Source organism: Methylosinus sp. sav-2, from assembly GCF_004366495.1.
Classification (GTDB): Bacteria; Pseudomonadota; Alphaproteobacteria; order Rhizobiales; family Beijerinckiaceae; genus Methylosinus.
The window spans coordinates 53,534-98,998 of record NZ_SOEJ01000012.1; the positions used below are offsets into that span (position 1 = coordinate 53,534).

Below are 45,465 nucleotides of genomic sequence, written 5' to 3' on the forward strand. Positions count from 1 at the left end.
GCGAAGCTCGCGATCTCCGAGAGGCAGCGGCGCGCCTTGGGATCAGTCTGAAGTCGGCGCAGCGGCGCTCGGGCGTGATCTGCCAAAAGCTCGGCGCCGCGAACTGGCGCGAGGCGATCGCGCTATGGCGAGGGCAGGCGGCATGAGGGCCGAATTCGCCGCCGGCTATCGCGCCGGCTTGCTGTTCGCGATCGATCAAGCGCTGCGGGTCGCCGACGGCGTCGAGGCGCGGACGACGACCAAACGCGCCGATGGCGCAGCCCACGCGCTGCGGGTGCTGGCGGAAGAGCTTTTGCGGGAGATCGGCGGGGAGGCGGACGCGCGAAGCGGCCCGGCTGGAGAAAGGATCGGGGCTCATGGCTGAGAACAGCGGAATCGCCTGGACCGATCACACTTTTAATCCGTGGATTGGTTGTGCCAAAGTCGGCCCCGGCTGCGATCATTGCTACGCCGAGGCGTTGGCTACGCGCCGACTTGGCGTCAACTGGGGTCCGCACGCGGCGCGCCGGCGCACGGCGGACTCGACCTGGGCCAAGGTGCGCAAATGGAATCGAGACGCGGCGGCGTCGGGTCGGCGGCTATGGGTGTTCGTTGCGTCGCTCGCCGATATTTTCGACAGCAAAGCGGACAAGAGCTGGCGCGATGATCTGTGGGCGCTTGTGCGCGAGTGCAGGAACCTGAACTTCATTTTCGTGACCAAGCGCATCGGCAATGCGGCGGACATGCTGCCAGAGGACTGGGCTGAGAACTTTCTCCACTGCGGGATCGTTGCGACCGTCGTCACCCAGCCCGAATGCGATCGCGATCTGCCGAAACTGCTCGATCTGAAGAAGCGCCACGGCGTTGCCTGGATCGGGCTCTCGGTCGAGCCGCAGTTGGAGCGTGTCATCCCGAAAGACGCCCACGGGCTCGATTGGGTCATTTCCGGCGGGGAGAGCGATCAAGGCGGTGCGCTGGGCCGCGAATACCGTGTGAGCTGGGCTTATGACCTGATCGCCTGGGGTGAGACGCATGGTGCCGCGATCTACGTCAAGCAGCTTGGCTCCTATTTCGCGCGGCGCAACGATTTCAAGGATCGCGCGGGGGCCGATCCGGCCGAGTGGTGGCCGCTGGCGCTCCGCGTGCGGCAAATGCCGCGCGGCGTGCCGACAACCATCGGAGCGGCTGCATGACGATCGCTCCTTACCCGCTCCAATGGCCTCATGCCGTCGCGCGAACACCGCCGGCGCGGCGCATCAAATCGCCGTTCCGGACGGGCTTCGAACAGGCCGTAAAGAATGTCGCCGACAGTCTTCGCCTCTTCCAGAAAGAAGCCGGGGTCAAAATCGAGCACGTCATTCTTTCGACCAATGTCGATCTGCTGAACAAGAGTCCTGCCGATCCGGGCGCTGTGGCGTGGTTTCAAATGGACGGCCAATGGGTGGCGTTTGGCGTGGATCGCTTCCTCATGGTCGAGGCGAATATTCAGGCGATTCATCACATCATCGAAGCTCGCCGCGTAGAGCTGCGCTATGGCGGCCTTTCGATCGTGCGGCAGACCTTCCGCTCGTTCATCGCGCTTCCGGCTCCCAGGGGCATTCACTGGACCGAAATCCTGCATGTGCCGGCGAACGCGACGCCGGAGCAGATCGAGCGCGCGTTCCGACACGAAGCGAAGACTGCTCATCCTGATGCAGGAGGCTCCGATCAGATGATGGCTGAATTGAACGCTGCACGCGCGCAGGCGCTGAAGGATCGATCATGACAACGACCGTTTCCCTGACCGCGGGCCTGCGCGAAATGATCGCGAGCGGCCGCCTGACCGAGGCGATGATCCCGGACGATTTCCAGTGGCTCGAGGCGTCGCTGGCTGGGTCGGCTTCCGATTCTCCGCCTTCTGGAAGACGGGAAAACGGAAGAGAAAGCGCTGACCGCTCGATTGACGATCTCCTCGGAGAAGCCCTGCGCCGTCACCGGCACGGCCTCATCCGGCCGCTCTGGGCCGAAATGCCCGAGGGGCCGGAGAAACAGCGGTGGCGAGATCAAGGCCGTGCGCTGGTCGATTTCAACGACGTCCGCGAATCGATCCGCAACGGCGCTCGTCGCGCGCCAAAAGTGTTCGTTATCGAAGGCGGCGAGCGCGCGCGACTGCAAGCCGAGGTCGAGCGCCTGAGACACGAGCGCGACCTCCCCGAGCTCGAAGACAGGCGGCGGCCGAACTCGTATTTCGGCGCCGAGACGGGCGAGCTTCGCGACGCTATCGCGAACATTATCCGTTCGAACTCGTCGCCGACCGTTGAACGCGATGGCTTCCACGCCCGCAACGGCAGTCAGGCCGGCTATATCGTCTATGAGCACGACAGTCTGCCGGGGGTGCTGAGCGGAATCCTTGATTTGTTCGGCCTTGTCGATCACCCGATTGCGACCATCCCGTTGAACGAGCCTGTGCTCGTCTTCGACGAGGGAACCGGCGATGCCGCGATCATAGAACTCCGCCGGCCCGGCGAATTCTGCCCCTTCGGAAACCCGCGCAATCCGCGCCCGGCGACGCACTGGCGCCGACTTCCGCCGAAGGGGAAGCGTCGATGAAAGCGGCCCTGCCGCGCTGCGCTCGCTGCGGCGCGTTCCTCAGCGCAATCGACCTCGGCGCCGGAAAATGCTTCGACAGGCCGAGGGCGGAGTCGTGCCTGTGGCGTCGAGCCCTGCTTAAGTGGCGGATGCCGCGCGCGCGGCAGGTGGTGACGAGGGTCGAGGCGGGGCGGACGAAGAAAGGAAAGCGGCACAATGGCTGATCTGCCGATCATTTTCTCTGGGTCGATGATCCGCGCGCTGCTCGATGGCCGCAAGACTATGACGCGTCGTCTCGACGTCGAGCGCTGGCGTTCGCGATCGGCGGGAACGCGAGTCTGGGTCCGCGAGAACTGGTGGCAAGTCGTCGCTAGCGACGGGCCGCAGGCCATCGCGCCAGGCGAGAACGCGGGTCGTGAAGGCGCGTTCTATAGAGCCGACTGGCCCGAACATCCGCCGTGCCCGCACTATCGTGCGCGCCCTTCGATCCATATGCCGCGCTGGGCGTCGCGCCTCATGCTGACTGTCGAGAGCGTCAAGATCGAGCGGCTGCAGGAAATCAGCGAAGCCGACGCGCTCGCCGAGGGCGTCTATTTTCGAGCCGACGCCGAGCTTGCCGCCGAAGGAACCCTCGTGGGCAAAGATAACCGCCCCGCATTGATCGCGATAGACGATCCCGATGGCTCCTATTTTTGGGCGGATACCGAATGCGGCTGGCACAGCGCATCTCGCGCTTATCGCAGCCTTTGGGAAAGCCTCCACGGCGCAGACGCATGGACCGCAAATCCATGGGTCGCCGCCATCACATTCCGAACGATCCACTCGAATATCGATGCGTTTGGCGGCGCCGATTGCCCGCTTACCGGAGAGGAGGTGGCGCGGTGACAGATCCTCGGACGCAGGCGCTCGCTGACAAATACATCGGGCGCGCGGGTGGCGCGCCGGAGCCGAGCGCGCGGATCAAGAGTCCGTCCCGAGTCGGCGGCGTCTTTCTCGGGCCGCAGGAGATGCGCCACGTTGCGACGCTATTCGAATTCTCCGAAACGATCGTGACGCAGGGCCAGCGAGCGTTTCCAAGGGGCGGTATGCGTGACCGCGCCTCGATTGCGCAAAAGGCCCTGGCCGATCTGCTCGGCGTCCCGGAGAGCGACCTTCGTAGCGCGGTCGCGCTCTATCTGAAGCAGAACCGTCCATGACCGCCGCTCGCCTCCCGTGCTGCGTCCCGTTCTGCCGGCGGACGATCGGCGCCGACAGGGGCTATTCGGAATGGATTTGTCCGAAGCACTGGCGGCTGGCTCCGCCAGAGGCGCGCGCCGCTTATGCGCTCGCGCGGCGCCGGGCGCGGCGGATCATCGCGCGCAAGCCGATCTACCGAGAATATTGGAGGCTGCTTCCCGGCTCGCCGGCGCGGCTTTCCGCGGTCGCGATGTGGCGGCGGGTCGACTCCGCTTGGGAGCGCTGCAAGCGCCAGGCGATCGAGCGGGCGCTCGGGGGAGGGGAGGAGCCGTGAGCCGCCGCGCCTCTCACTCGACGCACGTGGAGGTGGAACGCGTCCGCGCGACTGCCGCGGCCGCCATCCTCGGTGTGACCGTGCGCGGGGTCCAGGCGCTTGCCGCGCGAGGGGAGTTGCCCGGGGCCGCAAAAATCGGCAGCCTATGGACCTTCGATCCGGAGAAGCTCCGCCGGCATATCGCGGCGAAGGAGGCCGAATGCGCGAGCCGAATCTCTATACCCGAGGCGGAGTCTTCTGGCTGCGAGCCACCGTCCGGGGAGTCGAGCATAGAGAAAGCCTACGCACGCGCGATCTCGCGACTGCGCGGCGGCTCCGGGACAAGCGGATCGAAGAGATCGCGGCGGCGCGCTGGCGCGGCGAAAGGCGCCGGACGTGGCTCGAGGCCGTGACCGAGTGGGCCGAGCACGAGTCTGGACAAATCGCCCCTTCGACGGCAAAGCGCTACGCCGTCTCGCTCTCGATGGTGAAGCCGCACCTCGCCGCCTATGCGATCGAGAAAGTGGACGGGCAGGCGATAGCGACCATGATTTCAGCGCGCCGGCGGGAAGGGGCGACCCCGGCGACCGTGCGGCGTGATCTGACGGCCGTATCGCGGGTGCTGGACTTCGCCGAGGCGATGGGCTGGCGGGAAGGCAATCCGACGCTCTCCAAGCGGCGTCTGCTCAAAGAGAGGCGCAATCCCATCGTCCTGCCGATAGCGCGCGACATTGAGGTCATTATCGCCGCCGCCTCGACGCGCTTCGGCGCGCTGATCCGCGCCGCGCGGCTCACCGGCTGCCGACAGGACGAGCTGGTCCAGGCGACTTGGCGGGGCTTCAACGCGCGGGGCAAAACCCTCGAGGTGATCGGGAAGGGGAACAAGCGCCGGACGATTTCTCTGTCCGAGACGGCGGCGGCACATGTGTCGGCACAGCCGGTCACACTCGGCTGTGACCTGATTTTCTGCCGGGAGGGCGGCGAGGCCTTCTCACAAGCGGCCTCGGATTTCACCCATGTGCGGCGGGCCGTCATTGCCAAGGCGAAGAAGGAAAAGCGGGAATTTCAACGATTTCGCTTCCACGACCTCCGCCATTTGTTCGCGGTCGAAGCGCTGCGCGGCGGCATGAGCATCTATTCGCTTTCGAAGCACCTGGGCCATACGAGCGTCAAGACGACGGAGATCTATCTGGAATTTCTGACGCCAGAGGAGGTGGCCCGAGCCAAAGAGGGGTCGGCACAAATGCCGGCACAACCACGGCGGTCTGCATGACGAATGACCGCAGTTTCTCAAGCTATTTCAATGCGGTGCTCGAATAGCGCAGAAAATTGCTTGTCGGTCTTGAAAACCGCCGTGGGGGAAACTTCACCGTGGGTTCGAATCCCACCCCTTCCGCCAGTTCGACAGTTCAACTCGTATTTCCGTGTGTGCATTTGACGCCGCTGTTCCAGCCCTGGGTCCAAAGTCGGTGATCGAAAGCACATCGCCATAAGCTGCACAATCTTGGTGATAACGCCCACTGATTCTCCAAATATGGATAAAGCAACGACAGCCACGTTTGGTAAAGGTATTGCGTGATGGTTGACCGCGAACATGACTCTCAAGTTAAGAAATTATTGAACTCACTGCTCCGCAATAGGGCAATTGCTACGCGTGTCTCTCTAGCTATATTTACTGCTAGTTCGTTATATGCAATGTATTACATTGATGATACTTTTAAAAAAATTGTATTTAATATTATTAATGCAGCTGATAATGCGCCATTTATAGCTGCTTGTTTGATTGCAGTTGTTTCTTCATTTCTTGCGGTGTGGCTATCATTTGATGGCGACAAAATTAAACAATCGGTCAGCCTGGCGGATGCTGAAGCGTTGTCGTCGGCAGAGCGAAACGTTGCGTCGACTGCCGATACCTTGGCGAGAGATTTTGAACAACGTGCGCGGATTGCTGTCGATTCCGCGGTGTCGAGCTGGGCTGACAAGGCAGACAATTTAATAAAGTATGAGCTGTCTTCGAAAATTGACGAGCTTTTTGGAAATAACATAGTAGAGTCTATTGGTAAAATATTGGCAGAGCAATCAGATGATATAACAAAAATAAATCAAATTCGTCGCGATAGTGGTGACAGATTCTTGCAGATGCGTAATAGGTCTCTCGAATATGCCAGTTTAGCAGAGCGGCAGGCAAGAGTGTTTCGCGGTTCTGGAATGAATCTCGCAATTATTGGTCTTCTCGTGCTCGGATTTGTATTGGCCGGCACGTACTATCAATACTGGAAAAGTCCAGAATTGCTACAGCAGCACGTCGAGTGGGAGGTGGTGTTGCTGAGACATGGGCCGACCTATGCGTTCGTCATTCTGTGCGAGGTTCTCGCGCTCATAATGTTCCGTTATCAGTCTAAAGCATTAGAACTGATGCGTTATTTTTCAAATGAAGCTACGAACATCGATGCGAGGCATACCGCCTTCCTTTCAGCCCTGCAATTCATGGACAAACAAAAGCTCTCGAAATTGATCGAGAGGCTCGATGCGACCGAGCGTAATTTCTTGATCGATAAGCATCAGCGTACACTCGAAATGGCGAATAACGAAAACGAAGATCGCATGATCGAGAGAATTAGGACCTTGCTCGATCGATCGAAGGGAGAAAAGCAGGAGGCGGTAAAAAAGAAAAAGGATGATGGCGAGGAGTAGTCGGCCAATCGGCGCAACCCCCTCGATGATTGTGGCGATGCAGCCAGCGTGACTCCGATCACAATTGCTCTACGCCAGGGACCGCGGGCTCGGAGAGCCTCCATGGCCGCAATCCAGCTGATACATTGCTCCTTATTCGCGACCACAGGGGAGGAGCGCGGGCGGCTATAGCCGCCCCCCACGCCGAAACGCCTGCGGCGGCTGCCCATAAACGCGCAGAAACGCCCGTCGCATTCGTTCTGGATCGCGAAAGCCGCTGTCGCGCGCGATTCGCTCGATCGCGTCGGCGCCGCTCTCCAGCGCGCTCTTGGCTCTGTCGAGACGCAGGCGCTCGATCGCCTTGGCCGGCGTCGCGCCGGTGCCGCGGGAGAAGGCGCGCGCGAAATTGCGTGGGCTCATCGCGGCCTGCTCGGCAAGCTCCTCCACGGTGAGGCGATGTTGCAGACGCTCGCTCGCCCAGCGCAGCAGCGTCGCGAATTTGTCTTGCCGGCTCTCCAATTCCAGCAGCGCGGAAAATTGCGATTGCCCGCCCGGGCGCCGATGATAGACGACGAGCTGCCGCGCCACTGCGCGCGCGACATCCTCGCCGAGATCGTCGTCGATCATCGCCAGCGCGAGATCGATCCCCGCGGTGATTCCGGCGGAGCTCCAGATCGGCCCATCGCGCACGAAGATCAAATCCGGCTCCAGCCGAACCTTTGGAAAGCGTCGCTGAAAATCGCCGCTGCGGCTCCAATGCGTCGTCGCTCTGCGGCCGTCGAGCAGCCCGGCCGCCGCCAGCACATAGGCGCCCGAGCATACGCTCGCCACACGTCGCGCGCGCGTCGCTGCGCGGGCGACGAAAGCGAGAGTCGCTCTGTCCGTGGCGGCGGCGCGCGTGCCGAGGCCTCCGGCGATCAGCAGCGTGTCGCAACGTCGCGCCGCGGCGAAGCCCCCGGCCGCTATGGCGACGCCGGAAGAGGAGCGCACGACGCCCGGCGCGACGGCGATCGTCCGTATCGCATAGGCGCCGGGGACGATGCGCGCGGCGATCTCGAATGCGGCGATCGGACCCGCGGCGTCGAGAATCTGAAAATCCTCGAAGATCAGCAGAGCGATGATCCGCGCGCTCATGGCTTTGTCTGAAAAAGTGGGAAAACCGTCATTTGAGACAGAGCCTAGCGGCGCTACTCTGCCTTCGTCAACAAGGGGAGGCTCGCAATGTCCGACCAAAGCTTTCGCATCGTCTTCGCGATTTTTCCGCGTCTCACTCAGCTCGATTTCACCGGACCTTTCGAGGTGCTGTCGCGGCTGCCCGGCGCGGAGGTCGTCGTCGCCTCGCGCGAGGGCGGCGCCGTCGCTTCCGACACGGGGCTCGAATTCGGCTCGACGCGCGCGCTCGCCAGCGTGGAGCGCTGCGATCTCCTCTGCGTTCCCGGCGGGCCCGGCGTCGAGGCGGCGTCGGTCGATCGCGAATTTCTGGAGCAGATCGCGCGGCTCGCGGAAGGCGCACGCTATGTGACCTCGGTCTGCAACGGCTCGCTGCTGCTCGGCGCCGCGGGGCTTTTGCGCGGCAAGCGCGCCGCCTGCCATTGGGCCTGGCGCGAGCTGCTGCCCTTGTTCGGCGCCGAGCCGGACGCCGCGCGCGTCGTGCGCGACGGCCGCGTCGTCACCGGCGGCGGCGTGACGGCGGGCATTGATTTCGCTTTGACGCTCGCGTCCGATATCGCTGGCGAGCAGGTCGCGCGCGCGATCCAATTGTCGATCGAATATGCGCCGGCGCCGCCTTTCGACAGCGGGCGGCCGGAGACGGCGGGCGCGGCGCTGGTCGAATGGGTGTCGCCGCGTTTCGCCGAGCGAAAGGCGCGTTTCGCGGCTTTGCATGGCTGAGCGATGCGCGGCTTTTTAAGGTGCGGCTTTCTGTGCTCTATCGAGCGCTTCTGTCGCCGCAATGGATGCGCCTATGACCGCCGCCGCCACGCCTGCGCATGTCGTCATCGACGGCTTTCTCGGCGCGGCGCGCGCCGGCGAGCTGATGCAATTCGCGCTGGCGCATGAGAGCGAATTTCACCAATCGCGTTTCTATACAGCCGAGCGCGAGGCGCGCGTCGATACGTCGGTGCGCGATTCTTCGCATCTTCTCGAGCTCGGCCCGCTGCGCGCGGCTTTCTCCGCATCTGTCGACGCCATCCTCGCGCAACTGACGCATGAGCTTCATGTCGGCCTGCCGACCGAAACGAAAAAAGAGATCGAGATGGTGCGCTACGGCGACGGCGGCTTCTTCAAGCGCCACGCCGATGCGCCGCCGCGGCCAGACGGACACGACAGCGTGCGGGCGCTCACGCTCGTCTATTATTTTCACGCGCTGCCCAAGCGTTTCGAGGGCGGCGCGCTGCGGCTCTTTTCGCCGGACGGCTTTGCGGACATAGCGCCGGTCTATGATCGTCTCGTCGCTTTTCCGTCCGCCGCATTGCATGAGGTGCGGACGACGCGCTGCGCGAGCGCCTTTGCCGATGGGAGATTTTCGATCAATTGCTGGGTGAGGCGGGCGCGCGAAGGGCAATCCCCCTCGCCATCATGCTGAGGAGGTCGCGAAGCGACCGTCTCGAAGCACGAGGGCGATCTCCAGAAGGCGGCGCTGACGGTTTTCTCGTCCTTCGAGACGGCGGCTGCGCCGCCTCCTCAGGATGAGGAAACCTCAACCCGATTCTTCTCCAGGTCCGGCGCAGCTTTCGTTTTGGTCGGCTTGGAACAGGCAGAGCGCGAGATAGGCGGACGTCCCTATTCAAAGAAGTTCATTGTATGTTCTCGTACCCCCTCGCGCTCCCCCTCGCGAATCGCTAAAATCCCCTCCATGGCCAAATCCGATGATCTCTTCGGCGGCGCTCCGCGCAAGCCCGCCGCCGCCGCTCCCGCCGCGAAAGCGCCCAAGGCGCCGGCGGAATATGACGCCGCCTCTATCGAGGTGCTCGAGGGGCTGGAGCCGGTGCGGCGGCGGCCGGGCATGTATATCGGCGGCAAGGACGAGGCCGCCATGCATCACCTCTTCGCCGAGGTGCTGGACAATGCGATGGACGAGGCCGTCGCCGGCCACGCCAGCTTCATAGAGGTCACGCTCGAGCCGGAGGGCTGGCTCACCGTCGTGGATAATGGCCGCGGTTTTCCGATCGATCGACACCCGCGGTTTCCGGACAAGACCGGGCTCGAAGTCGCGATGACCATGCTGCACGCCGGCGGCAAATTCGATTCGGGGGCCTATCAAACCTCCGGCGGCCTGCATGGTGTCGGCGTGTCCGTAGTCAACGCCCTGTCGGAGAGGGTTGAGGTCGAGGTGGCCAGAGAGCAGCAGCTCTATCGTCAGGTCTTCTCGCGCGGCCTCGTCGCCAGCAAGTTTGAAAAGCTCGGCCGCATCGCCAATCGCCGCGGCACTAAGGTGCGCTTCAAGCCGGACGCGGAAATCTTCGGCCCGGCGACGCATTGGCGGCCGGCGCGGCTGTTCCGCATGGCGCGCTCCAAGGCCTATCTCTTCGGCGGCGTCGAGATTCGCTGGCATTGCGCTCCGGCGCTGATCGAGCCGGGCTCGGATGTGCCGGCCGAGGCCGTGCTGCGTTTCCCCGGCGGGTTGCGCGATTATCTCACGCGCGAGACCGAGGGCAAGGAGCTGGTCGCCGATCAGCCCTTCGTCGGCAAGGTGCAGCGCGAGGGCGGCCATGGCTCGCTCGAATGGGCCATCGCCTGGTTCTCCAATGAGGACGGTTTTTCCCACTCCTATTGCAACACGATTCCGACGCCGGACGGCGGCACGCATGAGGCGGGCTTTCGCCTCGCTCTGCTGCGCGGCTTGAAGGATCACGCCGAGCGCATCGGCCAGGCCAAGCGCGCCGCCAATGTGACGGCCGAGGACCTCATGGGCCAGTCGGCGGCGATGATCTCCGTCTTTATTCGCGAGCCGGAATTCCAGGGCCAGAACAAGACGCGGCTGATGAATGTCGAGGCTTCGCGCCTCGTCGAAGGGACGGTGCGCGACGCTTTCGACCATTGGCTCGCCGGCGCGCCGTCGCAGGCGACCAAGCTCCTCGATTTCGCGGTGGAGCGCTCCGAGGAGCGGCTTCGCCGACGCGCCGAGAAGGAGCAGGCCAGGAAATCCCCGACGCGCAAATTGCGCCTGCCGGGCAAGCTCGCCGATTGCACCAATACGTCATCGCAAGGCTCGGAGATTTTCATCGTCGAGGGCGATTCCGCTGGCGGCTCCGCCAAGGCCGCGCGCGACCGCGCCAGCCAGGCCGTGCTGCCTTTGCGCGGCAAGATTCTCAATGTCGCCTCGGCGGGGCGCGAGAAGCTCGCCGCCAATCAGCAGCTCGCCGATCTGGTGCAGGCGCTCGGCTGCGGAATCGGCTCGCATTATCGCGACGAGGATTTGCGCTACGACAAGATCATCGTGATGACCGACGCCGATGTCGACGGCGCGCATATCGCGTCGTTGCTCATCACCTTTTTCTTTCGGCAAATGCCCAAGCTCATCGACGGCGGCCATCTCTATCTCGCCGTGCCGCCGCTCTACAAGCTGACGCAAGGCGCCAAGACCGTCTATGCGCGCGACGACGCGCATCGCGACGAGCTGGTGAAGAAAGTGCTGACCGGCAAGGGCAAGATCGAGACGAGCCGCTTCAAAGGCCTCGGCGAGATGATGCCGGCGCAGCTCAAGGAAACGACGATGGACGCCAAGAAGCGCACATTGCTCAAGGTCGTGATCGCCGGCGACGAGCGCGAGGAGACCGCCGATTGCGTCGAGCGGCTGATGGGCGCCAAGCCAGAGGCGCGTTTCGCCTTCATTCAGGAGCGCGCCGCTTTCGCCACGGAATTGGATGTGTGACGCGGGAACCGCGGGCCGGGCGGCGACGTTTACCGTTTCGTGAAATGGAGCGCATTGGCGACGAGTGATTTGGAAATGATTTTCTCGCCCGCCGGAGGCCATTGGGCTATGGTCCGCGCCACTCGAAGCGGGCGACGGGCGTCGAGAGGTCGAGCTTGACAGAGATCGACGGAAGAAGCGAGGCGTCCGCGCCGCAGCGGCGGGACGATCGCGACGAAGCTCTGGCGCTCGAGCGCATGCGCATGGCGCTCGACGCGAGCCTCACCGGAATTTGGGATTGGGATCTCGTCACCGGCGAGGTGCATCTCGATGCGCGTGTGCGCGCGCTCTGGGCGCTGCCGGACGATGCGCCGGGCAGCTTCGAGATTTTCCGCAACGCCCTGCATAAGGACGATAAGGCGCAGACGCGCGAGGCCGTTCAGGCCGCGCTCGATCCAGGCGAGCTCGGCGATTATGAGGCGGAATATCGCGTCATCGGCCAGACCGACGGCGTCGAGCGCTGGATCGCGGTGCGCGGCCGCACTTTCTTCGAAGGCGGACGCGCCGCGCGCATCATCGGCACGGCGCGCGACATCACCGATCGCAAGCGGCGCGAGGATCATGTCCATGTGCTGCTGCGCGAGCTGGTGCATCGCTCCAAAAATCTTCTCGCCGTGGTGCAGGCCATGGCGCGGCAGACGGCGGCGGGCGCGCCTTCGCTCGCCGATTTCCAACGCAAATTCGCCGCGCGTCTGCAGGCGCTCTCCATGGCGCATGATCTGCTCGTGTCGCAGGACTGGCGCGGCGCATCCATGGTCGAGCTGGCGCGCGCGCAATTGTCCTATTGTCTCGACGTCGGCTGCGTCGAGGAGCAGACGCGCGCCGGCGGTCCCGATCTGATGCTGAAGCCGGAGGCCGCGCAGAACATCGGCCTCGCATTGCACGAGCTTTCGGTGAATGCGCTGACGCATGGCTCGCTGGCGCAGCCGGACGGGCGCATCGAGCTGCATTGGCGCCTCGAGGACGGGCGCTTTGTGGTGGAGTGGCGCGAGTTCGGCGGTCCGGTTGTTTCCGAGGCGCCGTCCGAAGGCTTCGGCCACAAGGTCATCAAGCGCCTCGTCGCGCAGGCGCTGGGCGGCGAGGCGACGATCGGCTTTCCGCCCGACGGCTTCGAATGGACGCTCGCCGTGCCGGCGGCGCAGGCGCTGGCGCAGTGAGGGCGTGCTCCCCTTCTCCCACTTGTGGGAGAAGGTGGCCTCGCGAAGCGAGGTCGGATGAGGGCCGCTGCGGGTTTGCTGCGCTCTGAATTGTAGATAATGCTGTGGCGGCGCGAGCCCTCATCCGACCCGACTTCGTCGGGCCACCTTCTCCCCCTGCGCGGGAGAAGGGAGCGCGAACCTTTGTTGTTTCGGGGCCTCAGCGCGTGAAATAAGTCTCGATGATGCGCTTGTAGATCGCCGTCAGCCCATCGACATCCGCGACGCACGCATGCTCGTCCACCGCATGGATCGACTCGTTGAGGAGGCCGAACTCCAGCACCGGGCAATCGCGCGTGATGAAGCGCGCATCCGAGGTTCCGCCGCTGGTCGAAAGGCCCGGACGGCGGCCCGTCATCTCCTCGATCGCGCCGGCGACCAGCGTGCTGAAATCGCCCGGCGCTGTGAGGAAGGGCAGAGAATTGCAGGGCAGGAACTCCACCTCCACTTTCGCGCCCCCCGCGGCCGTCTCGATCACGCGGCGGATTTCCGCCTGCAGCGTTTCCAGCGTCCACACATTGTTGAAGCGAATGTTGAAGCGCGCGCGCGCTTCGCCGGGGATGACATTGGCCGCCTGATTGCCGATGTCGATCGACGTCACCTCGAGATTGGAGCGGTCGAAATGCTCCGTTCCTTCGTCGAAGACATGAGTCGAAAGAGCGGTGACGATGCGCGCCACGGCGGGCGTGGGATTGTCGGCGCGATGCGGATGGGCGGAATGGCCCTGCTTGCCGCGCACGGTGAGGCGTCCGTTGAGCGAGCCGCGCCGGCCGATCTTGATCGTGTCGCCGAGCTCTTTGACATTGGTCGGCTCGCCCACGATGCAATGGTCGAAGACCTCGCCATGCGCTTTCGCCCAATCGAGCATCTTCACCGTGCCATTGACGGCGGGGCCTTCCTCGTCGCCGGTGATGAGGAAGGAGATGGCGCCCTTGGGAGCGCCATGCTCCTTCACATAATCGATTGCGGCGGCGGCGAAGGCGGCGATGCCGCCCTTCATATCGGAGGCGCCGCGGCCGAAAATCTTGCCGTCGGCGATCTCGCCGGAAAAGGGATCGAAGCGCCAGCGCTCGGGATTGCCGCTCGGCACCACATCCGTATGGCCGGCGAAGACGAGATGCGGCCGGCCCTCGCCGATCTTGGCGAAGAGATTGTCGATATCCGGCGTGCCTTCCTCTTTGAAGACGAGCCGATGCGTCGTGAAGCCCGCCTCTTTCAAGCGCTGCTCGAGCACGCCGAGCGCGCCGGCGTCGGCCGGGGTGACGGAGGGGCAGCGAAGGAGATCGCGGGTGATGGAAAGGGCGGGGGAGAGAGTCATGAGCGGAAGTTAGGGAAATGCGAGGGGCTCTGCAATATGAGCGAGCAGCGAATAATCGCTCCCGACCTCTCTGGCCTGAAACGTGCTTCCTCGCGGACACGGAGACAAATGTCCGAAAGGGAACAGGAAATGTCCGAAGAGACCGGGGGCTATTTCATCGATTGGGACGGCAAGATGCGGCCCATCGGCCAGCCCGGCAAAGGGCTGCGCTGCGAGGTGGATCTGAAGGCCAAATATGTGATGGTCTTCAACAAATACGGCGGACTCGACCATGAGTCGACCTGGTACGCCGATGAGGCCGCCGTCGCCAAGGCGGGCCTCAAGGTCGTGCACGCCGATCTCGATTCGCCGATCAAGATTTCCTCGATCGACTGATTTTTCGAGCTTTCCGCGGGGGCGGGAAGGGGGCACGGGGCGCCTGTGGCTGCGGGCGCCCCGATTTTTTTGTCCGATCCGGCGATCACGCGCCCTGCGGATGCGCCAGCGGCGGATGCTCGACATGGCGGGCGTGCAGCCGGAAGGCCAGGATCAGCTCCACAATGCCGAGCGCTATGGCGTAGATGCCGACCCACCAGGTGAGCACCACCGCGCCGATGACCGGCGTCAGCAGCAGGAACAGGCCGAACACCACGGCCAGCAGGCCTCCCAGCGCCAGCCACCAGCGGCCGTGATCCTCCTTCAGATCCAGCGCGGAGCCGAAGGTCAGCGCGCCGCCGACGACCTCGCCCGCGCCGAAAACGGCCACGAAGATGAGAGCGGTGATGCCCGGCCAGAAGGCCGCGAAGGCGCCGGCGGCGATCTTCACCAATCCGGCGAGGAAGAGAAACAGCCAAGCCTCGCCCTGCCGCGCGGCGCGCACGGCGGCGACGATCGTCGCTATGCCGTCCACGGCCGCGAAGATCGCGAAGACCAGCACCAGCGACAATATGGTCACGCCGGGCTGGAACACGGCGATGAGCCCGAAGATGATCGCCGCGAGGCCGCGCAGGCCGATAGCCCACCAATTATGGGCGAGAATAGCGTTCTTCGCCTCGAGCTTGTTCAGATCGAACGGGCTGCCGCGAAACGGATCGCCGGATACGCTGCTCGTGCTCATGCTTGGCTCCTCGGAATTTTCGAATGCCGCGAGGCGACGGCTCTCCGACGGGGGAGCCGGCCCCCGCATGACATTGGTCCGTTTCGCGTTTCGTCCAGGCCTCCGCCGGGCGACGTCGCGTTGCATCGTCGCAGTGGAATTGTTTTCTCGATCTTAACCAGTTCGCCACCGTTCCTGTCTAAGCTTCCGGTGCGGCCATTTTTCGATTTACGGGTGACGAGCGCCTGAAAGGTCGTTGATCTTGAAGAATAATCTCATCAGAAAACTACATTATTTGTTCAGCGTTCCGACCGACGACGTGGAGCTGATTCGCGCGCAGTTTCGCGCATTCGCGCGGCAGATCCCGCTTCTCTATTTCATCCTGGCGACCAATGCGCTCGCTGTGATGTTCACCTTCGCGAAATTCGGTCATCCTTGGCTATCCGTCTATGCGCCGAGCGCGCTCTGCGCCCTTTGCCTTCTGCGTGGCGTCGCCTGGTGGCGGATCGGGCGCTCGCAAGTGCCGGACGACATCGCCATCCGCCACATGCAGCGCACCAATAGACTGGCTTTCTTCATCGCCGTGGCCTTCACCGCCTGGGGCCTGTCGCTCTACACCTATGGCGAGGGCGACGCCTATGCGAAGGCGCAGATCGTCTTCTTCCTGGCCTTGACGATGATCAGCTGCAACTTCTGCCTGATGCATCTTCGGTCGGCGGCGCTCAACGTGACCTTGGTCGGCGTCGCGCCTTTCAGCCTGTTCTTCTTCTTCGCCGATGATGGGCATTTTCGCGCGGCGGCGGTCAATCTGGCGCTCGCCGCCGTCGGCATGATCGCGATATTGATGATCTATTATCGCGATTTCGCGCATCTCGTGGCCTCGCGCCGCTCGCTGCTCGAGAAGCAGGCGGAGACGCAGCGGCTCAGCGACGAGAATTCGCGTCTCGCCAATATGGACGCTCTGAGCGGCCTGCCCAATCGCCGCGCGCTGATGACCAGGCTCGACCAGTGCAGCCGCGGCGCCGGCGCGCCGCCGACCGCCGTCGTCTATATCGATCTCGATGGCTTCAAGGACGTCAACGACACTTACGGACATTCGACCGGCGATCGGCTGATCGACATAGTGGCCAAAGAGTTCCTCCGCGTTCTGCCCGAGGGCGCGATGCTGGCGCGCGTCGGCGGCGACGAGTTCGCGGCGGTGGTCTCGGCCGCGGACGCCGAGCGCGCGGCGCGCGCCTTCGCCAGCGGCGCGCTCACGGTTCTCGCGCGTCCGATCCGTATCGGCGATCGCGCGGTGCAGATCGGCGCGAGCGTCGGCGTCTGCTGCACGGAGGCGGACGGCTGCGACGCGCAGGAGCTGTTCCGCCGCGCTGATATCGCTATGTATCACGTCAAGGCCAATGGCAAATCGGGCATGAGGATCTACACGCCCGATCTCGATCTCGAGCGCCAGCGCCAGCAGGACATAGAGGATCAGCTGCGCCGCGCCCTCCGCGCCGACGAGCTCGATGTGGTCTATCAGCCCATCGTCGGCGCGGCGGAAAATCGCGTCGTCGCCGTCGAGGCGCTGGTGCGCTGGCCGCGGCGGCCGGAGGGCGAGCTCACGCCCGATCAATTCGTGCCGGTCGCCGAACGCAGCGGGCTCATCAATCAGCTCGGCCTCTTCGTGCTGCGCCGGGCCTGCGAGGATTTTCTCGATGTCGAGGCGATCAAGGTCGCCGTCAATGTCTCGCCCGCTCAGTTCCGCGATCCTGATTTCGAGCGCGCGGTGATGCGGACCTTGCTGGAGACCGGCTTTTCCTCCGCGCGTCTCGAGCTCGAGGTCACGGAGGGCTATCTGATCGACCATCCGCAGCGGGCGGCGGCGGTGATCGCCTTTTTGAAGACGCTGGGCGTCGCCGTGGCGCTGGATGATTTCGGCGCCGGCTACACCAGCATCGCCTATCTGCGGAAATATGGCTTCGACCGTATCAAGCTGGACAAATCGCTCGTCGATCGGGTGACGATCGAGAAATCGACCGGCGTGCTCGTCGCCGGCGCCATTCACATGGCCAATGCGCTCGACATGGCCGTGACCGCCGAGGGCGTGGAGACAGAGGAGCAGGCTTACGTGCTCGGCCTGGCCGGTTGCCAGCGCCTGCAGGGCTTTCTGTTCGGCCGGCCGATGCCGCTCGGCGCTTTTCTCGCAATGGCCGCCGACGCGTCGGCGGCGACGGCGGCCTCCGCCGCGTGACCGAACAAAGTGACATAGAGTCACCGGCCGCGCTGATCCCAGGAGCCGCCCATCGTCTTCACGAGATGGATGTAGTCGAAAAGGTCGCTGAGCATGAAATGGCGGTTCTCGATCGTCTTCATATGGGCGACCGTGTGAGGGTCGCCGGCGAGGTAGCGGGAGGCGGTCGTTCGAAATTGCTCGGGCAGGCTGAGGTTGAAAGAGGAAGGCTGCGTGAGCATGCGGCAGATCTGGTCGAAGAGCAGCCGAAAGCGCTCGTCCTCCGGGTCCATGTAGACGTCCCCGAAATCCTCCTTGTAGCGGCCGAAAAGAGCGAGATAATCGTCGCTGTCGGGCTTTTGCTGCATTGGGCTCCTCCCTGCCGGCTCGAAACCCAGCTTGCATGAAAGAACGGCGCCACCGCCGCGCCATTTGAGCCCGGCCCCGCAAATCCGTTATAGAGAAGGGGCCGCGCCGCCGCGGCTTTTCCCGAGGCGTTCCTGATCGTGACCTTTGGCGCTGCTCCCTCCCTCACTTCCGCTTTCACGCCCTTCGACGCCGGCGCGGAGGTCGTCGCCGCCGCCTTTCTCGGGGAGACGCCCGTGCTGGCGCTGGCCGATGGACGGCTCGCCTTTCCGAATGGGGACGAGATTCGCCATGTCGTCGCCCATGCGGACGGCGCCATATTGGCGGCGGCCATCGACGGGCGGCGGCTGATCACCGGCGGCGACGACGGCCTCGTCGTCGCGTCCGACAGCGCCGGCGGCCGCGAGATCATCGCCGATGAGAAGGGCAAATGGATCGACGCCGTCGCCGCCCGCTTCGAGGGGACGCTCGCCTGGTCCGTCGGCCGCGAGCTGCGCGCGCGCACGCCAAAGGGCGAGGTCAAGACGCTGCCGCTGCCGTCGAGCTCGCGCGGAATCGCCTTTTTTCCCAAGGGCTATCGGCTCGCCATCGCTCATTACAACGGCGTCTCGCTGTGGTTCCCCAATGCGGGCGCGCCGGAGTTTCTGGAGTGGAAGGGCTCGCATATCGACGCGACGGTCTCGCCGGACGGCAAATTCGTGCTCACCACCATGCAGGAGAACATGCTGCACGGTTGGCGCGTTTCCGACGGCAAGAATATGCGCATGGCCGGCTATCCGGCGAAGACGCGCTCGCTCTCCTGGTCGCATGACGGCAAATGGCTCGCCACTTCCGGCGCCGACGCCTGCGTCGTCTGGCCCTTCCAAACCAAGGACGGGCCGATGGGCGAGCCGCCGCGCGAATGTGGCGTGCGGCCGGAGGTGAAGGTGACGCGCGTCGCCTTCCATCCGAGCGCGCTCGCCGTGGCGATCGGCTATGAGGATGGAATGGTAATGCTCTGCCGCCTCACCGACGCCTCCGAGCTGCTGGTGCGCGCGCCGGACCGAGGCGAGCCGGCGCGCATTTCGGCTCTGAGCTGGGACGCCAAGGGAACGCGGCTCCTCGTCGGCGCCGAGAATGGCGTCGCCGGCGTGCTGACGCTGCCGAAAAAATAAGACAAAGAGCGGGAGGCGAGATGGCCGCCCAAATTCCTAAGGTTCTGTCGATCGCCGGTTCCGATCCGAGCGGCGGCGCCGGCGTGCAGGGCGATCTCAAGACATTTTCGGCGCTGCGCTGCTATGGCATGGCGGCGATCACGGCGCTGACCGCGCAGAACACGCGCGGCGTCAGCCTCGTCCATGCGGTTCCGGCTCCGGTTGTCGCCGCGCAGATCGACGCGATCTTCGCTGATATAGAGGTGGATGCTGTCAAGATCGGCATGCTGGCCGAGCCTGTGATCGCGCAAGCGGCGGCGGACTCCCTCGCCCGCGCCGGCGCGCGGCGCATCGTCCTCGATCCCGTGCTGGTCGCGACGAGCGGGGATTCCCTCTCCTCCGCCGGGCTGGTCGAGGCCGTGATCGCGCGGCTCTTTCCGCTCGCGGCTCTGGTCACGCCCAATCTGCCGGAGGCCGCCGCCCTGCTCGGCGCGCCAGAGGCCGCCACGCCGCGGGAGATGGTGGAGCAGGGAAGGGCGCTGGCGGCGCGAGGCGCGCGCGCCGTGCTGATGAAGGGCGGGCATCTCGAGGGCGAGCCGCTCGATATTCTCGTCGAGGGCGAGGATGTTCACGAGTTCCACGGCGCGCGCGTGGCGACGCGGAATCTGCACGGCACGGGCTGCGCGCTCTCCTCCGCCATAGCGGCGCATCTGGCGCATGGCGCCGAGCTGGTCCCGGCGATTCGCTCGGCCAAGGATTTTCTGACAGAGGCGCTCGGCGCTGCCGACACGCTCGCGCTCGGCGCGGGGCGCGGGCCGCCGCACCTTCTCCAGTCTCTATGGAGAGGGTAGAGTGTTTTCGAGCGAAGCGGGAACCGGTTCGCGTGAAGAAAACACGATTAAACAAAGAGATATAGAGTCGTTTCGGTTCGAGCCGAAACGACTCTGACTCAGCGCAGGATTTGCGCCGATCGCCGTCCCCTACCGCGCAGCGAGGCGATGCTGGTGCGATCGAGGATCAGCGCCATGGCGTCGCGCACATCCAGCATCAGATCGCGAATCGCGCAGGCGTCCTCGTCCGGGCAGTCGTTGCAGCGCTGATAGGCGGTGCGGCTGGCGCAGGCGATGGGCGCGAGCGGCCCGTCGAGAATGCGGATGATCTGGCCGACGGTGATCTTGTCGGCCGGACGGGCGAGATTATAGCCGCCGCCCTTGCCCTTCTTGCTGTTGAGAATGCCGGCGTTGCGCAATTCCAGCAGAATCGCGTCGAGGAACTTGCGCGGGATGTTGTTCTGCGCCGCCATGTCGCCGGCGAGGCACTGGCCTTCGGCGCCGGCGAGATGGATCAGCGCCTTGAGCCCGTATTTCGCTTTGTTGGACAGCATCGGTTCGCAATCTCTCCCGTCCGCGCGCCGCAGTGAGCGCGAGCCTCGCCTCCGGCAAGTCGGCAAACCCCATGGGCTGTCTCGCGATCTGCGCCTCGACCGAGGCGATTTCGCGATGGCGAAACGCGAGGGGAGCGCGCCGAAACCCATGACGGCGAAGCGGATAGAATAGATATATCGACTATCACGCAAGAAGGAAAACGCCAGCATCGAATCCGCCGCCGGGCGGAAAAATTCCGCCGCTGAAAGGGCTCCGTCGCCTGCGCGCGCGCTTTGTGCTGCGAGCGGATCACTAATTCACTAGAATGCTATAGTGATGCGGGCGGCCGCGGCTGCGCTCTCGCGCCGGCCTGGGCGCGGCCGTTCGCTCGCGGCGCGCCGACGGAGGAAATCGGCGACGCCCATAGGATTTGTCGCCCGCCATTGTGCGGCGCACAGTCCCGCTGGACGGAACGGCGTTTCATCGCTAGGACGTGCGGCTATCCCGGAGAATGTCAATGGCGCGCACGCGCATCTGTCTCGCACGGCACGGCGAAACCAATTGGAATCTCGAGAGGCGCGTTCAGGGGCAGCTGAACATCCCTCTGAATGTGAGAGGACTGGCGCAGGCCGAGGCGCTGGCGCGCGAGCTCGACTCCACCCGTTTCGACCGCATCTACAGCAGCGATCTCAAGCGCGCCGTGCAGACCGTCACGCCGCTGGCGCGCCGGCTCGGCCTACCCATTGAGACGAGCGTCGCGCTGCGCGAGAAGGACGATGGCGACTGGCACGGCATGACTTTCGACGATGTCGACCGCGCCTTTCCGAGCGAGCACGCCAAGCATCGCCAGCGTCAGGCGGATTTTCTCATTCCCGGCGGCGAGACGCTCTCCGCTTTCGCCGCGCGCGTCGGCGATGAGCTGACCGCAATAGCGGCGCGGCATCCGGGCGAGACGGTGCTCGTCGTCGCGCATGCGGGCGTGCTGGACATAGGCTATCGCCTCGCGACTGGTCTCGGCCTCTCCGAGAAGCGCGATCCGCCCGTGCTCCACGCCGCGCCCAATTGGTTCCTCTATGAGGACGGACGCTGGACGCTCGAGCGCTGGGCGGAGGAGGGCGCGCGCGAGCGCGTCGTCATGCCCTATGACGGGCGCAAGCTGGAGCGCCGTCCGGCCGCGCGGCTGCTGCCTTTGGACGAGCAGAATCGCGTTCTTCTGTTCCGCTATTCGACGCGCCTGTCGCCGGTGTTCGTGGCGCAGGGACATTCACATTTCTGGGGCTCGATCGGCGGCGCTTTGGAGCCCGGCGAGACCTTCGACGCCGCCGCCCGCCGCGAGCTCGCCGAGGAGACCGGGCTCACCGACGTCGAGATCGGCGATATCATCTTCTCGCGCGAGTTTCCGATGCAGCTCGGCGAGGATTGGTTCCAGGCGGACGAGCGGTTCTACGCCATTCGCACGGGCGAGTTCACGCCCGACACGCGCGGCTTCACCGAGATAGAGCGCAGCGACGTGCTCGGCTGGAATTGGTGGAGCGCGGAGGAGATCGCCTCGACGCAAGAGCTGGTGTTCCCCGAGGCGCTCGACTGGCTGCTGGGCAAGCTGCGGCGCTGATTTTCGCCGAAAGGCTCGCGGGGGCCGAGACGTTTCGGACCGCGAGCCTTCAGGCTCGCATTCCTCAGTCGAAATCCGCGGCAATGAATTCCGGCAGCGCCTCCGCGCGTAGGGAAAAATTCGCGAGAGCCGGATAGTCGGCAGGGTCGAGGCGATCGGCGAGCACGAAGCGCGAGAAGCGCCAGGCGACGGCCGTCGTTATATCCGCCTGCAGCAGGCGCGCGCCGAAGAGAAAGCTCTCCTGGGCCTCCGCGACCTCTTTTTCCAGCAGGCGATAGGCCGCCAAAAGCTGGCCTTCAACGCGCTCGACCCAGGGCGCATGCCGCCTCTCGTCGGGCCGCTTCGACTCATAGACGAGCTGCACGGTTTTCTCATTCGCCGCCAGCGCCAGCCCGATGATTCGTTGCGCGCGCAAGAAATGCTCCGGCCGTTCCGGCGTGAGCCTCCGCTCGGCGGGGACGAGGCGTTCCAGATAATCGAGGATCAGAGTCGAATCGAGCAGCGTCACCCCTTCGTTGGAGACCAGCGTCGGCGCCTTCACAATCGGATTGATTCCGGCGAAGGCGTCGAAATCGCGAAACACCGACAATGGCTCGTGCACGAAGGGCAGGCCGAATGCGTTCAGCGATACCGCGACGCGTCTGACATAGGGCGAATCCAGCATTCCGATGAGACGCATTTTCAAAATCCTTCTCGCTCGCCCCGGCCCGAGATGCGATCATCGCGACAAATGCGATATTTCCGCGACCATTGCGATTTTTGCGCATTGGACGAAAATCAGCAATCCTTGCAACGCGCCCGGCGCGGCGCTGATTTATTCGTGAATTCCATGAAGCAGACGACACGCAATGATTATGCGCGGCGCATCGCGCGCGTCACCGAGGCGATTTTTCGCGATCCCGCGCGAGCGCGCTCGCTGGAGGAGTGGGCGGCGCTCGCGAATTTCTCGCCCTTTCATTTTCATCGCATCTATCGCGCCATGCAGGGCGAAAGCATCGCCGACACGATTCGCCGCGCCCGCCTCACCCTCGCCGCGCGGGCGCTGGCGATGAGCGCGCGCAGCGTCACCGATATCGCATTGGAAGCGGGCTATGAGAATGCGCAGAGCTTCGCGCGCGCCTTTCGCGGCTTCGTCGCCATGAGCCCTACGCAGTTTCGCGCGACGCATCGCGCCGCCGCCGATTTCACTTTGCCTTCCCCCATCGTCGTCATGAGAAAGGACGCAGCCATGAATGTCGAGATCGTCGAGCTGGCGCCGATCCGCGCGCATCTCCTCGAGCACAAGGGGCCGGTGGCGTCGATACCGGAGACATGGGAGAGCCTGTGGCGCTGGCATATGCAGGCGGGCCTCGCCGGGCGGGCGCTCTATCCCATAGGCGTCTCCTATGACGACCCGGAAGAAGATTGCGGCTTTCGCTATTGCGCCGGCCTGGTTTTTCCAGAGGGCGTCGCCGCTTCGGGCGAGGTGACGATCGCCGATATCGTCGGCGGGCGCTACGCCTCCTATCGGCATGTCGGCCCTTATGGGGAAATCGGTGCGGCCTTTCAGAAGCTCTATGGCGAGTGGCTGCCGACGAGCGGTCATGAGCCGGATGATCGCCCCGCGCTCGAGATCTATCGCAACACGCCCTATGACGCGCCGCCCGAAGGGCTGATCACCGATCTGCTCATTCCGGTGAAGTGATCAGCGCGCCATACGAAAGCGCAATATGCGGCTCTCGCCGACGTCGAAAAACTGAATGCGCTTGCCGCCGGCGCGTTCGGCGGTCGTCGGCCAGAAGGCGCACGCCGCCGCATTGTCGCGATGGAAAGAGAGCTCCCACCAGCCGGCGCGCGTGCGAAAGGCTTGGCGCGCCGCCGCGCCGCCGCAGCCGCCGCGGCGCAGATGCGGCAGCACGTAGAATTCCGCTATGGAAGCTTCGACCGGATAGCCGGAGATGGAGATGGCGTTGACGAGGGTGAAGCCGGCGGCGACGCCATCGGCTTCGATCACGTAAGGAGAGCGACGCGGCTCGCGCCAATAGGAATCGAGAAAAGGATAATTGTCGGGCTCGTCATAGCCCCAAGGGCCGAGCTCGATGAGATAGCGCCGCAGCAGAGCGGCGATCTCTCGCTTTTCCTCGAGCGGCGCGAGCCGCAGTCGCACGTCCATGATGCGCTTTCCTCTTGCGCCTCACGGCGCGGGATTGCTGTGCAGCTGATGAATCTCGTCGATGCGCGCTTCGATCTCCTGCGTGATCGTCACCTCGAGCGAATCCAAATCTTCCTGCAATTGCGCCATCGTCGTCGCGCCGATGATGTTCGACGTCACGAAGGGACGCGAGGTGACGAAGGCGAGGGCGAGCTTCGCCGGCGACACGCCGATCTCTTTCGCCAGCGCGAGATAGGCGTCGATCGCCTGCGTGACGCCGGGCTTCTCATAGCGCTGGCCGCGCTCGAACAGCGTGGTGCGCGCGCCGACGGGACGCGCGCCATTCTGATATTTGCCTGTGAGATAGCCCTGCGCCAGCGGCGAATAGGCGAGCAGGCCGACGTCCTCGCGCGTCGCGAATTCGGCGAGGCCGATCTCGAAAGTGCGATTGATGAGGTTGTAGGCGTTCTGGATCGAGACGACGCGCGGCCCATGGCCTTTCTCCGCCGCGCTCAAAAAGCGCGCGACGCCCCAGCTCGTCTCGTTCGACAAAGCGACATGGCGAATCTTGCCGGCCTTCACCAGATCGGCGAGCGCTTCCAACGTCTCCTCGACGGGAATTTCATCGAGTTTCGGCGGCGCGCGATAGATGGTCCCGCCGGCGCCGAACAGCGGCAGCGGGCGATCCGGCCAATGCAGCTGATAGAGATCGACATAATCCGTCTGCAGGCGCTTCAGCGATCCGTCGATCGCATATCCGATGTTCTTGCGATCGAGCCTGGTTCCCTTGCTCTCGGGACGCAGATAGGCGCTGTCGCTGCGGCCGGAGACTTTCGTCGCCAATATCACTTTGTCGCGGTTCTTTCGCGCCGCGAGCCAGGAGCCGATGATGCGCTCGGTCGAGCCCTGCGTCTCGGCGCGCGGCGGGATGGAATAGATCTCCGCAGTGTCGATGAAATTGACGCCGCGATCGAGCGCATAGTCGAGCTGCGCATGTCCCTCCGCTTCGGTGTTCTGCTGGCCCCAGGTCATGGTGCCGAGCATGATCGCCGACACGCGAAGATCAGTGCGGCCCAATTTGCGATAGTCCATTGTCTTCGACCTTTCGTCTCAGGCGTTCTGCGTCGTCGCATCGCCGACGATGCGGCCGAGGCCGTTCGGAATGCGTGGGCTGGGCAGAACATAACGGTTGCGGTCGCGCACCATTGTCGCGACGCCCGCGAAGTCGAGCTTGCCGGAGCCGAGCAGCGGCAATTTGTCGACGATCATGAACTCCGCCGGAACCATCAGCTCCGACGCGCCTTTCGATTTGGCGAAGGCGAGGAACTCGGGACGTGTGGCGTCCTTTTGCTGCGTCACCAGCACGATGCGCTCGCCCTTGCGCGGATCGAGCTCGCGCGCCGCCGCCGACAGCGAATTGGGCCACAGCTCCGCGGCGAGCGTCTCCACAGCGGCGAGCGAGATCATCTCGCCGCCGATCTTGGCGAAGCGCTTGGCGCGGCCCTGAATTTTTATATAGCCCTGCGCATCGACGGTGACGATGTCGCCCGTGTCGTGCCAGCCTTGCGCCGGCGGCACGAGCACGCCGGGATTATCCGCCAGAAGATAGCCGAGCATCACATTGGGGCCGCGCACGAAGAGACGGCCGCCCTCGGCGACGCCGGGAACAGTCTCGAGGCGCAGCTCCATGCCCGGCAGCAGACGGCCGACGCTGCCGAAGCGGTTGAACATGGGCGTGTTGAGCGCCAGCGCCGGCGCCGTCTCGGTGACGCCATAGCCCTCGAGAATGCGAATGCCGAATTTCTCGAGATAGACGTCGCGCGTTCCCTGCTTCACCGGCTCGGCGCCGGCGATGACATAGCGCAGCGAGCGGAAGTCGTAAGAATGCGCGACGCGCGCATAGCCGTTGAGGAATGTGTCAGTGCCGAGCAGCACTGTGGCGTTGGCGTTGTAGACCAGCTCCGGCACGATCTTATAGTGCAGCGGCGAAGGGTAGAAATAGACCGGCACGCCCGAGACGATCGGCAGGATGAAGCCGACATTGAGGCCGAAGCAATGGAACACCGGCAGCACGCTGAACAATTTGTCTGTGCGGCCGAAGTCTATGCGCGCCGCGGCCTGGGCGGCGTTGGCGAGCAGATTCTTGTGCGAGAGCACGACGCCCTTGGGCGCGCCTTCCGAGCCTGACGTGAAGAGAATGGCCGCCGGATCATCGGGGCTCCGCTTCTCCAGCGGACGCTTGTGACGCAGCAGAGCGGAGAGCTTGTCGGCGCGCGTGATCTCGCCGCGCACATCCTCGAGATAGACGATGCGGAACTCCTTATCGAGCGCGGCGATCAGCGCGTCGAGCTTGCCCTTCTCCACAAAGGCGCGCGAGGTCAGCAGCGTCGTCGCCTGCGCGGATTTGAGACCCGAGGCGATGTTCGCCGCGCCGGCGGTGAAATTCACCATGGCCGCGACGCGCCCGGCGCCGACGACGGCGAAGATCGTCACGCCGGCGGCGTTGGAATTGGGCAGCATGACGCCGAGCGCCTCGCCCGTTTGCGAAATGCGCTGCAGCTTGCGGCCGAGCGCATGGGCGCCGATCATGATGCGCTTATAGGTGAGCGCGCCGGTGATCGGGTCCTGGGTCGCGACGCGGCCGGCGCCATGCTCGCGCGCTGCGTCGACGAGCGCCTGATGCAGCGTGCGGTCGATGGGGCTGGTGCGGAAGACGAGATCGGACATGATCTCATAGAGCGCCGCGCCGGAGGCGATGCGCCGCGCCTTGCCGCGCAATGCGGGATCGACCTCGAGACGCGTCGGCTCCAGCACGGTGAGCGTGAATTTGGGGAAGAAGCGGCGGCGCGCCTGCTCGCGGGTCAAACGCGAGAACATGGTCGCTTCCGGTCCTTCGATGCGCACTGGCACGACCCAGGCGCCGGATTTTTCCGCGATGAGTCCGGCGCCGTCATAGACCTTCATCAGGCTGCCGGTGACGGTGAGGCGCCCCTCGGGGAAGATGATCAGCGGATCGCCGTTCTTCACCGCATTGACCAGCGTGCGCGTGCCGAGCGGGCGCGTCGGATCGAGCGGAATGGCGCGCACATAGCGCAGGAAGGGCCGCACCCACCATTTCGTCGCGATCGTCGAGTCGATGGCGAAGACGGGATCGACCGGCAGCACGCAGAGAATGGCGGCGGCGTCGAGGAAGCTCACATGATTGAGCGCGATGATCGGATTCTTGCCCGCCCTGGCGAAATTGCCGAAGCCTTTCACCTCGAGCCGATAGAAGGCGCGGAAGATGATCGACAGGGCGTCACGAAAAGGGGAAACGACGACCGCTTTGTAGATCCATATCGCAGCGAGCGCCATGAGGACGCCCATGCCGAGGAAGAGATCCGGCACGGAGACGCCCTTGCTCTGCAGCAGCGCGACGGCGAAGGCGCCGCCCGCCATGAATGCGGCGTTGAGCACATTGACCGCGGCGATGATGCGCGAGCGCTCTTGCGCCGGCGCAAAGGCCTGCAGCGCGGCGAAGCTCGGCACGATCATCAGCCCGCCGGCGATGGCGAGAGAAGCGAGATCGATGGTCACGCGCCAGGCGCCGGAGAGCTCGAAGAATTCGGCGATCTCGAGCGGCGTCGTCGCCTCCTGCGGCGTGAGCGTCGCGAGAGTCCAGCCGAGATCGAGCGAGGCGCCGGCGATGATCGCCGCGCCGATCGCCGCCGGCAGCAGCACGATGCGTCCCGCCAGCAGGAAGGAGGCGAGGCCGGAGCCCACCGCGATGGAGATGGCGAAGACGGCGAGGAACAGAGTGACGACCAGCTCCGAGCCATGCATCACATGCGTCACCAGCGGCGCCAGCAGCGACATGGCGATGACGCCGACGAGCCAGAAAATTCCCGTCACCACGCCGACGCGCCACAGCCGCTTGTCCTTCCACAATTCGCGCAGCAGCACGGCGGTGGAGCGCAGAATATTGGGATCGATGCGAAGATCGGGCGCGGCGCGCTCGGTGGAGGGAATGAGCCGCGCGGCGCCCCAGGCGGCGACGGCCGCGGCGGTGACGCCGATGGTGGTGATGATCGGCTCGCCGCCGCCATGCATGGCGAGGCCGCCGGCGATGGTGCCGGTGAGAATGGCGAGGAAGGTCGCGCCTTCCACCAGCGCATTGCCGGCCGGCAATTCCTCCTGGCGCAGATGATCGGGAAGAATGCCGTATTTCACCGGGCCGAACAGCGCGCCGAGCACGCCGAAGGAAAACAGCGCGGCGAAGAGCACGGGAACGGAAGAGAGCGCGAAACCGGCGACGGCGATCAGCGCCGCGCCCATCTCGACGAATTTCAAGCGACGCGCGACCAGCGCCTTGTCGTATTTGTCGGCGATCTGTCCGCCGAGCGCCGAGAGAACGAAATAGGGCGCGATGAAAATGGCGCCGGCCAGCGTGACGAGCGACTCGCCCTCATGGCCGCCGATCTTGAACAAGATGAGCAGAACGAGCGCGTTCTTGAGGAAGTTGTCGTTGAAGGCGGCGAAAAACTGGCACCAGAACAGAGGTGCGAAACGTTTGGTGAGGAGCAGATGATCGGACATGGGTGAATTCCGTCGGCGCGCGGCGAGAACATGCAGGTTTCGCCGATTCTGTTTAAGGATGGGTTGGTCGGCAGGCGTTGCGCGCCCGCACATACTACGCCGCGGGCGCGGCCCGCGGCGATGAGATTCTCGGGCTCGGACGGCCCCCTCCCTCACCCTCCCCCGCTTGGCGGGAGAGGGAAAGCGGCACGTGACGCGAAATTTTCGATGAAGCGCCGAGTCCGCCTCCTCTCCCGCAAAGCGGGGGAGGGTCGGGGAGGGGGCGCGCGCGCACTGTCATCGAAAAGGCGGCTTGAACATTCGTGGCCTCCTGTTATGAACATCGTTCAGGCGTGACCATAGCACGATCTGAACAGCGCTCAAGAGAAAAATGAACGACGTTCAAAAAACTGAATCCGACTCCGTGGAGCGCCCCGGCGCCAAGACCTCCGCGCGCCGCGCCGATCTGCGCGCGCGGCTGGTGGCGGCGGGCCGCGCGGCCATAGCCGAGGGTGGGTTGCAGAATTTGAAGGCGCGCGATCTCGCCGCCGCCGCGGGCTGCGCCGTGGGCGCGATCTACAATGTGTTCGACGATCTCGACGATCTGATCCTGCGCATCGGCGCGGATACGCTCGCGCGACTCGAGCACGGCCTTGCGGGGGCGCCCGGCCCGGCGCCCGAGCCGGCGGAAGAGCTGCTGCGCCTGTCGCGCGGCTACCTCTCCTTCGCCCGCGCCAATAAGGCGCTGTGGCGGGCGCTGTTCGAGCATAGGCTCGCCGGCGGCCGCCCCGCGCCGGCCTGGTATCTCGAGGATCAAGGTCGGCTTTTCGCTTTGGTCGAGGCGCCGCTGGCGCGCCTGCTGCCGGACGAGCCGGCGGCCTCGCGCGTCCTGCTCGCGCGCACCTTGTTTTCCGCCGTGCATGGGGTCGTCTCGCTCGGCCTCGAGGAGAAGCTCGCGCCAATGTCCGAGGCGACGCTGGAGGGCGAGCTCGAGCGGCTGGTGCGCGCCTTCGCGGCTGGATCGACCGCGCGGCCCTGCGGCGAAGCGTCCCGAAAAGACTGATTTCGAGCTATGGCTTGCCTTCCAGAGCCCGACCTGAAATATCGGGTTTGGGAAGTTTAAAAGGCGCCCCGATCCATGCTGCTGTTTCTGCTCTTTTTCGTCGCAATGTGGGCGGGAGCGCAAAATGCGCTGGCCGGCGGCGGCTCCTTTCTCACTTTGCCGATGCTCATGCTCACCGGCATGGACGCCCGCGCCGCCAATGTCACATCCTGCGTCGCGCTGTTTCCCGCGCAGGTCGCCACCGGCTGGGCTGGCCGCGATCTCTCGCGCGGCGCGGCCGGCCTCGGCCTGCGCACGCTGTTCATCATTAGCATCGTCGGCGGGGCGGTCGGCGCGGTGATCTTGCTGCTGACGCCGCCCGCCTTCTTCGCCAAGCTCGTGCCCTGGCTGGTTCTGTTCGCGACCGTGGTGTTCGCTTATGGCAGCTTTCTGCGCAAGCCCGGCGAGGCCAATGCGCATCTTTCGACGCGCGGCGCCGGCGTGGCGCAATTCCTCATCTCCGTCTATGGCGGCTATTTCGGCGGCGGCATCGGCTTTCTGATGGTCGCGGCGCTGACCATGGCGGGGCAGAATGTGCGCATCGCCGCCGCGACCAAAAATGTGCTCGCCGCGGTGATGAACGCCTCGGCCGTGGCGATATTTCTGTTCTCGCCGGATCTGCACCTTCTCCAGGCGCTCGTCACCTCGCTCGGCGCCACGATCGGCGGCGTGGCCGGCGCGCGCATGTTGCATCACATTCCAGACAAATGGCTGCGCATCATCGTGGTCGTCATTGGCGCGCTCTTGACCTTCGGCCTGTTCCAGCGCGCGCCGTGAGGCGTTTCTCCTCGCGCCGTCGTGACGGGAAGGCACGGCTGGTCGGCGGCAGCCGCCTCCTTATCTAACCACATCGGCGAAGCGCCGGCGCATAGGCCGCGGCGCGAAAAAGTCGATGGAGGCCGAACTGTCCGACAATCGCAATAGAAGCGCCGCTGTGGCGGCCGCGACCCCGACCGCCGGCGAGGATTACGACAAGCTCGGGCGCGACGCGCTCGTCTCGCTTCTGCGTAGCGTCATCGAGCAGCGCGACGACGTGCTCTCCAAATATGAGTCGATGGCGCTGCAGGTCGACGAATCGACCCGCGAGATCGACGACGCTCAGCTCGAGGCCAAGCGCAACGCGCAAAAGGCCGAGGGCGGCCTGCGCCAGGCGCAGGAGGCGGAAAAGCGCGCCGCCGCTTTGCAGCGCCAGCTCGACGACGAGCGCCGCGCCAAGTCGACGCTCGCGGGAGAGTTCGCGCGTTACCGCGACAAGGTGACGAGCACGCCGGTGGACGAGCCCTGGAACCAGCTCTGGCGCGCGATCTCGCAGATCGTCGCGGACGCCGTCGCCTGGGCGCGAGCCAAGATTCCGGCGGACAGCCAATTCCTGCCCTGGTTCGACAAGGGCGTCGATTTCGCCAAGGCGACGGGCCGGCTGCTCGGCGAATGGAGCGTCGCGCTCTATGATTGGGGGCGTCCGCGCGCCATCGAGGGCTATGAATGGGCCAAGCCGCGCGCGATCGATCTGTGGAAAAGGGTGAAAACCGAGATCGAGCGGCGGACCGGCCCCGCAAAATCGTGATCGGCGCCGAAAATCACCGAATTTCCAAGCGCGGACACGGCTGGAAATGCCCGCGCCAATGCGTTAGATTCGCGGCATGTACGCCCGTTGCGCCGTCGTCGCCGTCACCATTCTCGTCACGCTCGGCCTCGCCTCGGCGGCGCAGGCGGCGGCCGCGCGCGGCGCAGTTCTCGCCTGCCGCGATCAGGCGGACATAAAACGCGCCTTTCGTCCGGCCGCGGACAAGGCGGCCAAGGACGACCCCGCCTATTTCCGCGGCAAGCTGCAGGCCGGCCAATGCGTGCAGCTCATGCGCGATCAGAAGGTTGACGTCGATCAGCGCGACGGCCCGCTGTGGTGCGTGCGTCCTTCCGGCGCGCTGGATTGCTTCTGGACGATCGATCGGGCGATCGAGCTCTACCCCGCGCCGCCGCCCCAGCCGGGCGAGCAGCCGTCCAAGAAAAAGGGCTGAATCGGCTTCCTGCGACGCGGCAACGCGCTTCCCTCGAGTTGGTCTGCGGCCTCTCGACTGGTAGAACTGTGCCCGTTACGTAATGATTCTCGCCCCAGGGAGCGACGGAAGCCATGATCCAGCCGACGAAATGGTGGATCGGCCTGCCCGTGCTGGCCGCTTTGTTCACGATCGTCGCGACGTCGGACGTCGAGAAGATCGAAAAAGATTTGGGCGATCGCGTCCGCGCGGCGCTCGACAAATCCCCCGGCGCGATCGAAGGCGCAAGCGTCGCCGTGGACGGGCGCGACATTCGCCTGTCCGGCGTCGTCCTCTCGCCGGCCGCCGTCGCCGAAGCCGTCCGGACCGTCGAATTGCAGGAGGGCGTGCGCTCCATCTTAGACGCCACCACGCCCCCGCCTCTCGCCAAGCCTTTCGTCTTCGCGTTGGAGCGCAAGGGCAAGACGCTCGCTCTCTCCGGCAATGCGCCCGTCCCCGGCGAGCGCGCGGCCGTTCGCGACGCGGCGGCGGGCAAGGGCCTCGAGCTTTCCGACGCGTCGATCTCGGCGCTGGGCGCGCCCAAGAATTACGCTGCGCTCGCGTCCTATGGCGTCGCTCTGCTCGACGCCATAGGCGACGGCAGAGTGTCGGTCAGCGACGCCGCTCTGTCGGTGACGGGCGCGGCCGCCAGCTTCGAGGGCTATGATCGCGCCGAGGCGGCGCTGAAAGCCCCGCCCGAGGGCGTTGTGGTAAAGGCGGAGATCGCGCCGCCGCGCGTCTCGCCTTTCGTCTGGAGCGCCGCCAAGGCCGGCGAGATCGTCTCGCTGTTCGGCTATGCGCCGAGCGAGACGACGCGCGAGACTCTCATCGCCGAGGCGGCCAGTCTCGGCAAGGCGAGCGATCAGACTCGCGTCGCCGGCGGCGCGCCCGGCGATTTCGCCGCAGCGGCGAGCGCGGCTCTGCACGAGCTCGCCAAGCTGTCGAGCGGCAAGGCCTCCATCGCCGATGGCGTCGTCTCCATCGAAGGCTCCGGCAAGACCAATGTCGGCGCCTCTGCCGTCGAGGCGAGCCTGCGCTCGGCGCTGCCGAAGAGCTTTGGCCTCGGCAGGGTGACAGTGGCGGCGGGCGCGGTCTCGCCTTTCGTGTTCACAGCGCGCAAGCAGGAGAGCGGACTGGCGCTCGCCGGCTTCGCGCCGGACGCGGCGACGCGCGCGCGCATCGCCGAGCAGGCCAAGCGTGATTTCGGCGATGCGGTGGAGGTCGATCTCGCAATAGCCGATGGCGCGCCCAAGGGCTTCGCCGAGGCGGCGAGCGCGGCTCTGCGGGCGCTGGCGCGGCTCGACTCCGGCGTCGCGGCGCTCTCCGACCGCAAGCTGGCGGTGGAAGGCGCGGCCTATAACGCCAAGGCGCAATATGACATTCGCGCGCGCCTCTTCCGCGAGCTGCCGGAGGGCTATGAGCACGCCGCGCGGCTCGGCCTCGCGACGAAGGACGAGATTCCGCCGACACAGCTCTACGCCGCTCTGTCGGAGACCGCGGCCAAAGGGCTCTCCTTCGGCGCGGACAACACGATTGCGGAAACATCCTTCCCAGTCGTCGACGCTCTCGCTTTCGTGCTGCTGCGCAGCCCGGGCGCGGCCGTCGATATCGTCGGACTTTTCGCGGGCGCCGGCTCGAATGCGGAGAATGAGGCCATCGGCCTCCATCGCGCCGAGGCGGTTCGCGCTTATCTCATCGAGGCGGGCGTCGAAGCGGCGCGACTCTCCGCCTCGGGCGCTGCGGCGGTCGACGAGAGCGGCCGTCGCATCGAATTCTCGATCCGGTGATCCGGGGCTTTCGAGGGAGAACACCCATGTTCTATCTGCTCGCCGCCTCCACGCAATGGCTCGCCGCCGCGCTCGCGCTGGGGCTCGTCATCGGCTTTTGGACGACGAAGAAAGAGGCCGGCGCGACATTCGCCGGCCATGGCGTCGTGGTGGCCTCGGCCTTCGCGCTCGCCGGCGGCTTTTTGCTCGCCAATCTGCAGACCATTCCCGGCCGCAACGGCCTCCTCTTCGAATTGGGGCTGCTGCTCGCCACGGCCTATCTGATCGGCCTGCCCTTCGGCGGCGGCGTCAGGCTGCTGTTCGGGGCCGCGGCTCCCGCCGCGCCGGCGAAGCGAAAGCCGCATGCGGATGTTTCCCATGTGGCGCTTCGCGGCGCCGCGGCGACGCTGGTCGAGAATGCGCCGGGTCCTGCTCCCGTCGCCGTGGACCCGATCGCCGCAGCCGAGCCGCCCGCGCCCGAAACCGCGCTCACCGAGGCGCCGGCTCCGGTCGCCGAGCCGCGGCGGCGCGCTGGGTCGCCGCGTCCCGCTGAGAACGAGCGCAAGGCGCCGGGCCAGCGGCCGGAAGGCCTGCCGGGACCGCGCGGCGGCCGGCCGGACGATCTCGCCAAGATCAAGGGCCTCGGGCCGAAGAGCGTCGAGAAGCTGCACGGGCTCGGCGTCTATCATTTCGATCAGATCGCCGGCTGGTCCTCCGAGAATGTCGCCTGGATCGGCGCGACGCTCGCGGTTCCCGGCCGTCCCGAGCGCGGCCGCTGGGTGGCGCAGGCCAAGGAGCTCGCCGCCGCCAGGAGCGCCCCGGCCGCAGAGCGGGCGCAGGCGCAATGAGAGGCGGGCATCTTCTCGGAGCGTCGCTGCTGCTCTGCGTCGTCGCTGCGGAGGCGCCGGCGCAGGACATGCTGCGCAATGTCGATCTCGCCCAGCCCGCCTATTCGCAGTCCGAATTCACGCGCGCCGACATAGAGGCGCGCCTCGCGGCGACGAAGCCGGGCGAGACGCTCGATCTCTCCATGCGCAGCCTCAACGGGCTCGATCTCTCCGGCCTCGATCTCTCCGGCGTCAATCTGCGCGCCGCGCGGCTGGTGAAGGCGCGGCTCGCCGGGGCCAAGCTCGACGGCGCTATCCTCGATCAGGCCTGGCTGCTCGAGGCCGATCTCTCCGGCGCCAGCCTGCGCGGCGCGCATGTCTTCGCGACGCAGCTGCAGCGCGCCCGCGCCGAGGGGGCGGATTTTTCCAAGAGCCGCGTGGCCGCCGATCTCTCGGGCGCCGATCTGCGCGGCGCCTCCTTCCGCGGCGCGGATATGTCCGCCGATATGAAGAACCAATCCATGGGGCTGATGCGCGCCGTTCTGCGCTCCGCCCAGCTCGACGGCGCGCATTTCGACGACGCCGATCTCTCCCGCGCCGACATGCGCTATGCGCGGGCGCCGGGCGCGATCTTCGACAAGGCCTCGCTGAAGGATGTCGACGCCGCCGGCGCGGATTTCACCGGCGCCCGCTTCGAGGGAACCAAGGCCGAGGGCCTGTCGCTCGATTCCGTGAGGATCGACAGAGGCGTAGCCGCGACGCTGAAGGGCGCGGTCGATCTCGATCGCGCCTATCTGCAATAGCTTTGGAAACGCGCCGAGGCGAAAGACTATAGGGGCGGGGGCTGCCCGATCGCGCCGCCGCCATAGATGAACGAAGGGCGATGACAAGAGAACCCTTCCGCATCGGCGTCGATCTCGGCGGCACCAAGACCGAGGCGATCGCCATGGGTCCTATGGGCGAGACGCTGGCGCGCCGGCGCGCGCCGACGCCCGCTCATGATTACGCCGCCGTTCTGGCGACCATTGGCGGCCTCGTGCTCGATCTCGAGCGCGAGATCGGCGGGCGCGGCAGCGTCGGCGTCGGCACGCCGGGCGTGATCTCGCCGCGCACCGGCCTCGTGAAGAACTCCAACACCACAGGGCTCAACGGCAGGCCGCTCGACAAGGATCTCGAGGCGCTGCTCGAGCGCCCGGTGCGGCTCGAGAATGACGCCAATTGCTTCGCCCTGTCGGAGGCAGTCGACGGCGCCGGGGCGGGGGCGCGCAGTGTTTTCGGCGTGATATTGGGGACCGGCGTCGGCGGCGGCATCGTCGTCGATGGCGAGGTTCTGCAGGGCGTCAACAAGGTGGCGGGCGAATGGGGCCATACGCCGCTGCCCTGGATGACGCCGGACGAATTTCCCGGGCGCCTCTGCTATTGCGGCCATTACGGCTGTGTGGAGACCTTTCTCTCCGGCCCGGCGCTCGCCTTCGATTATGGCCAGCGCAGCGGCGCGCAGGCGAATGGCGAGGAGATCGCCGCGCGCGCCGCAGCGGGCGAGGCGGCGGCGCGCCATGCGCTAGAAGTCTATCGCGACCGCCTGTCGCGCGCGCTGGCGGGCATCGTCAATCTGCTCGATCCGGATGTCATCGTGCTCGGCGGCGGCGTATCCAATATCGATTTCATCTATGAGGGTCTGCGCGATCTGGTCGAGAAGCAGGCGTTCTCGGACGCCATCGACACGCGCATATTGCGCAATGTCCATGGCGACTCGGGCGGCGTGCGCGGCGCGGCTTGGCTGTGGGGCGGGCCGGATCGCGGGAGCTGATGCGCTTTTCCTGATAGGATGAGCGGCGTTCCGTTTCTCGGGGGCTGTTCATGTCCAATTTGCGAACGATCGAATTGAAGGCATTCGTTCCTGCGAAGGATTATGAGCTCTCCAAGCGCTTCTATCAGGATTTGGGCTTCACGCTCGCCTCCGACGGCGACGGCGTCGCCTATTTCCATCACGAGACTGTGAGCTTCCTGCTGCAGAATTTCTACGTGAAGGAATTCGCCGAGAATTTGATGCTGCATCTGCTCGTCGAGGATGTCGACGCGTGGCGGGCGAAAGTCGAGGAGGTGGGAATCGCCGCGCGCTATGGCGTCGCGGTTTCAGAGGTGCGGCTCCAACCTTGGCGTATGCGAGATTTCACGCTGCACGATCCATCGGGCGTGCTGTGGCGCATCGCGCAGAATGTGGAGTGAATGCGGCTCGCGCTTCAGCGCGTGAATTTTCATCGCGGCTAACAGGAAGCTGCCGAGAGCGAACTGCGTCATGATTGGCCAGTGGAGAATATCGACCTTCAAATTGGCGGCCTTCGTCGCGATCTTTGCTGTGAACCTCACTCCCTGCAGCGTTGGTGATCGTGAATCATCCGACATACTTGCCACTTGATTGATTACTCGGAGGAGATTTGGACCAATGCAACGAGACGACTTGTCCGAAGTGAGAGAGTTCGCTGATAGGTTGCGAGACAGTCTGCCCACTTCGGTTGACGTGGCCGCGTTGGGTGTAAGATCAAAGGCTCCAATGAAGCTGCTTTGTGCACGAGAAGCCCTGATCTGGCGGACTGAGGAACTGTCGAGAAATGCTTGTGATGCTATCGAACGCAATGACTTTGCGGTGGCGGCCATCCTTTGCCGCGCAATAACCGAAAGTAGTGCGCTTGCTTGGAGGCTCATGGAAGCGCTGGACGATCGGGAGAAGCACTCGGCATCGGAATTTGACGCAATCTTGATGCGCCTGTTGATGGGTTCACGACTGTGGGAGGATTTCCCAGAGGCGTTCAATGTCTTGACGTGTATAGATCGAGTGGACAAGCAAATACCGGGCATCCGAGCTAGCTATGATAGCCTCTGCGAATTTGCGCATCCGAACTGGCGAGGGGTCTTTGGACTGTATTCGGATACCGATTACACGAAAATGGTCACGACGTTTGGTCGGGGAATGAGGGGCGCGGAACAAACGAAAAAAATGCTAATAAACAGTGTGCTGGGTTCTCTCGGGGTGTTCGAGTACGCATACAACCGCATCTCGGATATCATGCCAACGTTCATCGGGGAATTAGACGGTATATGGTCAAATGATGAGGACCAGTCCGCTTTGGAATAGCGTTTAACTTGCGACTCGATTCCTGCAACGAAACAAGGCGTCAAGAAGAACGCCTGTCCGAAGCAAGGCAATCGGGTGAAGAGCAAGCACCCTCGCCCTCATGCTGAGGAGGCTCCGCAGGAGCCGTCTCGAAGCACGAGGGCAAGCTCCAGAAGGCGGCGCATGAAGGTTTTCTCGTCCTTCGAGACGCCCGCTGCGCGGGCTCCTCAGGATGAGGAAACCTTCACCCGATCGCCCTGCTGTAAAGCGATCGCCTGGACATTGCCTCGTTTGCAGTCTGCTTCGTCGCTCCACTCCTCGCGATGGGTCCACCAATTACCCCTCCATCGCCTCCAGCTCCGCGATGAGCCCTTCGATCATCTCGAGGCCTATGCCCCAAAAGGCGGGATCGCGCGCATCCAGGCCGAAGGGCGCGAGCAACTCGTTATAGGGCTTGGCGCCGCCGGCCTCGAGCAGGCCGAAATAGCGCTCGGCGAAACCCGTCTCCGCCTTTTGATAGACGCCATAGAGCGAGTTCACGAGACAATCGCCGAAGGCGTAGGCGTAGACATAGAAGGGCGAATGCACGAAGTGCGGAATATAGGCCCAGAAGGATTCATATCCTTCGCCGAGCCGAATGGCCGGGCCGAGGCTGTCGCTCTGCACGCTCATCCACAGCTCGCAGAGCTTATCGGCGGTGAGCTCGCCATTCTTGCGCTCGGTGTGGACCTTGCGCTCGAAGGAATAGAAGGCGATCTGCCGCACCACAGTGTTGAGCATGTCCTCCACTTTGGCGGCGAGCAGCGCGCGCTTCTTCTCGACGTCGGTCGTTTGCGCCAATAGCGAGCGGAAGGTCAGCATCTCGCCGAAGACGGAGGCCGTCTCGGCGAGCGTCAGCGGCGTCGGCGCCATCAGAGCGCCTTGGCGCGAGGCCAGCACCTGATGCACGCCATGGCCGAGCTCATGGGCGAGCGTCATCACATCGCGCGTCTTGCCCTGGAAATTGACCAGCACATAAGGATGCGCGGAAGGCACGGTCGGATGCGCGAAAGCGCCCGGCGCCTTGCCGGGCCGCACCGGCGCGTCGATCCAGCTCTTATCGAAGAAGCGCGAGGCGATCTCCGCCATTTGCGGCGCGAAGCTCGAATAGGCGGTGAGAACGATGTCGCGCGCCTCGTCCCAGCTGTAATTATGCGAAGGCACGGAGGGCAGCGGCGCGTTGCGGTCCCAATAGTCCAGCGCCTCCTTGCCGAACCATTTGGCCTTGAGCTTGTAATAGCGATGCGAGAGCCGCGGATGCGCGGCTGTGACGCTCGCGACCAGCGCCTCCACCACCTCCGGCTCGACGCGGTTGGAGAGATGGCGCGAGTCGGCGACGTCTTTGAAGCCGCGCCAACGATCGCCGATCTCCTTGTCCTTGGCGAGCGTGTTGGTCACGAGCGCGAATGTGCGCAGATTGGCTTTCAGCGTCGCGCCGACGGCGAGCGCGGCTTCGCGCCGCACCTCCTCGCGCGAATCCTGCATTAGATTGAGCGCAGGCTCGATCGTCAGCTCCTTGCCGCCGATCGAAAAGCGCAGCGAGGCGATGGTCTCGTCGAAGAGACGGTTCCAGGCGGCGCGGCCGGTGGCGGATTTTTCGTGGAAGAGACGCTCGAGCTCGTCGGAGAGCTCATAGGGCTTCTCCATGCGAATATCTTCGAGCCAGGGCTTCCAATGCGCGAGCGGCGCCTTCGCCGCTGCGGCGTCGAGAATTGCGTCGTCGATGCGATTGAGCTCGAGCTGGAAGAACAGCAATTGCGTGGAGATTTCGGTGATCTTGTCCTGAATGTCGCCATAGAATTTGGCGCGGGCCGGATCGGTGGTGTCGCCGGCGTAGATCAGTCCCGCATAGGACATGATTCGGCCCAACAGGTCCTGTAGCGCCTCATACCGCCGCACGGCCTCGCCGAGCGTCTCGCTCGCCGCCGCGCCGCTCGCCAATTCGCTCAGGCGGCCGCGAAGCTCGGCTGCGAAGGCTAAGGCTTCCTTCTCCGCCGCCGCAATGTCGGCGGCCAGCGCCGGCGAATCGGGCGCGGCATAGAGATCGGCGAGATTCCATTCGGGGAGCGCGGGGCCGGGGCCGCCGGCCTGAGCCTCGGAGGCGGCGTCGCGAAGAGGGGCTTGGACGCGGGCGTGAAGATGCGGCATGGTTCGAACCGGGAGTTGAGGATGAAGGGCGCTTCGCCGAATATCGGGCACGGAACGGAAAAAATGCAAGTCGCAGGCCGCACAGGAGCTTTTCCCGTCCCCGGCCTTCGGATTCGTCCCGACGGCGAGGCTCACGTTAACGACGCCTTTACCCTGATCTCCGAGCATGGCCGGAAGGTGGCGTCGTCCACGTCCTCTATTGCACGCTGCGGATCGTCGCGATCCGCCCGAGCCCACGCCGCGCAGGCCTAAGAGATTTCAAGAGGATCAATGACTTCTACGATTCTGATCGCCGACGACGATCCGGTCCAGCGCCGCTTGCTCGAGGCTTCGGCGCGGCGCTTCGGCTATGAGGTGGAGACTGTCGAGGGCGGCGAGCAGGCGCTGGCGCGGCTGACGCAGAATGGCGCGACGCCGGTCGATCTGCTGATTCTCGATCTCGTCATGCCCGATCTCGACGGCATGGGCGTGCTGACGCGCATGCGCGACCTCAAGATCGACGTGCCCGTCATCGTGCAGACCGCCAATGGCTCCATAGAGACGGTGATCTCGGCGATGCGCGCCGGCGCGCATGATTTCGTCGTGAAGCCGGTCGGCGCCGAGCGCTTGCAGGTCTCCATCAAGAATGCGCTGTCCGCAGACGCCCTCGCCGGGGAACTGCGCCGCGTCAATCGCCGCAGGGACGGCGCGCTGACCTTCCGCGATCTCGTCTCGCGCAGCGAGGAGATGGCGCGCGTCATTCGCCTCGGCGAGCGCGCCGCCCATTCCAATATTCCGGTGCTCATCGAGGGCGAGTCGGGCGTCGGCAAGGAGATCGTCGCGCGCGCCATTCAGGGCGGCTCGGATCGCCGCGGCAAGGCCTTCGTCACGGTCAATTGCGGGGCGCTGCCGGCCAATCTCGTCGAATCCATCCTCTTCGGCCATGAGAAGGGCGCCTTCACCGGCGCGACCGAGAAGCATTCGGGGAAATTCCTCGAGGCCAATGGCGGCACGCTCTTCCTCGACGAGATCGGCGAATTGCCGCTCGAGACGCAGGTGAAGCTGCTGCGCGCCTTGCAGGAGGGGGAGATCGACCCCGTCGGCGCCAAGCGTCCGGTGCGCGTCGACATTCGCCTCATCTCGGCGACCAATCAAAATTTGATCGAGCAGGTGAAGCGCGGCCAGTTCCGCGAGGATCTGTTCTACCGCCTCAATGTCTTCCCCATCACCATTCCGCCGCTGCGCGCGCGCCGCGACGATATCGGCGATCTGGCGCGCCGCTTCGCCATCCGCTTCGCGGCGGAGGAGAACAAGCGCCTGCGCGGCATATCGCATGAGGCGACGACGCTGCTCGCCAGCTATGACTGGCCGGGCAATGTCCGCCAGCTCGAGAACGCCGTGTTCCGCGCCGTGGTGCTGGCCGATGGCGACGAACTGACGGTCAACGAGTTCCCGCAGATCGCCGCCCATGTGGACGGCTTTTCCGCCCGCGTGCCGCCGGCGCCCGCGCCCGTCTCGGCCGGCCCCACGCCGGAGCGGGAGATCGTCCGCGTCGAGATTCGCGATCCAAATGTGATGGCGCTGCTCGGACCGCATGGCGACATGCGCCGTCTCGAGGAGCTGGAGGCCGAGGTCATCAAATTCGCCCTCGTCCATTATCGCGGCCAGATGTCCGAGATTGCGCGTCGTCTGGGCATAGGCCGCTCGACGCTCTACCGCAAAATGAAGGAGTACGGGCTCGGCGAGGAGATGGACGAGAATGTGGACGCCGCCTGAAGAGGCGAAGGCGCCGCGAATTTAGGCGTTTCCCGGCTTGCCCAAGGAACCGCTCGCGGCCATTCTGCGCCCAGAATGCGCCGCGCGCTCTCGGGCGCCGGCGCGCAGAACGGAGACCTTCTCAGTCATGTCCGAGCTCTATGATATCGAAGCGCGCACGATCGACGGCGAAACCGTCAAGATCGGCGACTACGCCGGCAAGGTGATCCTGATCGTCAATGTGGCGAGCAGATGCGGCTTCACGCTGCAATACAATGGCCTCGAGGCGATCTGGAACGAGAACCGCGACAAGGGGTTCGTCATTCTGGGCTTCCCTTGCAACCAGTTCAGCAATCAGGAGCCGGGAACGGACGAGGAGATCAAGACCTTCTGCTCGACCCGCTTCATCGTGACCTTCCCGCTGTTCAGCAAGATCGAGGTGAATGGCGACAATCAGCACCCGCTCTACAAGCTGCTGAAGGAGAAGGACCCGGGTCCGGCGGAAGACGTGAAGTGGAACTTCACCAAATTCCTCATCGACCGCAAGGGCAATGTGGTGAAGCGCTTCCAGGCGACCAACACGCCGCGCCAGATGGAGCCCGACATTCACGCTTTGCTCGCCGAGGCGTGAGAGGCGGAAAGCGCCCGCCATCGGCTCCCCCCAATGGGTGAAGCCGACGGGCGCAGTGACGAAATCGCGAGTCTGCGCCATATTGGTCGAGTGGGCTCCGCCGATCCGCCGTTCAGCGGCCGGTTCGGGGAGCCCCTCGCGCGCCGCGATCGAGGCGATATGTCGAGAGGTCGCCTCGGCCATGAGCCCTGTCCGCGAGAATCGCGTCCATGATTTCGAAGCGCGTCGCCTGAACGGCGAAAGCGCGAGCCTCGCCGATTGGGCCGGCCAGGCGCTGCTGATCGTCAATGTCGCGAGCAAATGCGGCTTCACCCCGCAATATCAGGGGCTCGAGGCGCTGTGGCGCGCCTATCGCGACCGCGGCTTCGCCGTGCTCGGCTTTCCCTGCAACCAATTCGGCCATCAGGAGCCCGGCGACGAAGCCGCCATCGGCGCCTTCTGCTCGGCGAGCTATGACGTCACCTTTCCGCTCTTCGCCAAGATCGACGTGAATGGCGAGAAGGCGCATCCGCTCTATCGTTTCTTGAAGGCGCAGGCGCCCGGAATTTTCGGCACGCAGGCGATCAAATGGAATTTCACCAAATTTCTCGTCGATCGAAAGGGCCGCGTCGTGAAGCGCTATGCGCCGACCGACAGGCCGCAGGCGATCGCGGCGGATATAGAGACGCTTCTGGCGGAGGCTGCATGACCATCGCGATCGATATTGCGCGCCGCGAAAATGGCGCTCCCAAGACCCTCACCTTCGATGTCGTGGTGCGCGATGCGGCGAGCAAGTCGCGCCATCGCGTGACCATGTCGCACGTGCTCGCCGAGCGATTGGGCGGCGGCGTCTCCAGCGCCGAGCAATGTCTCGACGCGGCCTTCCGCTTCCTGCTCGAGCGCGAGCCCAAGGAGCAGATCCTCGGGCAATTCGATGTGAGCGTGATCTCGCTGTATTTTCCGGAATTCGAGCGCGAGCTGCCGAAATATCTGGTGTGAGCGTTCGCGTCTCACCGTCCTGGAGCGTGGATCGTCTCGCCCGGCTTCAGCCGCCGCGGATCGAGCCCCGGATTGGCGGCGAGAATCTCCTTCCAGCGCGCGCCGTCGCCATAGAGCTTCACGGCGACGCCGCGCAGAGTGTCGCCGGCGGCGATGCGATAGACGTCGTCATGCGCCCGATAGACGTCATGCGCCATTGAGCGCGCGCTCGGTCTTTCATCCGCAGGCTTTTGTGGCGGCGGCGTCGTCGCGGCGATGGCCGGCGCGGGCGCGTCCTGCACGTCGAACTCGCCGCGCAGCATGCCCATCCAGCAGCTCCAGTGAATGACGCCGGCCTCGCGCGGCGTGAACTCGATCGTCTGCGCGCCGGGCTTCACGTCGAATTCGAGGGCGAGGCTCGGAACGACGATGCGCTTATTGCAATTGGTGATCTCCTTGCCGTCGATCACCCAATGCACGGGGACGCCCTTGGTGAGCATGAAGCGATTGGGCGAGAAGCCCGCGGCGACGACATCCATCTCGATCGTCTGATAGGCGGCGCGCGGCTGCGGCGCCGAAGCTTGCGGCCCCACAGCGGGCGCGGTTGTGGGCGCAGGGGAGGGTGAAAGGATCGGGCGTTCCGCCGCGCCGCGCAATGTTCCGATCATGGATTGCAAATCATAGCCCCAGCCGGTGAGGATCATGCCGCGATTGATCATCACCGCGCCGAGCGCCACGACGATCGCGCCGGAGGCCATCAGCAGGCGATGCGTCAGCGAGGCGGAGACCAGCGTCGACAGCGCGCCGAAGCTCAGCATGACGGGCAGCGTGCCGAGCCCGAAGGCGAGCAGCATTTTGGCGCCCTCGAGCGCGCTGCCGGTTCCCGCCGCCATCACATACATCGCCTGCAGAGGCCCGCAGGCGATCATCAGCCCGTTGAAGAGGCCGATGACGAAGGGCCGATGCGAGCCCGACGCGCGCCGATCGACATAGCGCTGAAGGGGCGCGGGCAGGGCGAAGCGAAAGCGCCGGAGCGGCTCGAACAGGCCGAGCATGTTGAGGCCGAAGACGATCAGAAACGCGCCGGCCATGACGCCGGCGACGCCGCGCAGCATGGGCGTGAAGGCGATAAAGGCGCCGACGAGGCCGAACAAGGCGCCGATCGCCGTGTAGGAGATCGTCTTGCCCGCGCCATAGAGCAGATGCGAGCGATAGGACGGACGCCCGCGCCGCGCGTCATCGGCCGTATAGCTCAGCACGAAGCCGCCGCACATTCCGATGCAATGAAAGCCGGTGAGCAGGCCGAGCAGGAAAATCAGCTCGAGGCTCATATGGCGGCCGATATCGGGCGCGCCGGCCTCGCCGATCCAATGCGTGTCGATGAAGATCAGCAGAGCGACGCCCGCGAGGCCGAGGAGGACGCCGAGAATCTTGGCGAGGCGGCCGCCGCCGGGCTCCTCCGTCGAGACGGCGCGATAGCCCTGGCGCTCGACCGTGGCGCGGATCGCCTCTGGCGTGACGGCGGCGGGGTCATAGGCCACGCTCACGCGCTCGGTCGGATAATCGGCTTTCACGCTCATAATGCCGGGGAGCTCGACGACGGCGCGCTCTATGGCGCGCTCGCAGCCGTGGCAATGCATCCCGCGCGCGCGGAAGCCGAGCGTCGCAGAGCCGACGCTCGTGAGCCGGTCGTCCATTCGCCGCTCTCCTTTACAGATCATATCTGTTCGAGCGCAGGCTCGGGAAAAGGCGTCCGCGACGCCGCGGCGCTGCGACCTTTTGTCTCGGCCGCGCGGCGGAGCGCGGCTACGGCGAAGATGACGCTCGGATCAGCGGCCCGGCTCATGATTTCTCGCCATGGCTCATGACTGCATTTAATTTGGCGACTTGGGAATGCTGTCGTAAGGTCATAAAAGCGACACGCGCCGTCGACGCGGGAAATGTGTCTCCCGCGGCCGGCTGACGGTCCGTCGGAGGTCGTCGATGAAAGTGAATTACAAGCCCTTCATGATATTCGCGATAGTCGCGCTGCTCGCTGTCGCTTTGGCCATGCTGTTCGATCAGCGCAACCAGCGCACGGCCGGACGCGACATCAACTTCAGCGAATTGCTGGCGCAGATCGATCTCGGCCGCGTCCATGACGTGACCATCGCCGGCAGCGAGATCAGCGGGCATTTCGCGGATAATCGCTCCTTCACCACTTACGCGCCCAATGATCCGTCGCTGGTGCAGCGGCTGACCGCGAAGAATGTCGCCATCAGCGCGCGTCCAGCGAGCGACGGCGGCAGCTGGTGGATGACCTTGTTCTTGAATGCGCTGCCGCTCATCGCCTTCCTCGGCGTGTGGATTTTTCTCGCCCGCCAGATGCAGGGCGGCGCCGGCGGCCGCGCGCTCGGCTTCGGCAAGTCCAAGGCGAAGCTGCTCACCGAGACGCAGGGCCGCGTCACCTTCGAGGATGTCGCCGGCGTCGACGAGGCCAAGGAAGACCTTCAGGAGATCGTCGAGTTTCTGCGCGATCCGCAGAAATTCCA

General features: G+C 65.0%; 46 protein-coding genes (1 of these 46 running past the window's edge). 35 read left to right on the top strand and 11 right to left on the bottom strand.

What is annotated here, in order from left to right:
- The 10 genes from EDE12_RS17245 to EDE12_RS17280 form a co-directional block, all read left to right on the top strand.
- Nucleotides 1-146: the 3' portion of a hypothetical protein gene (locus EDE12_RS17245; protein WP_026599276.1), read on the top strand. Its footprint begins 85 nt before the window's first position; the window shows 146 of its 231 coding nt (coding positions 86-231); the start codon falls outside the window, past its left edge; it ends in the stop codon at nt 144-146.
- Nucleotides 143-364, top strand: a complete 222-nt coding sequence (locus tag EDE12_RS21935; RefSeq protein ID WP_026599275.1) for a hypothetical protein — start codon at nt 143-145, stop codon at nt 362-364. Before EDE12_RS17245 ends, EDE12_RS21935 begins: the two co-directional genes overlap by 4 nt.
- Nucleotides 357-1,172 carry a DUF5131 family protein gene (locus EDE12_RS17250; protein ID WP_166671883.1) on the top strand — a complete coding sequence of 272 codons (816 nt, stop codon included), beginning with the start codon at nt 357-359 and terminating at the stop codon, nt 1,170-1,172. Before EDE12_RS21935 ends, EDE12_RS17250 begins: the two co-directional genes overlap by 8 nt.
- Nucleotides 1,169-1,744, top strand: a complete 576-nt coding sequence (locus EDE12_RS17255) for a J domain-containing protein (RefSeq protein ID WP_026599274.1) — start codon at nt 1,169-1,171, stop codon at nt 1,742-1,744. The genes EDE12_RS17250 and EDE12_RS17255 overlap by 4 nt, the downstream gene beginning before the upstream one ends.
- Nucleotides 1,741-2,568 carry a hypothetical protein gene (locus EDE12_RS17260; protein ID WP_026599273.1) on the top strand — a complete coding sequence of 276 codons (828 nt, stop codon included), beginning with the start codon at nt 1,741-1,743 and terminating at the stop codon, nt 2,566-2,568. Before EDE12_RS17255 ends, EDE12_RS17260 begins: the two co-directional genes overlap by 4 nt.
- A gap of 195 nt (nt 2,569-2,763) precedes the next feature.
- Entirely contained in the window at nt 2,764-3,432 is a 669-nt protein-coding gene (locus tag EDE12_RS17265) for a hypothetical protein (protein ID WP_026599271.1), read from the top strand.
- Nucleotides 3,429-3,743 carry a hypothetical protein gene (locus tag EDE12_RS17270; RefSeq protein WP_026599270.1) on the top strand — a complete coding sequence of 105 codons (315 nt, stop codon included), beginning with the start codon at nt 3,429-3,431 and terminating at the stop codon, nt 3,741-3,743. The genes EDE12_RS17265 and EDE12_RS17270 overlap by 4 nt, the downstream gene beginning before the upstream one ends.
- Nucleotides 3,740-4,057 (top strand): hypothetical protein, encoded by a 318-nt coding sequence (locus EDE12_RS21940; RefSeq protein ID WP_026599269.1) that lies wholly within the window; start codon nt 3,740-3,742, stop codon nt 4,055-4,057. Before EDE12_RS17270 ends, EDE12_RS21940 begins: the two co-directional genes overlap by 4 nt.
- 199 nt (nt 4,058-4,256) lie before the next feature.
- The gene (locus EDE12_RS17275) at nt 4,257-5,309 is read left to right on the top strand and encodes a site-specific integrase (protein WP_026599268.1); all 1,053 of its coding nucleotides are present in this window, start codon (nt 4,257-4,259) and stop codon (nt 5,307-5,309) included.
- 305 nt (nt 5,310-5,614) lie between these two features.
- Complete coding sequence (locus EDE12_RS17280) at nt 5,615-6,730, top strand: hypothetical protein (RefSeq protein WP_134188195.1); 1,116 nt, start codon at nt 5,615-5,617, stop codon at nt 6,728-6,730.
- 165 nt (nt 6,731-6,895) lie between these two features.
- Here EDE12_RS17280 and EDE12_RS17285 read toward each other — a convergent pair whose 3' ends face one another.
- A complete protein-coding gene (locus EDE12_RS17285; RefSeq protein ID WP_166671884.1) occupies nt 6,896-7,831 on the bottom strand; it encodes a helix-turn-helix domain-containing protein in 936 nt (311 codons plus the stop codon).
- Between the two features lie 99 nt (nt 7,832-7,930).
- Here EDE12_RS17285 and EDE12_RS17290 point away from each other — a divergent pair, with 99 nt between their 5' ends.
- The 4 genes from EDE12_RS17290 to EDE12_RS17305 all read left to right on the top strand — a co-directional run bounded on the left by EDE12_RS17290 (nt 7,931) and on the right by EDE12_RS17305 (nt 12,778).
- A complete protein-coding gene (locus EDE12_RS17290) occupies nt 7,931-8,599 on the top strand; it encodes a DJ-1/PfpI family protein (protein WP_026599266.1) in 669 nt (222 codons plus the stop codon).
- 73 nt (nt 8,600-8,672) lie between these two features.
- Nucleotides 8,673-9,293 (top strand): 2OG-Fe(II) oxygenase, encoded by a 621-nt coding sequence (locus EDE12_RS17295; RefSeq protein ID WP_026599265.1) that lies wholly within the window; start codon nt 8,673-8,675, stop codon nt 9,291-9,293.
- Nucleotides 9,294-9,563: 270 nt separating this feature from the next.
- Entirely contained in the window at nt 9,564-11,582 is a 2,019-nt protein-coding gene (parE, locus tag EDE12_RS17300) for a DNA topoisomerase IV subunit B (protein ID WP_026599264.1), read from the top strand.
- Between the two features lie 155 nt (nt 11,583-11,737).
- Nucleotides 11,738-12,778 carry a sensor histidine kinase gene (locus EDE12_RS17305; RefSeq protein WP_026599263.1) on the top strand — a complete coding sequence of 347 codons (1,041 nt, stop codon included), beginning with the start codon at nt 11,738-11,740 and terminating at the stop codon, nt 12,776-12,778.
- Nucleotides 12,779-12,977: 199 nt separating this feature from the next.
- Here EDE12_RS17305 and dapE read toward each other — a convergent pair whose 3' ends face one another.
- Nucleotides 12,978-14,135: a succinyl-diaminopimelate desuccinylase gene (gene dapE / locus EDE12_RS17310; RefSeq protein ID WP_024880892.1), complete on the bottom strand. Its 1,158-nt coding sequence runs from the start codon at nt 14,133-14,135 to the stop codon at nt 12,978-12,980.
- 129 nt (nt 14,136-14,264) lie between these two features.
- Here dapE and EDE12_RS17315 point away from each other — a divergent pair, with 129 nt between their 5' ends.
- Nucleotides 14,265-14,510, top strand: a complete 246-nt coding sequence (locus EDE12_RS17315; protein WP_018266465.1) for a hypothetical protein — start codon at nt 14,265-14,267, stop codon at nt 14,508-14,510.
- An 85-nt stretch (nt 14,511-14,595) separates the two neighbouring features.
- On the opposite strand, the gene EDE12_RS17320 is transcribed toward EDE12_RS17315, so the two are convergent.
- Nucleotides 14,596-15,231 (bottom strand): HdeD family acid-resistance protein, encoded by a 636-nt coding sequence (locus EDE12_RS17320; protein WP_024880891.1) that lies wholly within the window; start codon nt 15,229-15,231, stop codon nt 14,596-14,598.
- Nucleotides 15,232-15,466: 235 nt separating this feature from the next.
- Between EDE12_RS17320 and EDE12_RS17325 the strand changes: the two genes are divergently transcribed.
- Nucleotides 15,467-17,443: an EAL domain-containing protein gene (locus tag EDE12_RS17325; RefSeq protein ID WP_051592544.1), complete on the top strand. Its 1,977-nt coding sequence runs from the start codon at nt 15,467-15,469 to the stop codon at nt 17,441-17,443.
- A gap of 20 nt (nt 17,444-17,463) precedes the next feature.
- On the opposite strand, the gene EDE12_RS17330 is transcribed toward EDE12_RS17325, so the two are convergent.
- Nucleotides 17,464-17,790 carry a hypothetical protein gene (locus EDE12_RS17330; protein WP_026599262.1) on the bottom strand — a complete coding sequence of 109 codons (327 nt, stop codon included), beginning with the start codon at nt 17,788-17,790 and terminating at the stop codon, nt 17,464-17,466.
- 138 nt (nt 17,791-17,928) lie between these two features.
- On the opposite strand from EDE12_RS17330, the gene EDE12_RS17335 reads away from it, so the two are divergent.
- Together EDE12_RS17335 and thiD are read left to right on the top strand one after the other, a co-directional pair.
- Nucleotides 17,929-18,942: a WD40 repeat domain-containing protein gene (locus EDE12_RS17335; protein WP_026599261.1), complete on the top strand. Its 1,014-nt coding sequence runs from the start codon at nt 17,929-17,931 to the stop codon at nt 18,940-18,942.
- 20 nt (nt 18,943-18,962) lie between these two features.
- A complete protein-coding gene (gene thiD / locus EDE12_RS17340) occupies nt 18,963-19,772 on the top strand; it encodes a bifunctional hydroxymethylpyrimidine kinase/phosphomethylpyrimidine kinase (RefSeq protein ID WP_026599260.1) in 810 nt (269 codons plus the stop codon).
- Between the two features lie 98 nt (nt 19,773-19,870).
- Here thiD and EDE12_RS17345 read toward each other — a convergent pair whose 3' ends face one another.
- The gene (locus EDE12_RS17345; protein WP_024880886.1) at nt 19,871-20,305 is read right to left on the bottom strand and encodes an Rrf2 family transcriptional regulator; all 435 of its coding nucleotides are present in this window, start codon (nt 20,303-20,305) and stop codon (nt 19,871-19,873) included.
- A gap of 497 nt (nt 20,306-20,802) precedes the next feature.
- Here EDE12_RS17345 and EDE12_RS17350 point away from each other — a divergent pair, with 497 nt between their 5' ends.
- On the top strand, nt 20,803-21,897 hold the full coding sequence (locus tag EDE12_RS17350; RefSeq protein ID WP_026599259.1) for a histidine phosphatase family protein: 1,095 nt from the start codon (nt 20,803-20,805) through the stop codon (nt 21,895-21,897).
- Between the two features lie 64 nt (nt 21,898-21,961).
- On the opposite strand, the gene EDE12_RS17355 is transcribed toward EDE12_RS17350, so the two are convergent.
- Entirely contained in the window at nt 21,962-22,576 is a 615-nt protein-coding gene (locus EDE12_RS17355; RefSeq protein WP_026599258.1) for a glutathione S-transferase, read from the bottom strand.
- 150 nt (nt 22,577-22,726) lie between these two features.
- On the opposite strand from EDE12_RS17355, the gene EDE12_RS17360 reads away from it, so the two are divergent.
- A complete protein-coding gene (locus EDE12_RS17360) occupies nt 22,727-23,581 on the top strand; it encodes a GyrI-like domain-containing protein (protein WP_026599257.1) in 855 nt (284 codons plus the stop codon).
- Here EDE12_RS17360 and EDE12_RS17365 read toward each other — a convergent pair whose 3' ends face one another.
- From EDE12_RS17365 to EDE12_RS17375, 3 genes are read right to left on the bottom strand one after another with little or no spacing between them, the layout of a single operon-like run.
- A complete protein-coding gene (locus EDE12_RS17365) occupies nt 23,582-24,049 on the bottom strand; it encodes a GNAT family N-acetyltransferase (RefSeq protein WP_024880882.1) in 468 nt (155 codons plus the stop codon). It lies immediately after the preceding gene.
- A gap of 21 nt (nt 24,050-24,070) precedes the next feature.
- Nucleotides 24,071-25,120 carry an NADP(H)-dependent aldo-keto reductase gene (locus tag EDE12_RS17370; protein WP_026599256.1) on the bottom strand — a complete coding sequence of 350 codons (1,050 nt, stop codon included), beginning with the start codon at nt 25,118-25,120 and terminating at the stop codon, nt 24,071-24,073.
- Between the two features lie 18 nt (nt 25,121-25,138).
- Complete coding sequence (locus EDE12_RS17375) at nt 25,139-28,603, bottom strand: acyl-[ACP]--phospholipid O-acyltransferase (RefSeq protein ID WP_026599255.1); 3,465 nt, start codon at nt 28,601-28,603, stop codon at nt 25,139-25,141.
- Between the two features lie 370 nt (nt 28,604-28,973).
- Between EDE12_RS17375 and EDE12_RS17385 the strand changes: the two genes are divergently transcribed.
- The 10 genes from EDE12_RS17385 (at nt 28,974) to EDE12_RS17435 (ending at nt 37,446) form a co-directional block, all read left to right on the top strand.
- Complete coding sequence (locus EDE12_RS17385; protein WP_084768568.1) at nt 28,974-29,645, top strand: TetR-like C-terminal domain-containing protein; 672 nt, start codon at nt 28,974-28,976, stop codon at nt 29,643-29,645.
- A gap of 75 nt (nt 29,646-29,720) precedes the next feature.
- Nucleotides 29,721-30,461: a sulfite exporter TauE/SafE family protein gene (locus EDE12_RS17390; protein ID WP_134188198.1), complete on the top strand. Its 741-nt coding sequence runs from the start codon at nt 29,721-29,723 to the stop codon at nt 30,459-30,461.
- Between the two features lie 115 nt (nt 30,462-30,576).
- Nucleotides 30,577-31,248, top strand: coding sequence for a hypothetical protein (locus EDE12_RS17395; RefSeq protein WP_024880877.1), 672 nt, complete (start codon nt 30,577-30,579; stop codon nt 31,246-31,248).
- 76 nt (nt 31,249-31,324) lie between these two features.
- Complete coding sequence (locus tag EDE12_RS17400; protein ID WP_026599251.1) at nt 31,325-31,699, top strand: hypothetical protein; 375 nt, start codon at nt 31,325-31,327, stop codon at nt 31,697-31,699.
- Between the two features lie 113 nt (nt 31,700-31,812).
- Nucleotides 31,813-33,504 (top strand): OmpA family protein, encoded by a 1,692-nt coding sequence (locus EDE12_RS17405; RefSeq protein ID WP_026599250.1) that lies wholly within the window; start codon nt 31,813-31,815, stop codon nt 33,502-33,504.
- 26 nt (nt 33,505-33,530) lie between these two features.
- The gene (locus EDE12_RS17410; protein WP_026599249.1) at nt 33,531-34,331 is read left to right on the top strand and encodes a hypothetical protein; all 801 of its coding nucleotides are present in this window, start codon (nt 33,531-33,533) and stop codon (nt 34,329-34,331) included.
- Nucleotides 34,328-35,113, top strand: a complete 786-nt coding sequence (locus tag EDE12_RS17415; RefSeq protein WP_026599248.1) for a pentapeptide repeat-containing protein — start codon at nt 34,328-34,330, stop codon at nt 35,111-35,113. Before EDE12_RS17410 ends, EDE12_RS17415 begins: the two co-directional genes overlap by 4 nt.
- 80 nt (nt 35,114-35,193) lie before the next feature.
- Nucleotides 35,194-36,120 carry an ROK family protein gene (locus tag EDE12_RS17420; RefSeq protein ID WP_026599247.1) on the top strand — a complete coding sequence of 309 codons (927 nt, stop codon included), beginning with the start codon at nt 35,194-35,196 and terminating at the stop codon, nt 36,118-36,120.
- A gap of 50 nt (nt 36,121-36,170) precedes the next feature.
- Nucleotides 36,171-36,539, top strand: a complete 369-nt coding sequence (locus tag EDE12_RS17425) for a VOC family protein (protein ID WP_024880871.1) — start codon at nt 36,171-36,173, stop codon at nt 36,537-36,539.
- Between the two features lie 217 nt (nt 36,540-36,756).
- Nucleotides 36,757-37,446: a hypothetical protein gene (locus EDE12_RS17435; RefSeq protein ID WP_036308957.1), complete on the top strand. Its 690-nt coding sequence runs from the start codon at nt 36,757-36,759 to the stop codon at nt 37,444-37,446.
- Nucleotides 37,447-37,761: 315 nt separating this feature from the next.
- On the opposite strand, the gene EDE12_RS17440 is transcribed toward EDE12_RS17435, so the two are convergent.
- Nucleotides 37,762-39,612, bottom strand: a complete 1,851-nt coding sequence (locus EDE12_RS17440) for a M3 family oligoendopeptidase (RefSeq protein WP_026599246.1) — start codon at nt 39,610-39,612, stop codon at nt 37,762-37,764.
- A 270-nt stretch (nt 39,613-39,882) separates the two neighbouring features.
- On the opposite strand from EDE12_RS17440, the gene EDE12_RS17445 reads away from it, so the two are divergent.
- From EDE12_RS17445 to EDE12_RS17460, 4 genes are all read left to right on the top strand, one after another.
- The gene (locus tag EDE12_RS17445; RefSeq protein ID WP_024880868.1) at nt 39,883-41,367 is read left to right on the top strand and encodes a sigma-54 dependent transcriptional regulator; all 1,485 of its coding nucleotides are present in this window, start codon (nt 39,883-39,885) and stop codon (nt 41,365-41,367) included.
- A 127-nt stretch (nt 41,368-41,494) separates the two neighbouring features.
- The gene (locus tag EDE12_RS17450; RefSeq protein WP_026599245.1) at nt 41,495-41,977 is read left to right on the top strand and encodes a glutathione peroxidase; all 483 of its coding nucleotides are present in this window, start codon (nt 41,495-41,497) and stop codon (nt 41,975-41,977) included.
- A gap of 181 nt (nt 41,978-42,158) precedes the next feature.
- Nucleotides 42,159-42,665, top strand: a complete 507-nt coding sequence (locus tag EDE12_RS17455; protein WP_026599244.1) for a glutathione peroxidase — start codon at nt 42,159-42,161, stop codon at nt 42,663-42,665.
- A complete protein-coding gene (locus EDE12_RS17460) occupies nt 42,662-42,955 on the top strand; it encodes a hypothetical protein (protein ID WP_024880866.1) in 294 nt (97 codons plus the stop codon). The genes EDE12_RS17455 and EDE12_RS17460 overlap by 4 nt, the downstream gene beginning before the upstream one ends.
- Before the next feature lie 11 nt (nt 42,956-42,966).
- Here the strand turns inward: EDE12_RS17460 and EDE12_RS17465 are convergent, their stop codons facing one another.
- A complete protein-coding gene (locus tag EDE12_RS17465; protein ID WP_026599243.1) occupies nt 42,967-44,631 on the bottom strand; it encodes a sulfite exporter TauE/SafE family protein in 1,665 nt (554 codons plus the stop codon).
- Between the two features lie 286 nt (nt 44,632-44,917).
- Between EDE12_RS17465 and EDE12_RS17470 the strand changes: the two genes are divergently transcribed.
- A partial coding sequence (locus EDE12_RS17470; RefSeq protein WP_208326068.1) for an ATP-dependent metallopeptidase FtsH/Yme1/Tma family protein occupies nt 44,918-45,465 on the top strand: 548 nt, incomplete at its 3' end.

Bases quoted from the DNA above. Each gene is read 5' to 3' on its own strand.
- EDE12_RS17440 (WP_026599246.1), bottom strand. From the start codon at position 39,612: ATGCCGCATCTTCACGCCCGCGTCCAAGCCCCTCTTCGCGACGCCGCC.
- EDE12_RS17390 (WP_134188198.1), top strand. From the start codon at position 29,721: ATGCTGCTGTTTCTGCTCTTTTTCGTCGCAATGTGGGCGGGAGCGCAA.
- EDE12_RS17405 (WP_026599250.1), top strand. From the start codon at position 31,813: ATGATCCAGCCGACGAAATGGTGGATCGGCCTGCCCGTGCTGGCCGCT.
- EDE12_RS17365 (WP_024880882.1), bottom strand. From the start codon at position 24,049: ATGGACGTGCGACTGCGGCTCGCGCCGCTCGAGGAAAAGCGAGAGATC.
- EDE12_RS17385 (WP_084768568.1), top strand. From the start codon at position 28,974: ATGAACGACGTTCAAAAAACTGAATCCGACTCCGTGGAGCGCCCCGGC.
- EDE12_RS17315 (WP_018266465.1), top strand. From the start codon at position 14,265: ATGTCCGAAGAGACCGGGGGCTATTTCATCGATTGGGACGGCAAGATG.
- EDE12_RS17250 (WP_166671883.1), top strand. From the start codon at position 357: ATGGCTGAGAACAGCGGAATCGCCTGGACCGATCACACTTTTAATCCG.
- EDE12_RS17400 (WP_026599251.1), top strand. From the start codon at position 31,325: ATGTACGCCCGTTGCGCCGTCGTCGCCGTCACCATTCTCGTCACGCTC.
- EDE12_RS17260 (WP_026599273.1), top strand. From the start codon at position 1,741: ATGACAACGACCGTTTCCCTGACCGCGGGCCTGCGCGAAATGATCGCG.
- EDE12_RS17360 (WP_026599257.1), top strand. From the start codon at position 22,727: ATGAAGCAGACGACACGCAATGATTATGCGCGGCGCATCGCGCGCGTC.
- EDE12_RS17455 (WP_026599244.1), top strand. From the start codon at position 42,159: ATGAGCCCTGTCCGCGAGAATCGCGTCCATGATTTCGAAGCGCGTCGC.
- EDE12_RS21940 (WP_026599269.1), top strand. From the start codon at position 3,740: ATGACCGCCGCTCGCCTCCCGTGCTGCGTCCCGTTCTGCCGGCGGACG.
- EDE12_RS17320 (WP_024880891.1), bottom strand. From the start codon at position 15,231: ATGAGCACGAGCAGCGTATCCGGCGATCCGTTTCGCGGCAGCCCGTTC.
- EDE12_RS17255 (WP_026599274.1), top strand. From the start codon at position 1,169: ATGACGATCGCTCCTTACCCGCTCCAATGGCCTCATGCCGTCGCGCGA.
- EDE12_RS17290 (WP_026599266.1), top strand. From the start codon at position 7,931: ATGTCCGACCAAAGCTTTCGCATCGTCTTCGCGATTTTTCCGCGTCTC.
- EDE12_RS17375 (WP_026599255.1), bottom strand. From the start codon at position 28,603: ATGTCCGATCATCTGCTCCTCACCAAACGTTTCGCACCTCTGTTCTGG.
- EDE12_RS17370 (WP_026599256.1), bottom strand. From the start codon at position 25,120: ATGGACTATCGCAAATTGGGCCGCACTGATCTTCGCGTGTCGGCGATC.
- EDE12_RS17350 (WP_026599259.1), top strand. From the start codon at position 20,803: ATGGCGCGCACGCGCATCTGTCTCGCACGGCACGGCGAAACCAATTGG.
- thiD (WP_026599260.1), top strand. From the start codon at position 18,963: ATGGCCGCCCAAATTCCTAAGGTTCTGTCGATCGCCGGTTCCGATCCG.
- dapE (WP_024880892.1), bottom strand. From the start codon at position 14,135: ATGACTCTCTCCCCCGCCCTTTCCATCACCCGCGATCTCCTTCGCTGC.
- EDE12_RS17420 (WP_026599247.1), top strand. From the start codon at position 35,194: ATGACAAGAGAACCCTTCCGCATCGGCGTCGATCTCGGCGGCACCAAG.
- EDE12_RS17280 (WP_134188195.1), top strand. From the start codon at position 5,615: ATGGTTGACCGCGAACATGACTCTCAAGTTAAGAAATTATTGAACTCA.
- EDE12_RS17460 (WP_024880866.1), top strand. From the start codon at position 42,662: ATGACCATCGCGATCGATATTGCGCGCCGCGAAAATGGCGCTCCCAAG.
- EDE12_RS17265 (WP_026599271.1), top strand. From the start codon at position 2,764: ATGGCTGATCTGCCGATCATTTTCTCTGGGTCGATGATCCGCGCGCTG.
- EDE12_RS17445 (WP_024880868.1), top strand. From the start codon at position 39,883: ATGACTTCTACGATTCTGATCGCCGACGACGATCCGGTCCAGCGCCGC.
- EDE12_RS17410 (WP_026599249.1), top strand. From the start codon at position 33,531: ATGTTCTATCTGCTCGCCGCCTCCACGCAATGGCTCGCCGCCGCGCTC.
- EDE12_RS17450 (WP_026599245.1), top strand. From the start codon at position 41,495: ATGTCCGAGCTCTATGATATCGAAGCGCGCACGATCGACGGCGAAACC.
- EDE12_RS17435 (WP_036308957.1), top strand. From the start codon at position 36,757: ATGCAACGAGACGACTTGTCCGAAGTGAGAGAGTTCGCTGATAGGTTG.
- EDE12_RS17355 (WP_026599258.1), bottom strand. From the start codon at position 22,576: ATGCGTCTCATCGGAATGCTGGATTCGCCCTATGTCAGACGCGTCGCG.
- EDE12_RS17330 (WP_026599262.1), bottom strand. From the start codon at position 17,790: ATGCAGCAAAAGCCCGACAGCGACGATTATCTCGCTCTTTTCGGCCGC.
- EDE12_RS17395 (WP_024880877.1), top strand. From the start codon at position 30,577: ATGGAGGCCGAACTGTCCGACAATCGCAATAGAAGCGCCGCTGTGGCG.
- EDE12_RS21935 (WP_026599275.1), top strand. From the start codon at position 143: ATGAGGGCCGAATTCGCCGCCGGCTATCGCGCCGGCTTGCTGTTCGCG.
- EDE12_RS17275 (WP_026599268.1), top strand. From the start codon at position 4,257: ATGCGCGAGCCGAATCTCTATACCCGAGGCGGAGTCTTCTGGCTGCGA.
- parE (WP_026599264.1), top strand. From the start codon at position 9,564: ATGGCCAAATCCGATGATCTCTTCGGCGGCGCTCCGCGCAAGCCCGCC.
- EDE12_RS17425 (WP_024880871.1), top strand. From the start codon at position 36,171: ATGTCCAATTTGCGAACGATCGAATTGAAGGCATTCGTTCCTGCGAAG.
- EDE12_RS17345 (WP_024880886.1), bottom strand. From the start codon at position 20,305: ATGCTGTCCAACAAAGCGAAATACGGGCTCAAGGCGCTGATCCATCTC.
- EDE12_RS17295 (WP_026599265.1), top strand. From the start codon at position 8,673: ATGACCGCCGCCGCCACGCCTGCGCATGTCGTCATCGACGGCTTTCTC.
- EDE12_RS17415 (WP_026599248.1), top strand. From the start codon at position 34,328: ATGAGAGGCGGGCATCTTCTCGGAGCGTCGCTGCTGCTCTGCGTCGTC.
- EDE12_RS17465 (WP_026599243.1), bottom strand. From the start codon at position 44,631: ATGGACGACCGGCTCACGAGCGTCGGCTCTGCGACGCTCGGCTTCCGC.